The 57,671-nt window shown below is 40.1% G+C and carries 51 protein-coding genes (2 of these 51 only partly in view); 33 read left to right on the top strand and 18 right to left on the bottom strand.

What is annotated here, in order from left to right; genetic code table 11:
- Positions 1 to 526, top strand: the 3' portion of a protein-coding gene (locus tag LEP1GSC195_RS10855; RefSeq protein ID WP_015681727.1) for a family 2A encapsulin nanocompartment shell protein. Its footprint begins 410 nt before the window's first position; only the last 526 of its 936 coding nucleotides appear in the window; its start codon lies off the left edge, out of view; its stop codon occupies positions 524 to 526.
- A complete protein-coding gene (locus tag LEP1GSC195_RS10860) occupies positions 513 to 2,021 on the top strand; it encodes a family 2A encapsulin nanocompartment cargo protein cysteine desulfurase (RefSeq protein WP_015682287.1) in 1,509 nt (502 codons plus the stop codon). The genes LEP1GSC195_RS10855 and LEP1GSC195_RS10860 overlap by 14 nt, the downstream gene beginning before the upstream one ends.
- A 1-nt stretch (position 2,022) precedes the next feature.
- On the opposite strand, the gene epsC is transcribed toward LEP1GSC195_RS10860, so the two are convergent.
- Entirely contained in the window at positions 2,023 to 2,889 is an 867-nt protein-coding gene (gene epsC / locus LEP1GSC195_RS10865; RefSeq protein ID WP_015680712.1) for a serine O-acetyltransferase EpsC, read from the bottom strand.
- A 143-nt stretch (positions 2,890 to 3,032) separates the two neighbouring features.
- On the opposite strand from epsC, the gene LEP1GSC195_RS10870 reads away from it, so the two are divergent.
- Together LEP1GSC195_RS10870 and LEP1GSC195_RS10875 are read left to right on the top strand one after the other, a co-directional pair.
- The gene (locus tag LEP1GSC195_RS10870; protein ID WP_232227763.1) at positions 3,033 to 4,856 is read left to right on the top strand and encodes an ABC-F family ATP-binding cassette domain-containing protein; all 1,824 of its coding nucleotides are present in this window, start codon (positions 3,033 to 3,035) and stop codon (positions 4,854 to 4,856) included.
- Complete coding sequence (locus LEP1GSC195_RS10875) at positions 4,745 to 6,409, top strand: PP2C family protein-serine/threonine phosphatase (RefSeq protein WP_408605940.1); 1,665 nt, start codon at positions 4,745 to 4,747, stop codon at positions 6,407 to 6,409. Before LEP1GSC195_RS10870 ends, LEP1GSC195_RS10875 begins: the two co-directional genes overlap by 112 nt.
- A 5-nt stretch (positions 6,410 to 6,414) precedes the next feature.
- Here the strand turns inward: LEP1GSC195_RS10875 and LEP1GSC195_RS10880 are convergent, their stop codons facing one another.
- From LEP1GSC195_RS10880 to LEP1GSC195_RS10890, 3 genes are read right to left on the bottom strand one after another with little or no spacing between them, the layout of a single operon-like run.
- A complete protein-coding gene (locus LEP1GSC195_RS10880) occupies positions 6,415 to 7,077 on the bottom strand; it encodes a hypothetical protein (RefSeq protein ID WP_015680537.1) in 663 nt (220 codons plus the stop codon).
- Between the two features lie 7 nt (positions 7,078 to 7,084).
- Positions 7,085 to 7,627 carry a hypothetical protein gene (locus LEP1GSC195_RS10885; RefSeq protein WP_015682480.1) on the bottom strand — a complete coding sequence of 181 codons (543 nt, stop codon included), beginning with the start codon at positions 7,625 to 7,627 and terminating at the stop codon, positions 7,085 to 7,087.
- Positions 7,628 to 7,630: 3 nt separating this feature from the next.
- Positions 7,631 to 8,041 (bottom strand): hypothetical protein, encoded by a 411-nt coding sequence (locus LEP1GSC195_RS10890; protein ID WP_015680676.1) that lies wholly within the window; start codon positions 8,039 to 8,041, stop codon positions 7,631 to 7,633.
- Between the two features lie 241 nt (positions 8,042 to 8,282).
- On the opposite strand from LEP1GSC195_RS10890, the gene ilvC reads away from it, so the two are divergent.
- The 4 genes from ilvC to LEP1GSC195_RS10915 all read left to right on the top strand — a co-directional run bounded on the left by ilvC (position 8,283) and on the right by LEP1GSC195_RS10915 (position 11,897).
- A complete protein-coding gene (gene ilvC, locus LEP1GSC195_RS10895) occupies positions 8,283 to 9,284 on the top strand; it encodes a ketol-acid reductoisomerase (RefSeq protein ID WP_015682044.1) in 1,002 nt (333 codons plus the stop codon).
- Between the two features lie 50 nt (positions 9,285 to 9,334).
- Positions 9,335 to 10,654: a thiolase family protein gene (locus tag LEP1GSC195_RS10900; RefSeq protein ID WP_015682537.1), complete on the top strand. Its 1,320-nt coding sequence runs from the start codon at positions 9,335 to 9,337 to the stop codon at positions 10,652 to 10,654.
- 347 nt (positions 10,655 to 11,001) lie between these two features.
- Entirely contained in the window at positions 11,002 to 11,196 is a 195-nt protein-coding gene (locus tag LEP1GSC195_RS10910; RefSeq protein ID WP_015681514.1) for a DUF2283 domain-containing protein, read from the top strand.
- Between the two features lie 44 nt (positions 11,197 to 11,240).
- Positions 11,241 to 11,897 carry an HD domain-containing protein gene (locus tag LEP1GSC195_RS10915; protein WP_015682273.1) on the top strand — a complete coding sequence of 219 codons (657 nt, stop codon included), beginning with the start codon at positions 11,241 to 11,243 and terminating at the stop codon, positions 11,895 to 11,897.
- 123 nt (positions 11,898 to 12,020) lie between these two features.
- Here the strand turns inward: LEP1GSC195_RS10915 and LEP1GSC195_RS10920 are convergent, their stop codons facing one another.
- The gene (locus tag LEP1GSC195_RS10920; protein ID WP_015682167.1) at positions 12,021 to 12,887 is read right to left on the bottom strand and encodes a hypothetical protein; all 867 of its coding nucleotides are present in this window, start codon (positions 12,885 to 12,887) and stop codon (positions 12,021 to 12,023) included.
- Between the two features lie 119 nt (positions 12,888 to 13,006).
- Here LEP1GSC195_RS10920 and LEP1GSC195_RS10925 point away from each other — a divergent pair, with 119 nt between their 5' ends.
- Both LEP1GSC195_RS10925 and LEP1GSC195_RS10930 read left to right on the top strand, forming a co-directional pair.
- On the top strand, positions 13,007 to 13,849 hold the full coding sequence (locus LEP1GSC195_RS10925) for an SH3 domain-containing protein (RefSeq protein ID WP_040507093.1): 843 nt from the start codon (positions 13,007 to 13,009) through the stop codon (positions 13,847 to 13,849).
- 5 nt (positions 13,850 to 13,854) lie between these two features.
- Complete coding sequence (locus LEP1GSC195_RS10930; protein ID WP_015681360.1) at positions 13,855 to 15,108, top strand: phospholipase C/P1 nuclease family protein; 1,254 nt, start codon at positions 13,855 to 13,857, stop codon at positions 15,106 to 15,108.
- On the opposite strand, the gene LEP1GSC195_RS10935 is transcribed toward LEP1GSC195_RS10930, so the two are convergent.
- The 3 genes from LEP1GSC195_RS10935 to LEP1GSC195_RS10945 form a co-directional block, all read right to left on the bottom strand.
- Positions 15,105 to 15,485, bottom strand: a complete 381-nt coding sequence (locus tag LEP1GSC195_RS10935) for a DUF2237 family protein (protein ID WP_002971716.1) — start codon at positions 15,483 to 15,485, stop codon at positions 15,105 to 15,107. The two genes, LEP1GSC195_RS10930 and LEP1GSC195_RS10935, sit on opposite strands and share 4 nt — an antisense overlap.
- Before the next feature lie 154 nt (positions 15,486 to 15,639).
- Positions 15,640 to 16,839 carry a M23 family metallopeptidase gene (locus tag LEP1GSC195_RS10940; protein WP_015682174.1) on the bottom strand — a complete coding sequence of 400 codons (1,200 nt, stop codon included), beginning with the start codon at positions 16,837 to 16,839 and terminating at the stop codon, positions 15,640 to 15,642.
- A complete protein-coding gene (locus LEP1GSC195_RS10945; RefSeq protein WP_015682708.1) occupies positions 16,836 to 18,041 on the bottom strand; it encodes a M23 family metallopeptidase in 1,206 nt (401 codons plus the stop codon). Before LEP1GSC195_RS10945 ends, LEP1GSC195_RS10940 begins: the two co-directional genes overlap by 4 nt.
- Before the next feature lie 103 nt (positions 18,042 to 18,144).
- Between LEP1GSC195_RS10945 and LEP1GSC195_RS10950 the strand changes: the two genes are divergently transcribed.
- Positions 18,145 to 18,882 carry a glutathione S-transferase N-terminal domain-containing protein gene (locus LEP1GSC195_RS10950; protein ID WP_015682404.1) on the top strand — a complete coding sequence of 246 codons (738 nt, stop codon included), beginning with the start codon at positions 18,145 to 18,147 and terminating at the stop codon, positions 18,880 to 18,882.
- Here the strand turns inward: LEP1GSC195_RS10950 and cutA are convergent.
- Complete coding sequence (gene cutA, locus LEP1GSC195_RS10955; protein ID WP_015681698.1) at positions 18,852 to 19,175, bottom strand: divalent-cation tolerance protein CutA; 324 nt, start codon at positions 19,173 to 19,175, stop codon at positions 18,852 to 18,854. The two genes, LEP1GSC195_RS10950 and cutA, sit on opposite strands and share 31 nt — an antisense overlap.
- A 50-nt stretch (positions 19,176 to 19,225) precedes the next feature.
- Between cutA and LEP1GSC195_RS10960 the strand changes: the two genes are divergently transcribed.
- Entirely contained in the window at positions 19,226 to 20,014 is a 789-nt protein-coding gene (locus tag LEP1GSC195_RS10960) for an NADase-type glycan-binding domain-containing protein (RefSeq protein WP_015680871.1), read from the top strand.
- A gap of 22 nt (positions 20,015 to 20,036) precedes the next feature.
- Here LEP1GSC195_RS10960 and LEP1GSC195_RS10965 read toward each other — a convergent pair whose 3' ends face one another.
- Both LEP1GSC195_RS10965 and LEP1GSC195_RS10970 read right to left on the bottom strand, forming a co-directional pair.
- Positions 20,037 to 21,080, bottom strand: coding sequence for a hypothetical protein (locus LEP1GSC195_RS10965; RefSeq protein ID WP_015681397.1), 1,044 nt, complete (start codon positions 21,078 to 21,080; stop codon positions 20,037 to 20,039).
- A 108-nt stretch (positions 21,081 to 21,188) separates the two neighbouring features.
- A complete protein-coding gene (locus tag LEP1GSC195_RS10970; RefSeq protein ID WP_015682448.1) occupies positions 21,189 to 22,283 on the bottom strand; it encodes a DegT/DnrJ/EryC1/StrS family aminotransferase in 1,095 nt (364 codons plus the stop codon).
- A 133-nt stretch (positions 22,284 to 22,416) separates the two neighbouring features.
- Here LEP1GSC195_RS10970 and LEP1GSC195_RS10975 point away from each other — a divergent pair, with 133 nt between their 5' ends.
- The 3 genes from LEP1GSC195_RS10975 to LEP1GSC195_RS10985 are packed head-to-tail and all read left to right on the top strand — an operon-like array spanning position 22,417 to position 28,323.
- Positions 22,417 to 23,691 carry a valine--pyruvate transaminase gene (locus LEP1GSC195_RS10975; RefSeq protein WP_015681312.1) on the top strand — a complete coding sequence of 425 codons (1,275 nt, stop codon included), beginning with the start codon at positions 22,417 to 22,419 and terminating at the stop codon, positions 23,689 to 23,691.
- Positions 23,688 to 26,009 (top strand): hypothetical protein, encoded by a 2,322-nt coding sequence (locus LEP1GSC195_RS10980; RefSeq protein ID WP_015680662.1) that lies wholly within the window; start codon positions 23,688 to 23,690, stop codon positions 26,007 to 26,009. The genes LEP1GSC195_RS10975 and LEP1GSC195_RS10980 overlap by 4 nt, the downstream gene beginning before the upstream one ends.
- Positions 26,010 to 26,058: 49 nt before the next feature.
- Positions 26,059 to 28,323 carry an arginine/lysine/ornithine decarboxylase gene (locus LEP1GSC195_RS10985; RefSeq protein WP_015682671.1) on the top strand — a complete coding sequence of 755 codons (2,265 nt, stop codon included), beginning with the start codon at positions 26,059 to 26,061 and terminating at the stop codon, positions 28,321 to 28,323.
- 137 nt (positions 28,324 to 28,460) lie between these two features.
- On the opposite strand, the gene LEP1GSC195_RS10990 is transcribed toward LEP1GSC195_RS10985, so the two are convergent.
- On the bottom strand, positions 28,461 to 29,102 hold the full coding sequence (locus tag LEP1GSC195_RS10990; protein WP_015681976.1) for a hypothetical protein: 642 nt from the start codon (positions 29,100 to 29,102) through the stop codon (positions 28,461 to 28,463).
- Here LEP1GSC195_RS10990 and LEP1GSC195_RS10995 point away from each other — a divergent pair.
- On the top strand, positions 29,101 to 30,135 hold the full coding sequence (locus LEP1GSC195_RS10995; protein WP_015680975.1) for a calcium/sodium antiporter: 1,035 nt from the start codon (positions 29,101 to 29,103) through the stop codon (positions 30,133 to 30,135). The two genes, LEP1GSC195_RS10990 and LEP1GSC195_RS10995, sit on opposite strands and share 2 nt — an antisense overlap.
- Here the strand turns inward: LEP1GSC195_RS10995 and LEP1GSC195_RS11000 are convergent.
- Together LEP1GSC195_RS11000 and LEP1GSC195_RS11005 are read right to left on the bottom strand one after the other, a co-directional pair.
- A complete protein-coding gene (locus tag LEP1GSC195_RS11000) occupies positions 30,125 to 31,045 on the bottom strand; it encodes a DNA-processing protein DprA (protein ID WP_015681625.1) in 921 nt (306 codons plus the stop codon). The two genes, LEP1GSC195_RS10995 and LEP1GSC195_RS11000, sit on opposite strands and share 11 nt — an antisense overlap.
- Positions 31,046 to 31,056: 11 nt before the next feature.
- Entirely contained in the window at positions 31,057 to 31,974 is a 918-nt protein-coding gene (locus tag LEP1GSC195_RS11005; RefSeq protein ID WP_040506656.1) for a tetratricopeptide repeat protein, read from the bottom strand.
- 50 nt (positions 31,975 to 32,024) lie between these two features.
- Between LEP1GSC195_RS11005 and LEP1GSC195_RS11010 the strand changes: the two genes are divergently transcribed.
- Genes LEP1GSC195_RS11010 through LEP1GSC195_RS11020 form a run of 3 tightly spaced genes read left to right on the top strand, consistent with a single transcriptional unit; the run spans position 32,025 to position 34,570 of the window.
- The gene (locus LEP1GSC195_RS11010) at positions 32,025 to 32,453 is read left to right on the top strand and encodes a GNAT family N-acetyltransferase (protein ID WP_015681172.1); all 429 of its coding nucleotides are present in this window, start codon (positions 32,025 to 32,027) and stop codon (positions 32,451 to 32,453) included.
- A complete protein-coding gene (locus tag LEP1GSC195_RS11015) occupies positions 32,450 to 33,223 on the top strand; it encodes an SDR family NAD(P)-dependent oxidoreductase (protein WP_015680767.1) in 774 nt (257 codons plus the stop codon). The genes LEP1GSC195_RS11010 and LEP1GSC195_RS11015 overlap by 4 nt, the downstream gene beginning before the upstream one ends.
- Positions 33,224 to 33,229: 6 nt before the next feature.
- A complete protein-coding gene (locus LEP1GSC195_RS11020) occupies positions 33,230 to 34,570 on the top strand; it encodes a DUF445 family protein (protein ID WP_015680785.1) in 1,341 nt (446 codons plus the stop codon).
- Positions 34,571 to 34,599: 29 nt separating this feature from the next.
- Here the strand turns inward: LEP1GSC195_RS11020 and LEP1GSC195_RS11025 are convergent, their stop codons facing one another.
- Positions 34,600 to 36,633: an Lnb N-terminal periplasmic domain-containing protein gene (locus tag LEP1GSC195_RS11025; protein ID WP_015682526.1), complete on the bottom strand. Its 2,034-nt coding sequence runs from the start codon at positions 36,631 to 36,633 to the stop codon at positions 34,600 to 34,602.
- Positions 36,634 to 36,818: 185 nt separating this feature from the next.
- On the opposite strand from LEP1GSC195_RS11025, the gene LEP1GSC195_RS11030 reads away from it, so the two are divergent.
- The 3 genes from LEP1GSC195_RS11030 to LEP1GSC195_RS11040 are packed head-to-tail and all read left to right on the top strand — an operon-like array spanning position 36,819 to position 38,441.
- Positions 36,819 to 37,496 (top strand): hypothetical protein, encoded by a 678-nt coding sequence (locus LEP1GSC195_RS11030; protein ID WP_232227766.1) that lies wholly within the window; start codon positions 36,819 to 36,821, stop codon positions 37,494 to 37,496.
- Between the two features lie 60 nt (positions 37,497 to 37,556).
- Complete coding sequence (locus LEP1GSC195_RS11035) at positions 37,557 to 37,952, top strand: hypothetical protein (protein ID WP_015680626.1); 396 nt, start codon at positions 37,557 to 37,559, stop codon at positions 37,950 to 37,952.
- Between the two features lie 12 nt (positions 37,953 to 37,964).
- Entirely contained in the window at positions 37,965 to 38,441 is a 477-nt protein-coding gene (locus tag LEP1GSC195_RS11040; protein WP_015682300.1) for an LEPBI_I0682 family protein, read from the top strand.
- A gap of 101 nt (positions 38,442 to 38,542) precedes the next feature.
- On the opposite strand, the gene LEP1GSC195_RS11045 is transcribed toward LEP1GSC195_RS11040, so the two are convergent.
- The 3 genes from LEP1GSC195_RS11045 to LEP1GSC195_RS11055 all read right to left on the bottom strand — a co-directional run bounded on the left by LEP1GSC195_RS11045 (position 38,543) and on the right by LEP1GSC195_RS11055 (position 44,082).
- The gene (locus LEP1GSC195_RS11045) at positions 38,543 to 40,432 is read right to left on the bottom strand and encodes a serine hydrolase domain-containing protein (protein ID WP_040507095.1); all 1,890 of its coding nucleotides are present in this window, start codon (positions 40,430 to 40,432) and stop codon (positions 38,543 to 38,545) included.
- Between the two features lie 147 nt (positions 40,433 to 40,579).
- Positions 40,580 to 42,706, bottom strand: coding sequence for a toprim domain-containing protein (locus LEP1GSC195_RS11050; RefSeq protein WP_015682734.1), 2,127 nt, complete (start codon positions 42,704 to 42,706; stop codon positions 40,580 to 40,582).
- Between the two features lie 5 nt (positions 42,707 to 42,711).
- Positions 42,712 to 44,082, bottom strand: coding sequence for a DNA gyrase subunit A (locus tag LEP1GSC195_RS11055; protein ID WP_040506657.1), 1,371 nt, complete (start codon positions 44,080 to 44,082; stop codon positions 42,712 to 42,714).
- 239 nt (positions 44,083 to 44,321) lie between these two features.
- On the opposite strand from LEP1GSC195_RS11055, the gene LEP1GSC195_RS11060 reads away from it, so the two are divergent.
- The 11 genes from LEP1GSC195_RS11060 to LEP1GSC195_RS11110 all read left to right on the top strand — a co-directional run.
- Positions 44,322 to 45,035, top strand: coding sequence for a hypothetical protein (locus LEP1GSC195_RS11060; RefSeq protein ID WP_015681688.1), 714 nt, complete (start codon positions 44,322 to 44,324; stop codon positions 45,033 to 45,035).
- On the top strand, positions 45,032 to 46,582 hold the full coding sequence (gltX, locus tag LEP1GSC195_RS11065; protein ID WP_015680661.1) for a glutamate--tRNA ligase: 1,551 nt from the start codon (positions 45,032 to 45,034) through the stop codon (positions 46,580 to 46,582). The genes LEP1GSC195_RS11060 and gltX overlap by 4 nt, the downstream gene beginning before the upstream one ends.
- A gap of 159 nt (positions 46,583 to 46,741) precedes the next feature.
- Complete coding sequence (locus LEP1GSC195_RS11070; protein ID WP_015680909.1) at positions 46,742 to 47,284, top strand: ATP-binding protein; 543 nt, start codon at positions 46,742 to 46,744, stop codon at positions 47,282 to 47,284.
- A 1-nt stretch (position 47,285) separates the two neighbouring features.
- Entirely contained in the window at positions 47,286 to 48,392 is a 1,107-nt protein-coding gene (locus tag LEP1GSC195_RS11075; protein ID WP_015681307.1) for a glycosyltransferase, read from the top strand.
- Positions 48,389 to 51,208 carry a DNA polymerase I gene (gene polA / locus LEP1GSC195_RS11080; RefSeq protein WP_015682584.1) on the top strand — a complete coding sequence of 940 codons (2,820 nt, stop codon included), beginning with the start codon at positions 48,389 to 48,391 and terminating at the stop codon, positions 51,206 to 51,208. The genes LEP1GSC195_RS11075 and polA overlap by 4 nt, the downstream gene beginning before the upstream one ends.
- Positions 51,195 to 52,901: a membrane protein gene (locus LEP1GSC195_RS11085; RefSeq protein ID WP_015680904.1), complete on the top strand. Its 1,707-nt coding sequence runs from the start codon at positions 51,195 to 51,197 to the stop codon at positions 52,899 to 52,901. Before polA ends, LEP1GSC195_RS11085 begins: the two co-directional genes overlap by 14 nt.
- Positions 52,902 to 53,065: 164 nt before the next feature.
- Positions 53,066 to 53,689, top strand: a complete 624-nt coding sequence (locus LEP1GSC195_RS11090) for an SOS response-associated peptidase family protein (RefSeq protein WP_232227768.1) — start codon at positions 53,066 to 53,068, stop codon at positions 53,687 to 53,689.
- A gap of 159 nt (positions 53,690 to 53,848) precedes the next feature.
- Complete coding sequence (locus LEP1GSC195_RS11095) at positions 53,849 to 54,625, top strand: GNAT family N-acetyltransferase (protein WP_015682414.1); 777 nt, start codon at positions 53,849 to 53,851, stop codon at positions 54,623 to 54,625.
- Positions 54,622 to 55,752 (top strand): hypothetical protein, encoded by a 1,131-nt coding sequence (locus LEP1GSC195_RS11100; protein WP_015682538.1) that lies wholly within the window; start codon positions 54,622 to 54,624, stop codon positions 55,750 to 55,752. The genes LEP1GSC195_RS11095 and LEP1GSC195_RS11100 overlap by 4 nt, the downstream gene beginning before the upstream one ends.
- An 80-nt stretch (positions 55,753 to 55,832) precedes the next feature.
- Entirely contained in the window at positions 55,833 to 56,513 is a 681-nt protein-coding gene (locus tag LEP1GSC195_RS11105) for a biliverdin-producing heme oxygenase (RefSeq protein WP_015682077.1), read from the top strand.
- 3 nt (positions 56,514 to 56,516) lie between these two features.
- Positions 56,517 to 57,671, top strand: partial view of an MFS transporter gene (locus LEP1GSC195_RS11110; RefSeq protein ID WP_015680908.1) — the 5' portion only. Its footprint extends 99 nt past the window's final position; only the first 1,155 of its 1,254 coding nucleotides appear in the window; the start codon lies at positions 56,517 to 56,519; its stop codon lies off the right edge, out of view.

Consider the following 57,671-nt stretch of genomic DNA (forward strand, 5'->3'; position numbering starts at 1 on the left):
CGGACTTCTTAAAAATGTTCCGGCTCACCAAAGAATTAGTACAAGAAAAGGTCCTCCTACTCCGGATGATTTAGATGATCTCATCACTAAAGTTTGGAAAGAACCATCTTTCTTTTTGGCTCACCCTTTAGCCATTGCAGCTTTTGGTCGTGAATGTACACGAAGAGGAGTTCCACCGGCCACCGTTACTATGTTTGGTGCTCAATTCTTAACTTGGCGAGGACTTCCACTCATTCCTACCGACAAACTTCTTGTCAACGGAGAAACAAATCCAAAATCAGCATCAGGAACTTCTAACATCTTACTTCTGAGAGTCGGTGAGAAAAAACAAGGGGTAGTCGGTTTATTCCAATCCAATTTACCAGGGGAACAAACTCCAGGACTATCCGTTCGATTTATGGGAATCAACAGATCGGCGATTGGTTCGTATTTAATTTCTCTTTACTGCTCAGCAGCCATACTTACGGACGATGCCATTGCGGCACTAGACAACGTAGATGTGGGAAATTATTATGAATACAAATGATCCGAGTTTTCTAAAACTAAACCCGGATTCGTTTGCGAATGTTACTCCTTCCGGTTTCCCTGATGAGAAAACACTCGAGAAATTGGCAAAGGAAATGTTTGGGGTTTTACAATCCTATGGTGGAAGTAACCTTCCCACCAATGGTTTGCCATCACCAAATATCTCTCAGGAGACACTTCCCTACCTAGAAGATTTGAAATTAACGGATACCGGTTTTTCTTATTCCGATTTTCAGTCTTTCCCAATCACCAACATACCACAGTCAGGTGGAGGGAATCTAGCATCCGCAAGGAGAGATTTTCCTATCTTAACGGAAACAGTGAATGGGAAACCGTTGGTCTGGCTCGACAATGCAGCAACCACCCAAAAACCAATCTCTGTGATAGAAAGGTTATCTCATTTTTACTTACATGAGAATTCCAATATCCATCGTGCCGCCCATACACTTGCCGCTAGATCCACTGATGCTTATGAAAAAGCAAGGTCTCTTGTCCAAGGGTTTATTGGTGCTGGAAGCGTAGAGGAAATTGTTTTTGTCAGAGGAACTACGGAAGGAATCAATCTCCTTTCCAATATTATCTCCGACAAACACATCCAAGCCGGTGATGAAATTCTAATCACTCATCTGGAACACCACGCAAACATTGTTCCTTGGCAGATGATTTGCGCGAAAAAAGGGGCTAAGTTAAAAGTGGCTCCTGTGGATGATTCTGGACAAATCATTCTTAGTGAATACGAACGCCTGTTAAACTCGAAAACAAAAATTGTTTCGATCACACAAGTTTCGAATGCACTGGGAACTGTGGTTCCGGTTGAAGAGATGACAAGGTCTGCTCATAAAGTAGGAGCCCTTGTGATTGTGGATGGAGCTCAGTCTGTATCCCATATGCCAGTGAATGTACAAGAGATCGATTGCGACTTCTTTGTGTTTAGCGGTCATAAACTCTTTGCACCAACTGGGATCGGTGTGGTTTACGGAAAAAAAGCCATCTTAGATAGTCTACCTCCCTGGCAAGGTGGTGGGAACATGATCAAAGATGTCCATTTTGATCACACAACCTTCCAAGAAGCACCATTTCGGTTTGAAGCAGGAACGGGTAACATCGCCGATGCAGTGGGCCTGGGAGCTGCAATCGAATATCTGAACAGATTCGGAATGAAACAAATTTCAGCTTTTGAACATGACCTATTGGAATATGGAACCAAAGAACTGTTAAAGGTTCCAGGCCTTCGGTTGATTGGAACGGCTAAAGACAAAGCGGGAGTCTTATCCTTTGTAGTCGATGGATTCAAAACAGAAGAGATTGGAAAACGATTGGCGGAAGAAGGAATTGCTGTACGCGCCGGCCACCACTGTGCCCAACCAATCTTACGTAGATTTGGATTGGAATCAACAGTAAGACCATCACTCGCGTTTTACAATTCTTGTGAAGACATTGATGCACTCATCCGAGTGTTGTACGGGTTAGGGAGTCGGAATCGACTCGGAATTTAGTTCAAATGGTGAAATCCAAACCTTGGACTTCATTAGAACTTCTGACTCGTACTTCTGACTTCTGATACACAACAGAATACGGAGGGATGCTTTGGGTAATCCAGGCATTTCCTCCGATGATCGACTGTTTGCCTATGACAGTTTCCCCACCGAGAATCGTTGCTCCCGCATAAATCACAACTCCCTCTTCGATCGTAGGGTGACGTTTTTGTTTCGCCAAAGACTTGTTTACCGACAAAGCGCCTAAGGTAACACCTTGGTAGATCTTCACGTTGTCCGCAATCTGAGTGGTTTCTCCAATCACAATCCCTGTTCCATGATCCATAAAAAAAGCTCTTCCGATCTCTGCCCCTGGATGGATGTCAATTCCCGTAGCTTCATGGGCCACACCCGATAAAAGTTTTGGGAAAATGGGTAACGAAGATTTGAAAAAATAATTAGCTACTCTGTGGACTGCACCAGCGTAAAACCCGGAATAGGCGAGGATCACTTCGTGGATACTTTCTGCGGCGGGATCTCCTAAAAAAGCTGCCTCTGCATCTTCCCACATCCATTGATACAAACCAGGAAGTTTGGCAACAAAGTTATGCAAAATATCATCCAAGGCTACAACACGTCCAAATTCTCTGTCCGCATAAGAAGCATAAGGTTCTAATAAATTTTTCCAACGGATTCGAAAGAGTTCCAACTGATCCATAATTTGGTCTTTGGAAGTAAAGTTACGTTCAGAATGGTATCCCGAAAATAGAATGGAAAACAATTCATCTAAAAAGCGACTGGCGACTTGTTTGCCACCCACCACGGATTCTGGGATGGATTGCCTGCTTAGAATGGAAGTATATAATTCGTCTTGTCCGTTCGATAACATATCACTCTACTAAGAGGTTTTGCCGAAATGAGAGAATTCTAAAAAAGGGAGGATACCAAAAACCAAATGAAAGTCGATAAATCAGATGTACATTCATGCCAAAATATTGAATGAGATTGTCCATTTGACCCTATTTCCATCTCATGGACATTGTGCTAGTCTCTGTTTCCAAACTTTCCAAAACCATCGGCGAAAAAAAACTCTTTCAAAACCTTGATTTCTCTATCAGTGAAGGAGAAAAACTCGCCATTGTTGGTATCAATGGATCGGGCAAATCCACCCTATTGCGAGCCATCCTCGGCAAAGAAGAAACGGACTCTGGCCAAATCATTAAAAACAATAATCTTAAAATCTCCATCCTTGACCAAAATCCTGTTTTTGATCAGAACGAAACCATCCTCGATCATATCTACAAAGGTGATAACAAACTCGTAAAAACCATTCGCCGTTATGAAGACATTTGTGAACGAATGAGTGAAGGTGCCGAGGGGTTAGATGATGAGTTTACAGAAATTTCTCAAGAAATGGATAGACTGTCCGCTTGGGATTACGAACAACAAGTTAAATCCATATTAAAAGAGTTAGGTGTTGAGAAATTAGAAAGAAAGATGTCTGAATTGTCAGGGGGGATGCTTAAAAAAGTAGAACTGGCAAAGTCCCTCATCGATGAAAGTAACTTACTGATTTTGGATGAACCCACAAACCATTTGGATGTAAAATCCATTTTATGGTTAGAAGACTATTTGGCAGGTCTTGACAAAGCCATCATTCTCATCACCCATGATCGTTATTTTTTAGATCGGATTGTGAATAAAATTTTGGAACTCGATCGAGGGAGTCATTTCCTATACGAAGGGAACTATTCTATTTATTTGGAACGCAAAGTAGAAAGAGAAGAAACCCTTCAAAAACAAGAAGATAAAATCAAACAATTTCTCAAACAAGAAGTGAAGTGGTTGAAACGCCAACCGAAAGCCCGGTCCACAAAACAAAAGGCAAGGATTGAACGAGCCAGCGAACTCCAAAATAGAGAAAAACGCGAAGAACAAAAAGATTTAGAACTGAGTGTCGCGGCCAAACGCCAAGGGAAAACCATTTTAGAAATTCATAATCTGAAAAAAGGGATCGCGGACAAACTACTCATCAATGACTTTACTTATACTTTTAAAGCCAAAGAAAGACTCGGTGTGATTGGACCCAATGGAATTGGAAAATCCACACTCCTCAATTTAATGGCAGGCCGTATTACACCTGATAGTGGATACATCAAACCAGGGATGAATACGAAGGTGGGTTACTTTGACCAAACCAGTTCCGAACTTCCCCTGGATCGGAATGTTCTCGATTATATCAAAGATGTTGCGGGTGAGATGATCGAAACTGAATCAGGAGAAAAAATCTCTGCGGCCAAGATGTTGGAAAGGTTTCTCTTTGATGGGAAATTACAATACACACCCATCGCCAAACTCTCGGGAGGCGAAAGGCGCAGACTTTTTCTTGTGCAGATCTTAATGACAGGTCCCAACTTTCTGATCTTAGATGAACCAACCAATGATTTGGACATTCAAACACTGTCTGTTTTGGAATCCTTCCTCGATGAATTTCCAGGAACCGTTGTGATCGTATCCCACGATCGTTATTTTTTAGACCGAACCGCAGAAAGCCTACTGATCTTCCGAAAAGAGGGAAAACTAGACCATTACATTGGAACCTTCTCTTCCTTTTTAGAAACCGATACTTTGGAATTAGAAAGTGAACCAAGTTCCCCAAAACAGGTTGTAGTTCCAGAAGTGACAGTCGGAGCGGGGAAACCACAGAAATCCAAACAAGACCAAAAGAAACTCTCCAAATTAGAATCAGAGATAGCCAAGTTTCTCCCGTTTGGCCCCCAGAAGGTGTGGGTCTTGCTTCTCTTTTACTTCTCGGTCCGGTTGCTTTACCTGGAATTTATTTGGGAGCAACCTTAGCTAATTTTTTTAATAATCCACATTTACCGACAGCATTCATCATAGGAATTGGAAATACACTCAGTAGTTATATCAACTATCGAATCATCCAAAGAGTGTCTGAAAAAACAGATCCCATTTACTCTACTAAAAACTTAATTTATTTCTTAAGTATTGGAACCATTCCTGGATCGTTTATTAGCACAGTAATGGGTGTCACCAGTTTATGGTATTGGGATTTTTTATCCACAGAACTTTATTTTAATGTGTTCTTTACTTGGTTCTCGGGAGAGATGTTGGGATTTCTCATTGTTGCCCCCCTACTCTATGTTTGGTTCCATCCAAAAGCCAAACTAAAGTTGGAACTTCGTAAACAAATCGAACTACTCCTTTGGATCATTTTGGTGTATATATCGGGAACCATTGCTTTTAGCGATGAGTGGCCTCTCCTCTTTTTACCCATTCCTTTTGTGATTGTTACAAGCATTCGTTTTCGCCAGTTTGGTGCCACACTCGCAACCGTTGTGTTAGCATTCACAGCCGTATCCTTAACCATCGAAGGAAAAGGGGTTTTTGCGAGAAGAGATGAAACAGGACTTTCGATCAACGACTCCCTAATCTTTTTGGATGCCTTTTTGTTTTGTATCAGTGGGATTGCTTACTTTTTGGTGACAGCCACCAGAGAAAGAGAAAGAGCACAACTCGCTTCTTTAAAATCCTTACAAGTTCTGAATGAACTCAAAGAAAAAGCCAACGAGGAACTAGAAAAAAAAGTTTTAGAAAGAACTGCCGTCATTGAAGAACAAAGAACAGAAATCGAAAAACAATTGGATATGGCCAAACGGATCCAAGAATCTCTTTTCCCTCAAAAGGAAGTTTTTCCCGAAGGTGTGGAAATTCTTTTTAAAAATATTCCTATGATGAAAGTGGGGGGAGATTTGTATGATATTGTTTGGAGACCCGAAAAACTAGAGTTAGGTGTTTTTATTTGTGATGTTTCTGGTCACGGAATTCCTGCGGCCCTACTCAGTGCTCTTGTCAAAACCTCCCTGGATAAATGGAAGGAAGACCCTTCCGACCTAAAAGAAAATTTAGAATCGATTCGAAACCAAATCATTCCCAATCTTCGGGAACATTTTGTAACAGCCAGTTTACTCCATCTCCATACCGATTCTGGGGCACTGACATTTGCCAGGGCCGGCCACTTTCCTCTTTTTATCATCCGAAAGTCGGGAGCCCTTGTGAGTTTGAAACCGATGGGAAGGATCATCACTCCGATTTTTGCCATCCTTGCCGAAGAAGAGAAATTCCAATTGGAAACCGGGGATTTGATTGTGATGTTGACCGATGGCCTAACAGAAGCTAGGGCACCGGAGTCCTTTCAAATGTTTGGGGAAGAAAGACTCCTGCATTTGATTCGAGAGATGCGAAGCCTTCCCTTAATTGAAATTCGAGACCAAGTTTTCCAATCTGTCATCCAACTCTCCGGAGGGATCACTGCCATCCAAGATGATTTGACCTTTGGCCTCATTCGTTATACGGGAAGTGTAGATCAAAAAGTCGAGGCCCTCTAGTTACTTCATTCTTTAGGTAAATCCAAATAGATCTGGTCGATTGCTTCTTGGAAACCGTTCAAATACAAGGTAGAGAAAATACTCGGTTCGTGGGATAAATTTCCATAGTCTCTCATTTCGAATAGAAACGGAACAGGTAAATACCAAGGGCTAAAATAACGGGTTCCGGAATGGGTGCTTACTTTTTCAGAGACCAGACTATTTTTATGATATAACTTTACCGTAACATCCAAAGCGACTTTTTGTTTGCAAGGGACAATACAGAAAGTAAGCATTTGTAATAATTGCATAAGACTACCTTCCTCCCAATTGCTTCGAGGTCGAGCTGCCGTAACAAAGAATACATAGTCTGTTTTTACATTTGTCAGTTGGAAATCTTTATCATCGATATTGTGAATGTAAATTTCTTTCCACTGATACCTAGACTTACCGACCTCTATTTGTTTATTTGCAAAATATTGAGTCACTGATTCTCCAAATAGCGGACCAACCTCTACCGAACCTGAATATTCTTTACGAAAGTACATTCTGTTTTGATTTAGAATCGTAACAGTATCGCTGATTTTCCCTTTTGTGGAATCTTTTGGGATATTTCTTAAACCACGATCTAAATTAGCAAAGGAACAATGGAAACATAAACTGAATAAACTAAAATAAAAAAACTTCACGTATGCTTCATTCCTTTGTTTGGGGAGATTCTAAAAATTCTTCGATACAAGGAAGTAGAATCTCTGTTCTTTCCTTTTCACTCATGGGACCCAAGTCTCCACCTTTTGATCTCCTGTTTATTGTATAGTCACCGTGGTTGATCATCGAAACGAGATTATAGAATTCAACTTGCTTGGGATTTATACTCCGAACCAATCCAGTGCATGCTCGAAAAGAACCGAGGGCTGTGAATTCTTTACGGAAGTAAGTGAATTTATATTCATCGTTAGCAATTTGACTGGCTCCCAATCTGTTGGGAAACTGTTTCTCTTTTGCATCCATCCACTGGTGGATGTCCATTCCTTCCGGAAGAGTGACAGGATTCTTAGGATATATCCTCCTTTCTGGTGGAAGGAGGCTTGCACATCCGATCAAAAGAAAAGTGGAGAGAAGAAGAAAATAACGAAATGAAGTCACCAAACGATGGCGAGATTTCGTTCTCTTCGGACAGATTGTACGGTATAACACAAGTAAGTCCGAAGAGAGTTTACAAATTTTCAAAGGATCCAAGGTCTATAACCTCCATTTCCCGGGATTGCCCATATTGTGGTATCTACCCGCAGGAACATGAAGGGGATTGTGGCCACCGCCTCCGTGGGTTCTGGGGACTTGGAACTGGTTCCCTCCGCCATGATAGGGATACGGAACCCCATAACTTCCTCTAGATCCTTGGTAGGGATAGGGGTAATCGCGGTAGTTGTGGCCATTCTGACTCGGATGCCTTGCATAATAGGAGTCGTGGACGAGATCAGGACTGACACAACCTCCTCCGACGAGGGCCAAACCACTCACAAAAAATAAGGAACAAAAAAACCTAACGAGCCTTTGACGGTTCAGTTTTTCCACGGATTCAAAATTGATTCTGTTCATCATGAATCCAGTATAGGGGTTCGGATCCGATTCTCCAATGGAGGGTTTCCGCATTTGCGGTTAACACCTATGCGCATGGTTTGTGTTGGATCAAAATAGTTGAAGGGAAGTAGAAAAATATTATGTCTCTTACGCGCCCTTGATGTGGAGGAGGCGTCAGCCGTCCGAAGGACCGAAGCGAACGCGGAGTCCGGAACCAGCAAGGAAAGGCGCCCTAATTCGTTCTTGTTTCCCTCGTTATAGTTAAAAATGATGGAAAAATAAGTTAAATTTTCCGCAGGAAGTGTGCCCATCCATGGCAAATATCTATTACGACGACAGTTGCGATCTAAATCTCCTTAAAGGTAAAACCATTGCAGTGATTGGCTACGGAAGCCAAGGTCACGCCCAAGCTCAAAACATGAAAGATTCTGGTTTGAAAGTCATCATCGGACTTCGCGACGGATCCAAATCAGTAAAAGAAGCGAAAGAAGCTGGTTTTGAAGTTTTCAGTGTTGCGGAAGCTGCAAAAAAAGCAGACATCATTCAGATCCTCGCTCCAGACACCATCCAAGCTGACATGTATAAGGCGGATATTGAACCGAACCTTACTGAAGGAAAGGCTCTTGTATTCTCTCATGGATTTAACATCCATTACGATCTTATCACTCCTCCAAAAAACGTAGACGTGTATATGGTAGCGCCAAAAGGTCCAGGACATTTGGTTCGCCGTGTTTACACAGAAGGTGGTGGAGTTCCTTGCTTAATTGCGATCTACCAAGATGCAACGGGCCAAGCAAAAGCTCGCGCTCTCGCACACGCTAGTGGCGTAGGTGGAGGAAGAGCAGGAATTTTAGAAACATCTTTCCGTGAAGAAACAGAAACTGACCTCTTCGGAGAACAAGTAGTTCTTTGTGGTGGTGTTGCAAACCTCATCATGAGTGGATTTGAAACTTTGACGGAAGCGGGATACGATCCAGAGATCGCTTACTTCGAATGTTTACATGAAGTCAAACTCATCACTGATTTGATTTATGAAGGTGGACTGGCACGTATGCGTTATTCCATTTCTGATACTGCAGAGTATGGAGATTATATCAGCGGACCACGCATCATTGATGCAGGAGTCAAAGCTCGTATGAAGGATGTTCTCACTGATATCCAAAAAGATAAAGGTGCAGCGTTCGCTAAACGTTGGATGGCCGATACAAAAGCTGGATACCCTGAATACAAAAAACTCAAAGAAAAAAATGCTGCTCACCCGATCGAAGCCGTAGGAACAAAACTACGTTCTATGATGAAGTGGCTTGCGAAGTAATTTTAAAGGTAACTAAAGTTTTAGTCTAAAGAAAGGAAGAAGGAATTTTTATGAAAGTAACACAAAAGATAGTACTCGCAGCACCAGCACGAACTCCTTTTGCTCAAATTGGCAAGGCGCTCTCACAGTACTCAGGACACCACCTCGGAAAAATCGTAGGTGAAGAAGTTATGAAACGCAGTGGTTTGAAACCTACTGATATCGACGGTGTGATCGTTGGTGAAGGTTTTTCTAACGCACCAAACTCGGCACGTGTGATTGCAAACTTACTTGGACTTCCTATGGAAATTCCTTGCCTTACTGTTGCAAACAACTGTGTCTCCGGTTTGGAAGCAGTAGCAGAAGCAACTCGACGTATTTCACTTGGTGAAGGAAAAGTATTTCTCGTGATTGGTGAAGAATCGCAAACTTCTATGCCATTCGTTGTGAAAAACGCTCGCCTTAACAAAAAAACAAACAGTTTGGATGCTCTTACAAAACTTCTTCCGAATGACCTTCCTGAAGGTGTAGAACTTCGTGATACATTGGAAGATGGACTTGGTGATGGCGAAACTTCTTTTGGTATGCAAGTAACGGCAGAAATCCTCGCTCAAAACTATGCCCTTCCACGCGAAACACAAGACAAAGTAGCTTACGAATCTTTCAAACGTGCCTTTGATGCGACTCAAGAAGGTCGTTACAAACCATACATTATGGAAGTGAAAGACGATGAAGGAAATATGTTACAAGCTGACGAAGCAGTTCTTCTTCGTGAAGGTCTTGTAAAAAACCCAACTCGTATGGGTCGTGCGATGTTACTCTTTGACAACCCTCAAATGAAATTTGACCAGTTCAAAGAAAAATACAGCAAATACTTAAAGAAATCACATGGACCTACTCTTTCAATCTTCAATGCAAGCCCACGTTCTGATGGAGCGGCTGGTATCATTGTAGCTTCTGAAGATGCAGCTAAAAAATTAGGTCTGACTCCAAAAGCTTATATCAACGGTTTTAACATGCGCGGTGTGGATCCAAACCTAATGGGTCTTGGCCAAGCAGAAGCAACCATAGCTCTTCTTGCAGAAACAGGTGATAAAATCGAAAACATCGACATCATCGAAATCCACGAAGCGTTTGCTGCGACTGCAGTTGCGGCTCTTGAAGAAATCAAAACTAGAACTGGTCTTGACTGGGAAAAGAAATTTGATGAGAAAAAAATCAACCCGAACGGTGGATCTATCTCCATTGGACACCCGTTTGGTGCTACTGGTGTGAGACTCCTTCACAACGCCATCATGGACTTTGAAGAAAACAAAGACGTGAAAAAGGTGCTTGTGACTGCATGTGCACACGGTGGGATCGCAGGATCTATGATCGTAGAAAGAGCGTAATCGAATTTAAGATTCGATACGTTTCGATCAAATGATCGAAGTAAAAAGCCAAGGGAAACCTTGGCTTTTTTTATGGGGAAAGGGGAACCGTAGGATATAGTCAACTACCCTAGTATGTGAGTGAAATTTACTCCGTACTTTCAAAATGAAGTCCTAAAAAAACGCCCTGAAATCCAATTAGAATGGATATTACAAACCTATCACTTTCCGGATTATAAGGAAATACAGGAAGACGGAAGGATACGTCTTTGGAAATGGATTGACCCTTCGAGAAAATACCTTAGAGTCATACTGTTGGAAGATGAGATGACAATTCACAATGCATTCTTTGACAGAGGTTTCAAACCATGAAGATTACATATTATCCAGAAACAGATTCTCTCTACATTGATTTATCAAAAAAGGTAGCTTTTGAAACGAAAGAAATTTCCCAAGATATTAATGTCGATTTAGATGAGACTGGTTATCCCGTCGGTATCGATATACACGGAAATGCCTCTCAATTCATTGATCTATCCACATTCGAATTGGAGAAACGATAACTACGGAATCTAAATTGTATCACTCTTTGACAGAAGGTATTCCCATGAAGATCGAAGAGAAATGTAAATCAAGATTCCAAGCCCTGCTCCAAGATAACAAAGACATCTCTGTATCTCAGAAAGATTCCCTCTGGGAAGAAATTAGATCCCACTACTCGGAACCCCACCGCACCTACCACAGCCTAAATCATCTCTACCAAATGTTAGGGGAATTTGATTCGGTATCTAAGGAATTACAAGATCCAGAGATCGCACTCTTTGCCTTATTCTATCATGATTTGATTTATGATGTCACTTCCAAAACCAATGAGGAAGAAAGTGCAAAGATCGCCAAAGATAGATTATCCGAATTAGGAATTTCACAGGAACGGATTGAAATTTGCATAGAACATATTCTGGCAACCAAATCACATCGATTAGGTGACAAATGCCATCCAGATACATCTTTCTTTTTAGATATTGATATTTCCATTTTGGGAAGCGAAGAATCCAAATACTACAAATATGCAAAAAACATTCGCAAAGAGTATTCGATATTTTCTAGCGAAGACTACCAAAAGGGAAGAATCCAAGTATTGAATCATTTTATCGAAAACATTCGGCTCTTCCATACAGATTTCTTCTTTGATGAGTATGAAATGCGAAGCCGTCACAATGTAAAATTAGAGATCCATAGTTTACAAAAAGGTGAACTTATTTAAAAAGAAATTTTGAATTTGGGAAATAAATTTGTAAGGAAAAAGGGGATGTGGTAATAGGTGTGCATTGGGAGGCGGGTCTAGTTCCCCACCCAAATCAGGGCGGGGATATAAAGATTCACACCCCTACCCCTCAAACCGTCCAAGCATCGGAACAAGCCCTTCTTTCGTTTGCCCAGCCGTATCATATCCAGGAAAGATCTTAAACAACTTCAGATAAAAATGTTTTTCAATTCGTTTGTTTCCGTTTTTCGTTTTTTCAAACACATCTTTGGCAAACAAATGAAACTCAAAATATCCCGTTTTAAACCTTCCATTTACATTGAGTCGACTTCCGATTCGGAATCGTAAAGGCTGATTGTTATCCAGAGATTCAAAGCAAGGTTCTTCTTCAAAAGATAAAGACTTAGAAATATGAATCCTTTGTTTCACACCCATTTCGTGGAAGTCCTTGGCTCCGGGAAGTTGTAACAAAACTTTTCCTTCTCTTCTGAATTCCAAACTGTAAGATAGAATTTCAAAGTTAGATATATCTACTGCTTTTATATCAATCGTTAGGTGGTGATCTAAGACTTCAGTGGACCTGGTAACAACGTTCCCTTCTCTTTGGCCAATTGTAATGACCTTACCTTCCGATATTGGAATTACATATTTAAAAACCAAACCAGGATCAGGTAAATCCTTACCTTGGATGATCATTGCAGAATGGATTGGTGTCTGTGTAATGGTATGGATATCCGCAATAGGAACTTCGGCCAAACTCGATGGATTCTGATTCATTGCAGAACTTACACCTTTTGAAATCGATTTTGATTTGAATGCTTCTAATGATCTTAATTTAGCAATCGTCAGCCTTTGCATGACAGTAATTAGGATAAGTACGGCAACGAGCAAGATAAGCACAAACACCCAAGTTTCATAGGCATTCATTCTCTCTTCCAAGATTCGGATTTGGTCCATTGAATACGATTTCATTACCTGTGCGAGTATCATTCAATTCCTTTCCGATGACAAAGCCTACAAAACTATTATCGACCTATCGTTTCGAGAAAAATACCATTCCTTTGGAAAAGAGATCGACTATTGGTAGTCTGTTCCCTATTTTTTGCACTATGTCAGGTTACAAAACTTTTCGATACCTTCTACTAGTTATATTTGTTTTTCCCCTCTTTCCACAAAGTCATTGGGATGACTACATCCATGAAAAAACCATTGGCTCCACCTATCGCATATTTGGTGACAATGTCAATTTAAGAGAATCCGATAACCTGAAATCAAAAGTCAAAAAGAAACTTTCGATGGGAGCTGTAGTCACCATTCTCGCAAAAACGAACCAAATCATGGAACAAGATTCAGTAAAAGAGTATTGGTACAAAGTGAAATCTGAGAAGGACACTGGTTTTATCTGGGGTGGACTGATTGCCGACTACTCCTTCCCTTTGGAACAGAACACAATCTTATGCAGAAACTTAGGAGTCAAACGTCGCACACTTGAATTAAAACTAATCCAAGGTGATAAACTTCTATCTCAATCCAAATGGGAAGCTGGTGCCGTCAGTAACGAAAGCTGGAATCATAAAATCTACCCTGCTTCACAATTTTCACCGAGTCCTAAGTTTTTATTCGGATTATCATATTTTGTTTTTTCTGAAATCGAAAATGGATCTACTAGTGAACAATTGATCAGCATCACTTCCGATTCAAAATTAGTATCCCATTTTTCTTGGAACCACGGATCCTGCGATCCACCTTCCTGCGGCGAGTCATGGTTGGTATTTCCAGGGGAAACATTACCCGAAGATAAAAAAACAAAAAGAAAGGTTACCAAAGGAAAAACCAATACAATCCAAGAGTTAACACATATATTCGATATCGATAACTCCAAAACTCACGAATACTACAATTCAGAATATATATGGAATGGAACCAAATTCCAAAGAAAGGAAAACCCATAAACACTATGAAACAATTCTTCACAACTATTCTAATTTTGACTTTTACATTACCCCTATTTGCCTGGAACAACCATGCAGGAATTACCTATCTAATCTTAAAGGACCATTGGAAGGATAAAAACGCACCCAAAGTCAAAGTAGAATCTTTAAAAACTTTTTTATCAAAGGAAAAATCCTCGATTCAAGACAGTTTGTCTCTTTCAGAAGAATGGGCTCTGAAACAACTTCCACACCTAACACCCACAAACGAAAGTTTGAAATTTTCAAAAACAACAAAGGATGCCGACCTTGTAGTCAGTTTTTATAAAGCCCTTCGTGTCAATCCCAACCACAAAGCAGCCTTGTACATCCAATCAGTTCTCAAAAGAAATGGAACCAAACTTCCATTAAACCAACTCACAACACTAAATGACAAAGGGAAATTGGGAAACGAAACTTTTTTAGCCCTTCAAGAAGGGCAAACCATCGGTGCTGATGAAGTTTTGATTTCAGCCACGGATGAACCTGACTATGATTTAGATTTGTATTTATTTGAAGATAGCGCAAGTGAAGTGGGGAAAATTTATGGGTTTGGAAGCCAACCATTCGGAAATCCAGCCGTTGAGTTTTCCTCACAAGCTCCTTTCCACATGGGATTCTTTTATGAACCTGGAATCATCTTTGCCCTTGCCGGTTTTCTAAAACGAACCTATCCCGAATACCGTATCCACCAATTTACAGAGCTTTCCAATTTAGCATTCCGAACAGGCCATCCTTATTGGGGCTACCGTTTTGCTGGTTGGGCCTTGCATTATATCCAGGACCTCACACAACCTTACCACTCCTCCGTACTACCAAGAGTCAGTGCGGCAAAACAAATTGGCGTACAACTTGTATCTATTGTGGGATACCAATCCCCAAAAGATAATATGATCCGGTTTGTTTCAGGAAGACATACTTTAATCGAAGAATATCAATACTATTTGATTCGAAACTTAATCGAAACAAAAAACTGGAACCACTCTGTCGCAAGTTCCATCACGGGATTTTCAGAAAAGGACCAAATCGAATGGCAGGGAATGGATGCTTTACGGGGAAATGTTTGTAAAGAAGCTTATGATGCTGGCGAACCAATGGATGAGCAACTGGAACATTTAGAAATTCCTAAGTACGAAACCCTATATGAGCCAAACCATCCGATACATAATATTCTTGGATCCCTTTTACGTAATACATCCAAACACACAAGAGCCTATTTGGATGCTCTTAAAACAAACTAATCGAAATCGTCCGCCGCAAATCTTTCGAGTAACTCCAAAGGAATGATCTCTAACGCACGTTTGTGGGTGGACTCAAGAAAGACCTTTGGAGGAACTCCGTTGCGGTAAGCTTCTAACCACCTAGAGGCGCAAAGGCACCAACGTTCTCCGGGCTTTACTCCCGGGAAAGCGTATTGTGGCCAAGGAGTGATTAGGTCATTGCCACTTTGTTTTTGGGATTCTAAAAATTCTTCTGTTGCAAGAACACAAACCGTATGAGAACCAACGTCATCATCGGATGTATTACAACATCCATCCCTAAAAAAACCAGTCAGAGGATGAGTGGAACAAGGAGCCAGGGGTCCACCGAGTACATTCAAAGATTCATCCATTTCCATAGGAATCTCAAACTAGATAGGCAATCAAAAATGGGAAGATGTTTCTGCAATTAAGTGCGAAAAAAGATGGGGGTTTGCACCCCCAGTAGAACGACCAAAAGGTCTTGGAAAGCCCATAGCCAATCTACTATACATACATTTACTTGTCAAACGCTTATGCTTTTACATCAAAAAAAAGAATCTTTTTTTCCTCTCCGTTGACCCTCACTCGGACCTTCCAACGGCCAATAAACTTGGGATTGTTTGCAATCGACAGGTATCTACCTTCAAAGGCCAAATTCCTTTGAGCGACCCAGTCCAGTTTCATAGGCTCAAAACCCTTTCCATCAATAGATATATCTACCTCAATCCGTTGGTTTCCTGGCCTGACAAACTCCAAGGAGACCAAAAAGTTCTCACCCAACTGAAAAGAAGTTTCACCGCATTGTGTCTTTTCTCGTTTTGTTGTTAACTTACAAATTTGAATGTCTTCTTCTAGTATGTCGGTTTTGGTATTGATGCCTACACGCGGATGCCAATACATATAATATTCATTTAGAGTGTCCCTATCGGAATATTGTGTTTTAAACACAGTTGGGATTGTTGTTACTTCTAATTGACGATTTGGTTTATGTACTTCGAAATGTAGGTGAGGCCCTTGCGTATAACCAGTGTTACCCGAGTATCCAATCAATTGCCCGGCTTCTACCATATCTCCCAGTTTTACAACAACACCATTTTTCATTAGGTGGGCATAATTCCCCAAAGTTCCATCCTCATGTTGGATGATGATAAAATTAGCCTTTGATAATAAATCCCTTCGAAACCCACCTTCCGAATAACGTGCCTCAGTTGCCATTACGTAACCTTTTCTTGCCGCATGAACTGGAGTGCCTACAGGGATTCCAAAATCGATAGAATAGGCGAAGTTACCAAAATGAGTAACCGATCCATTGTATCCCTGTACTACCTTTGCACGAATTTCTGGACTAAAAGGCAATAGATAACTCACAGAATCATCATGAATGCTATCCCAATCACCTGGCCTTACACGAAAGGAAAAAGAATGGAAGGCATTTTTGGTTTTGTCTTCTAATAGAAATTTTGTTATATATACTGGAGCTGGTCCCTTAACTACAACAAAGTATGGGAAAACTAAATCTGTTTTAAAATTGATAAGGGTGGCATTGAGCAAAACGGAATTTGTAATTTTAGGATTAGGATTGTGGTTACGGATGGACAGCTCAATTCCATCTTCATCCTTTGTTTGAATAAGACAAATCCATTCTTGATTGCATTCTTCCGTAACATTGGTTTCCGCATACAATCCAAAGGAAAAACCCAAAAACAATAAAATAAATAAAAACCTGATCACTTTACACTCGTTACTTGAAATTCAATTTCTTTTTGGACAATGCCATCTATAGAGATAGTTGCAGTCCAATCCCCTTCCATAGATTCCGAAGGATCTTCCAATTGGACATCTAAATAGGTATCCCACCATTCAGGATTTGTCTCCCAATTATACAATTTCAAAATAGAGGTTCCATTTTTACGAACGGAAATTTGTATCTTGTAACGAGATGGTTTCAAAAGAGGAATATAAAAGTAGAGAGGAGAACCTTTCGCAAAAGATGTACCATTACAGCCTAAACGTTCCAAATTTTGAATCGATTCACAGATTTGGATTTCCTCTATATCAGAAACAATCTTAACCATAGGTGCATTTGGATCTCTTCGCCAATGGAGTTGTCCCTCCGAGACAAGTTCCCCCTCGGAGGACTCTGTTCGAAACAATGTCGGAATTGTTTTTTTGCGTAAGTTGGGAGTTGGCTTGTACACTTCAAAATGTAAATGAGGACCGTCACTAAATCCAGTACTACCAGCATATCCAATAGGAGTTCCAGCAGCAACTCGTTGTCCACGTTTGACAAGAACACCCATATAACGGAGGTGAGCGTATTGACCAATCGTTCCATCCTCATGGAGAATCTTTATATAATTTGCTGAGTGGATATATTTCATTTCAAATCCACCCTCGTTATTTTTTTGTTCCGTATCGATCACAATGCCATCTCTCGCGGCTGTAATCAAATCACCTTCTTTCAATCCAAAATCAATCGAATAACGATTGTCACCTTGATGGCTTTTGATTCCCTTATAACCCTGATAGATACGAACTTTCATTCCCTTCTCAAAGGGTAGGTCGTAAACAGTTTTTGGATCATGAGAAACGGAATAATTACCAAGAATCCATTTATATTTGATTTGATAGACCCAGCGTTTGTTAGGTTTATTTACTTTCAGACGGAAGAGTTTTTTACGTTTGGGACCTTTTAATACCGTAACCAAAGGGAGTTTTAGAGAACTTTTCATATTCGTGGAAGTTGCATTGACAGAAATAGTTGTATAGGTTTCATCGATAGCTATTTTGTTTTGGAAGTAGATGTCGACTCCCGTTTTGTCCTGAACATAAATAACACAAAGTCTTTCCATGGAGCAGAATTCTGAATGTTCTTTGGCAATTAAAAATCCAATAGGACAAACCAAAAATAGGATGAAAAAACTAAATCTCATAAAACAGGAATCATATTAAAGATAGGAACACTTAGAAGACAATCCATTTTCCATGACAAAAAACTTGATTGCCGAATGATTTCTTATCTGCAAACTTCGACACATGAGTTCAACCTTATATACTTTTCCCATCTCTCATTTTTCTGAAAAAGCAAGGTGGGCATTGGATCTTGCAAATTATCCCTACCAACTAAATCCACTGGTTCCCGGACAACACATCCAAACGTTAAAACCTCTTGTGAATGATCTTTATGTGCCAGTTTTAGAGACGGAGACAGGTATCATTCAAGGTTCAGGGAACATTTTAGATTTAGTGGAAGAAAAAGCTTTTGGTCACAAAGCATCAGCAGAAGAAAAACTGATGGAAGAGAAAATAGACACACAAATCGGAAAAAGTTTACAAACACTTTTATATCACTTTATCCTAGATTATCCAGATATTGTAGGGAAATTGTTTTTATTAAAACCTGTTTCACTTAGTGAAACGGTAGGACCTCCAGAGCATTTTGATTTGATTGCCTTATCTCTCAAAAGAAGATACAAAATCACTCCAAAAAATTTGGAAGTCGTAAAACAATCTTTAGATGAAGGTTCCAAAGAACTACTAGAAATATACAAGAGCAGAAAATTCTTCAATGGAGATTCTTTCGGACGAGTCGATTTAACGGTAGCAAGTCTTATGGGTATGCTTGCAGAACCAAAAGAATCCCCCGCCTATCCTTGGTTTGCATCGGTTCAAATGCCCGATTCTTTTCTTACGTGGCGTAAAGAATTAGGACTGGAATTGTTATTCGATAGAATTAAAGAGTTCTATAAAGAGTTTCGAACCCAATCCAAATAATCGGGATTTCCTGAAACAATAGGCCACAAAACAATGCAGGGAGTTTCATAAGAATGTAATTCTTTGATTCTCTGCATTAAAAGCTCCGACTTCTCCTTTGTTGTTTTATATAAACAAACAACTTCTGTTGACTCTTCCAAAACATCTTTCCAAACGTAAATGGAATCCATTCCCTTGAAGATGTTGGCACAAGCAGCCAACCGTTCAGTAACAACAATTTTGGCGATTTTTTTTGCCTCCTCTTCAGAGGAAAAAGTAACATAGACTGTGTAGTAATCCCAAGGTTCATTCATTTAATTTATTTCCTACTTGCTCAAAATTTTAGATACATATCATTTTGTGTATGCAGTTTTCTTTTTCAAAAACTTCCCTACTCATCGGCGCTATCTGCTTGCCGATCTTTGCCGGACCACTCAATCCTCCGAGTATTACTTCCACGAGTCAATTGTTACCAAAGTCAAAAAAATACACACCCATCTTTGCTATGGATGGAAAACTCAAAACCAGTTGGGTCGAAGGTGCGGATGGCGAAGGAATTGGCGAATCCTTACAAATCAAATACAAGTCACCTATCAACTTTCGTTCTTTATCCATCTACAATGGATTTGGTGATCCAAAACTTTGGGCGACAAACAATCGAATCAAAAAACTAAAAATTTCCACAGAAGAGGGAAATGAAGAAATTATCACTCTGAAAGATAGTTTGTCTCTCCAAAGGATAGAATTCAAATCCGAACTTCGGGCTAGAGAAATCTCTCTCACTATCCAAGAAGTATATAAAGGAACTAACCCCGAAAATACAGCCATCGCAGAAGTGGTATTCAATTCAGAACAAGCGGGATCAGCCCTCATTCCTCCTAAAAATACATGGGCCATTGGTAAGTGGAAAACAAAATCAAATATAGCAAGGATCCAACTTCATAACGATGGAACTTGTGAGATGGGGTACGAAACAGCTAAGATGTTATGTACTTGGACGGAAAAAGGAGACAAAGTCATCGTAAGTTTAGAGGCAACTCTTCCTCTTACCAATACTGATATTTTAGAAATCAAACGTCGCGGAAATCCATCGGATCCTACGTTAGAAATTAATGGAAAACATGAATTTATCTCGAACAGAGACGGAGTTTAAGACGACGATTTGACTCTTTCCATTAATCCATCCAAGACAACCAAATGGATTCCACCACGGAAGGTTCCTTTTCTTCCGTGGTTTCAAAATACAATACAGTATTTTGGTAAGGTTTGCCCGATAAATCTCTAACGGGAGTTAGCAGAATCATCATTATATCTAACTCTTTTTCAAGCCGTTTGAGGGTAGTCCACTCATCGAGCGAACCTTGTTTGGGATAAGGCAAAATCAAAATTCCACTTACCACTTCCTGTTTAACATTTCTTTTTTTACGAACTTCAAAGAGAATGCGACCTATCGAATAACGAAAGTTAAACTCGGAAACTGGTTGGATTTTTACAGTTCCTTCTTCCCTATACAAAAATCCATCAATGGCACAAGGACCAGAATATTCTTTGGGGATAAGGCCTTTGACATCGCGAACCAAATCCATCACTGGTGGCAAAAAGGAGGCGGAGTAAGGAAACTCAGAACCTCCAATCCGAATCCCCCGAAACACCCCTTCCTTATCAATGAGCATGGCCGTAGCAGTGAGATAAAAGAATTCCCCATCCCGAACATCCCAAAGAGTGGAAAAATCAAAAAACCTTTCCTCCCCTACCCAAAACTCAGCGATGATAGGAAAACCAAATAGCTTTTTGTTTACTTGTGACATCTTCCAGGAATCAGAAGCCGATTTAAAAATGATATGATTTCTGCCAGCAAGACCAAATTCACTTTTGAGAACGATGGGAAGTTTTGATTCTTCTAGTTCAGCAAACAGATGTTCTTCGGAAGAAATTACCTTTGCCGGTAGAGGAGAGTGGTGTTTTCGAAAATCCAGTTGTGTGATTTTGGAATTGAGATACCGCGAAGTTTCAATGCGAATGGGATCTTCGAGAAGCCTACCTTCATACCATTCATTCCGACATCCCCATTCCACTAAGGTCACTTCTCCCAGAAGAGCACCGTCTTGGATGGGGGTCCCTGGTGTGAGGCCAGATTCCTTCCAATGAGAAAAGAGTTCCTCGCTCGGTAATTCTTCTACAAGGATAAAATCTTCTTCCCTTGAGATCGGAAAGAACATCTTCTCTAAACAACGATTCCTCCGTTTGAGGGAGGAATCTAAATTTAAGGGATTAAGGGGTAATCTATACTCAAAAAGTGAGTCTAGATAATAGAGAACCTGTGCCAATCAATAGATGCGTCGGATGGCTGTTGCGATCCGTTGTACGTTATCTTTTGTTAGGTTAGGATAAATCGGTATACAATGCCCTCGTTGGTAAAGACGTTCTGCATTAGGAAATTCCAAAGGGTTCACTTCCAATACACGGTGAAGTGGTTCATCCACAGTTCTTTGAGTTCCGATATGGATGGATTTAAAATATCTTTGGATCTCTTCGTAGTTTTGTCCCGAGACAACTATAGGAAATCTTTGGAAGGTATCTTCTGTTGGATTTTGGAAGTAGGTTTCTAGCCGAGAATTTTGAACCGCTTGTAAATAAGCAGAGGCGATTTTTTTCTTACGTTCCAAGATCACACCCAGTTTGGAAAGTTGTTCAATTCCAAGAGCTGCTTGGTAATCTACCAAATTGTAATCATACTTTGGTTCACCAAAGTTACGTTTTGCGGAAGGACCCGATTTGTATGACTTTACTGCATTGGAAAGAGAAACTTCTGAAGTAATGATCATCGCACCGTTTCCAGTGGTAATGATGTTTTCTGCACTGAGTCCACATATCGCAAGTCTGGATTGTTTTCCTACACTTATGGTTTCGGAAGTTGCCCCAATGGCCTCAGTAAAGTCTTCTAAAACTTCCAAACCTTCGATGGAATAATCACTCAAACGAATGAGAGATCCAAAACTATGATCAAAAAGAGCGAAACGAGCACCCGATTCATTTTTTTTGCGAAGGAATTCTTCAGGACATGGATGGAAGGAATTTCGTTTCAAATCCACAAGCACTGGTTTTGCTTGCAAAAGGAAAATGGCATCCAAAGCAGAGATCGGAGCATAACTAGAAAGGAGAACCGAGTCTCCTGCTTTTACACCTAACGCAAGTAATGCTAAATGGTATGCCGAGGTAAGGGAATTAGAAGAGATAGCATGTTTGATTTTAAAAGTGTGACAGAACGTTTTTTCAAATCTTTCCACAATTTCACCCGTAGAAAGATGTTCGTCTACGAGACATTCCAAAACACCTTTCAGGTCTTCCCGAGAAAGGGTAGGTTTAAAAAATTCGATATCTTTTTCTTTTCGAATGGGTCTTTGTATTGTTTCGGTGCTCATCCAACAGCACTCCTCTATATTATGTCACTTAAATACCCTGTTTCCGAATTATGTCACTTCATTTTTCGAAATGCGAACATAATTTTAGAATTCCCTTAGAAAAAGGGTTCTGGATGCGGAAAGTCTGGTGAATATGACCCCCATGACGGATTCTTTTTCTTCTCTTTGGGCCACTCGCCTCCGCCAAAACCAGGGAATCCGATCCCTGATGGAAGATCTGGGCCAAGTCACAGGCCATCCAGACGAAATCCTACTCGGCGGCGGAAATCCGGCGCATATTGCAGAAGCAGAAGAAATTTTTGCCGATTGTTTTCTCTCCCTGGCTAAAGACCCTTCGCTTACGGCACTTCTCGGCGACTACCAAGCTCCCATTGGGAATGAACGTTTTCGCACCCTCGCTGCAGAATACTTATCTTCGCATTTGGAGGCAAGGCTCACTAAAGACAACATAGCTTTTTTGAATGGAAGCCAAAATGCCTATGCGTATTTACTCAACATCCATTCCGGCAAAATGACAGATGGGAGTTTCAAAAAAATCCTTCTTCCCATTGTGCCAGAATACATTGGTTATGCGGACCAATCCATCGAAGCCGATGCCTTTGTGGCAACCAAACCCGAAGTGATTCCGACAGGGAACCACAGGTTTCGTTATGGATTAAACAAAACTGATTTTGATTTGTCGAGTGTAGGTTGTGTTGCTCTTTCTCGCCCTACCAATCCTACAGGAAATATTCTGTCTCTAAAAGACATTCATTGGATGGAAGAAAGAACCCAAAAGGAATCGATTCCCCTCCTCATTGACTTAGCTTATGGAAACCCATTTCCCAACTTAATTGGAGAGGAAGAACCTGTCACTTATCGGGATGGGAGAACTCTCTCACTCAGTTTTTCCAAAATTGGGCTGCCGGGAGTTCGTTTAGGGATCATCATTTCGAATCCAGAGACAATTGAAACTCTTTCTTCGTATGCCGCGGTAGGCAATTTAGCAGTGGGAAATCTCGGTGTGTATATGATGGACATCCTATTTCGGAAGAACATTCTTCCACGCCTTGCAAAAAACGTCTTACGTCCGTTTTATGACAAAAAAAGAGAACTTGCAGTTTCTATCTTTGAATCGGAATTCCAAAAACAAGGTGTTGAGTACGAAATCCATGACCCTATGGGTGGTTTTTTTCTTTGGATTCGTTTTCCAAATCTATCTGTATCCAATCACAAACTTTACCACCTTTGTAAAGATAAACGGCTCTTTATTGTTTCAGGACATTATTTCTTTCCGGGATTAAACTCAGATTTTTCGCACACTCAAGATTGCATACGTTTGACATATTGCCGTAAGGAAGAAGAATTAGCCAGGGGAGCCCATATCCTAGCGGAAATTGTGGCCTCTCACCAGGCAAAATCCAAATGAGCGAAGACAGCATTGATCTATCAGACACAGTCGTAGAGAACTCCTCATCCAAAGAGGAAAGTTCTGCCGATAGACCATCCGCACAGTCCTACATCTTTTTGTCTGATTCAGTGGGAAGTCTTACACCCACAGCACGTTGTATCTTAGATGAACTCAAAGACTGGCACAAACGTTTAGAAAAACACGGCAGCAAAGAAAAACATGCATCGTATCTAATGACCGTGGATAAACTTCCCGAAGCTTTGGGGAAGTACACAAACCTAGGAACACAAGGCCGGACTGAAAGTTCCATCCACCATGCCCTCCGTCAAATTTTAGACATAGACCATCGAGGTCAAAATCGTGCCGCTTACGCCTATCCTTACCTCATTCGTACTGGCAGCAAAATCTCTTCTAAAATAGCACTTGTGGCACCGCAGAACGAAAACAAAACGGACACACAACCCTATAGACAGGCTTGTTTTCGATTTTCACAAGACCTCATCAAAGTCCTTTTAGAAAACCGTGCCAAAAAAGGAAGGAACTGGGATGAAGACAATCCTGGATCTTTACTCTTACAAAAAAACAAAGAGGGAAACACTTGGTTGTATCCCAAACTCGGTTCTTTGGAAGCAGAAATCTCCTCACTGGTGAGAAAGGGATTTGGAAATTTGCCTTATATTCCCATGCCAGACTTTCTCCAAGACTTCACTGACTTTGCACGGGAACAAAACTTGGCACTTTCTGTTCTCACTGATTATCACATTGTCATTGATGAACTAAATATTTTGCCCGATGGAAGTTTCAAACGTTTACCAGAAGTTGTAAACCAAATCCTGGCTCATATGAATGGATTGGAACATTTTACAAAAGAACAACTCACAAAACTAGCCAAAGATGCAAAGTATGAATCCTTCTTAGCTTCCTTTAGTGATTATATATCTAAGCCAAAATTTACTTCCTTAGATTCTAAAATGAATCCTGAAGAAGAAGTAAAAAAGTTTTTATCCGTTATCGAAAACTTTCCTTATCCGGTAGAAAAAGGAAACAGAGCTCTATCCATCAAAGAAACGATTGAACTCAGTGTAAAAATCCTAAAAAGACTATCGGAAGAAAAAGGATCCGTTCTGACTCGTAAGGATGATAGCATTTACGGAACTGTAAAAAATGCAGTAATCAGCAAAATTCCAGAACACACTAAAAATCATAACACACTCCTTCGAATCGACTTCGAAGAAGAAGTCGCGAAGGCAGGAATCACCTCAGAAGAAAAAGCAGACGAATACATCAAACGTTTGAAAGACGATGTGTTCTCAGACCATTCTTATTATGAAGAAAAACTTCCTGATGGCAGATCTGTTTATTATGTAGTAGATCATGGTTATATGGCAGCAGTCATCCACAAACTAGCGTTTGAGGGCAGAACCAATCCAGAATACAAAAAACAATTGGGTTATGCTAAAATTATCAACCATAAACTTTCCAATCCCAAACATCCAGAACTCAATAACAAACTCAAACCCGAGTTGATTGCAAAACTGAATGCCGATGTCAAAAATATGGAAGTGGAAGAATTGGAAAAAGAACGTTCCAATGAAATCCGTTCCCGCTTCAATGCCGTTCCAGGTATATTGACATTTGTGGTAAGCACCCTGATCTTTATCACAGGAGCATATTACCTCCGTTCGGCGATGCCAATTTTTTTCGGTGTGCCCTTCTCTGTGGTACTTGGGTTTATGGCGGCCATCTACTTCCGCGAAAAATCCACCGAGGAAATCCGAGAAGACATCAAAAATTCTGGGAAGTTTTCGGGGGTTGGGGATTGGGGCAAACCAAATTACAATACAAGCTCCTCTTCTTCAAACTACGAAGACGAAGGGGAAACCAGCAAAAAAGACGAGAAACTATCCAATATCTACAAAGCCGCAGATAATTTCGTATTTCCCAAACGATTCAATAAAATCACAGATAAAGTTTTGGATCCCAAGTCCTTACGTTCGCGAATCTACGAAAACTTGGACAATATCAAACGAAACAACATGACTCTAGCCAAAGAGAAAGATGACGATAAAGTAGCTTCTACTGTCGAATATGCCGTTTTACAATCCGTTTCCACCATTATCATTCCAGAAGATGTTGCCATTCGGGATCTTCCGAACACCATTCTCATCAACCGCACTGATATGAAATCCGCACTGTTCCGTGGCCAACTCGCTGACCACTACAGAGAGGAAATGAACAAAAAGAAGTTCGATAAAAAATTGGTTAAGTACTACACCTACCTCATCAACACGGTAGAGATGGAGTATTATAAATACCTTCCGAAAAAACGAGTTTAAATACTAAAATTATTTGATTCTAAAGGGGTCGCTCTTCCTATGGAGTGTGATGTATCAAAACGGTATTGTACAATTTCCTATCATCATCATCGATGAAGATTTTCGTTCCGAAAATGCCAGTGGTCTTGGCATTCGAGCAATTGCAAAGGCCCTAGAAGGCGAAGGAATCGAAGTACTGGGAGTCACCAGTTACGGAGATTTAACGAGTTTTGTGCAACAACAAAGTCGGGCTTGTGGATTCATCCTTTCCATTGACGATGAAGAGTTCACACCGGAAACAGAAGGTGAAGTTCCAGATGCTCTCCGCCAACTCAAAGACTTTGTAACGCAAGTTAGACATAGAAACGCCGACATACCTCTGTTTCTTTATGGTGAGACTAGAACCAGTCGCCACATTCCCAACAGCATATTAAAAGAACTTCACGGCTTCATTCATATGTTTGAAGACACCCCTGAGTTTATGGCACGTGCCATTCACAGAGAAGTAAAATCTTATTTAGATAGTCTGCCTCCACCATTTTTTCGTGCCTTAACACAATATGCACATGACGGAAGTTATAGTTGGCACTGCCCTGGTCACTCGGGTGGAGTTGCCTTTTTAAAAAGCCCAGTTGGCCAAATGTTCCACCAATTTTTTGGAGAGAACATGCTTCGTGCTGACGTTTGTAATGCGGTGGATGAACTAGGCCAATTACTCGACCATACGGGTCCTATTTCTGCCAGCGAAAGAAACGCAGCGCGGATATTTCAATGTGATAGTTTGTATTTTGTTACTAATGGTACTTCTACTTCCAACAAAATTGTTTGGCATAGTACGGTAGCACCGGGTGACGTCGTGATTGTAGATCGAAATTGCCACAAAAGTATTTTACATGCTATCACTATGACTGGAGCCATTCCCGTATTTCTTATGCCAACAAGAAACCACTTCGGAATCATTGGACCCATTCCGAAGGCGGAATTCAAATGGGAAAACATCCAGAAAAAAATCGCAGAACATCCGTTTGCAAAAGAAGTAAAAGGAAATCCTCGAATTCTCACCATCACCCAAAGTACTTATGATGGAATTCTTTACAATGTAGAGGACATCAAATCAGAGTTAGATGGTAAAATTTCGACTCTCCATTTCGATGAAGCTTGGCTTCCGCACGCTTCCTTTCACAGATTCTACACCGGAATGCACGCCATTGGTTCTGACAGACCTCGCCCCAAAGAAAGTATGATCTTTGCCACTCAGTCCACACACAAACTTCTTGCCGGTCTTTCACAAGCAAGCCAGATTCTTGTCCAAAACAGTGAAAAAGAAACCCTAGATAGAAACCTTTTTAATGAAGCATTTTTGATGCACACAAGCACAAGTCCACAGTATGCCATCATTGCTTCTTGTGATGTAGCAGCAGCCATGATGGAATCTCCCGGTGGGAATGCCCTTGTGGAAGAGTCCATTGAGGAAGCCCTAGATTTCCGACGTGCTATGCGCAAAGTAGGTTTGGAACTGGAAGAGGATTGGTGGTTTAGTGTTTGGGGACCAGAAGCTCTTGCCGATGAAGGGGCAGGAGAACGAGATGAATGGATTCTGAAAACCAATGACCGTTGGCATGGGTTTGGTGACATTGCTGAAGGATTCAATATGTTGGATCCCATCAAAGCAACTGTCATCACTCCTGGTATGAGTGTGGAAGGAGAATTTGCTGACTGGGGAATCCCTGCACTCATTCTCACCAAATACTTAGCAGAACACGGAATCATTGTAGAAAAAACAGGACTCTATAGTTTCTTTATCATGTTTACCATCGGAATTACCAAAGGCCGATGGAACACAATGGTAACCGAATTACAACAGTTCAAAGATGATTATGATTCTAACCAACCACTCTGGCGTGTGATGCCCAAATTCACCACCACACACCCAAAATACGATCGTATTGGACTCCGAGATCTATGCCAGTCTATGCATGAAGTTTATAGAGCCAACAATATCTCTCACCTAACAACGGAAATGTATTTAAGCCCGATGATTCCTGCAATGAAACCATCGGAAGCATTTTCCAAAATGGCGCACCGAGATATTGAACGAGTTCCGATTGATGAGTTGGAAGGTAGGATTACTTCTGTGTTGTTAACACCTTACCCTCCGGGAATTCCACTTCTCATTCCTGGAGAAATATTCAACATGACGATCATTCGTTATTTACAGTTTGCTCGTGAGTTTAACTCAAAGTTTCCTGGATTTGAAACTGACATCCACGGCCTTGTGGAAGAAAAATCAGAATCTGGACACATGACTTACTACGTAGACTGTGTATCTGAATAAAAACGAGAACTCACAATAACAAACTCCAGGTTGTCTTTCTGACTGGAGTTTGTTTGGGCTATGATCAATCATTTTACCAATTTTTAATCTTAGTTGTTTCTACCAGGTGATAAGAATAATTCACAGAAATTTTTTACCTACTCCCATTCAATCATTTTGACTACATCTTTCAAACAATCTTCTCTAGTTCCTTGGTCTTGTTTGATCACGGGAAGCCCGGAATACCATTTTCCATCAGGATACTTTAGATCTACCCAATAGGAAAACAGGGTGGTTTCTCCGTTGTTGTTTTTGATCTCAATGTTGAGTAGTTTTAAATCGGAAACACCTGTCTCTTTATAAAACACTTCTCCATTGCGAGTCCGAATCCGAATTTTTTTGGGAACAACTTCGTAAGTGATTCCTTTTTTTTCTTCGCGTTTTTGTTTGAGTTCCCAAGAGTCTATCCGCACAGAATCAAGTTCGCTTACGTTTAACTTTTTTTTGTAAAGGATTCCCTCTTTGGAATGTTCAAAAGACATCGACTGACTACCGCTAGATGATTCGCCACGGACGGTCCTTCCATCGCAGAGAGTTAAATTGATGACCCTAGGTTCAGTAGAATCTTTGTCCCCACGAGCATTTCTTGGTTCCTTGGATTCTTCCATGGGGACATTGGGAAGGTTTGGTTCTTTTGGCAATCGTGGTTCTCCGAGTACCGGAGAAAAAAATCCGAGGGTCCCTACCCAAAGAAAGAGTCGCAGTCGGATGAAGTTTTCCATATTCTGACCTTTATCCATGGATGCATTTCTTACTGCAACTTTTCAAACCCTCCCCTTGCCAGTTCTTTTACTCGTGATCATAGGCTCCATCCTCGTTTTGGGCAAAGCCGCTGACATACTAGTCGACGAGGCAGTCTCACTTTCCACTCGTTGGGGAGTTCCCAAAATGATCATTGGCGCCACCATCGTGAGTTTAGGTACAACCCTTCCCGAAGTTTCCGTATCGGTGCTTTCTGCACTAGAAGGAAATCCAGGAATTGCTCTTGGAAATGCGGTTGGTTCCATCATCTGCGATACAGGCCTTATTTTGGGAATCGCTATCTTAATTTCACCACCTGACATTGACAAACGACTTGTAAATCGCCAAGGTTGGATCCAAGTCCTTTCTGGATTTTTACTGGTTTTTGCGGCCCTTCCTTGGGCCAACCTAACTTCCGTTTTCTCTACAGGAGGACGTATTGACCAAGGAACTGGATTTGTATTTTTACTACTGCTTGCCGTTTACATTTATTTGAGTATCCGTTGGTCCAGATCCAAACCAGGGGAATTGGAAGCAGGGATTGATGACACAACCGAATATGATTCCGCACCCTTTTGGATTGTATTATTAAAATTAGTGGGAGCCATCACATTTGTGATCCTTTCCTCAAAAGTGTTGATTCCTTCCGTCCAAGAAACGGCCGTTAGACTCTCGATTCCAGACTCCATCATTGGAGCCACACTTGTTGCCTTTGGAACTTCGCTTCCAGAGCTTGTCACTGCCATCCAAGCTTCCAGGCGAGGTCATTCGGAGCTTGCAGTGGGGAACATCATCGGGGCCGATATTTTGAATGTTCTTTTTGTATCAGGTGCTGCAGCTGCCGTTACAAAAAATGGACTCGAAGCCCCTGTTAGTTTTTTTACATTCTACTTCCCTTCAATGTTAATCGTCTTAATTCTTTTCCGCTTGGGAATTGTTTTCTCTAAAGATAAAATCAAACGGCCATTTGGTGTGTTTTTACTATTTATCTATATCCTTGCCACTGCCGCAGGATTTGTTTTTAAAGGGTAAAATTCAAATCCCATCCACCATCTCTTCTCAATGCAGAAGGGATGGTTCTTTTTTTTCTCCATTCTTCGTAGTCTATCTCCAAAACATTCTCTTCTTCTTTTTCAATTTCTGTTTCATAAAACAATCTTTGCGCACCCTGTCGTATCAATAACCTACCTCCCTCGTTATCAAACTGTTTGGGATGATCAAATACATAAATCTCTCGGTTCTGCTCCATGGCACTATAGGCCGTAGAAATCGTGCCGGACTTACGCCCCGACTCCATAATGTACACTTTGTTCGAAAGGCCAGAAATCACACGATTTCGTTTGGGAAAGGTCCATTTCGCAGGTTCTGTTTTTAGTAAAAATTCCGTGAGAATGAGTTGGTTTGGATCTTCTTTGATCCGTTTATAAAGATCTCGGTTCCCTGGAGGGTATTCCATTCCCAAGGTGGTTCCAAGTACTCCGACAACAGGAAGTCCGCACTCCAAAGCAGAAAGGAAGGCTTGTCGATCAATTCCCAGAGCCATACCAGAAACAACCGCCAAATCTTTATTAGTTGATAAAAATCGAACGAGCTCTTTTGTAGCAGAAAGAGAAACAGGGGAAGACTTTCTCGTTCCTACAATGGCAACCAAAGGGGCTTGTAACAAGCCAATATTTCCTATACAGGCAAATACCAAAGGTGGGTCATAAATTTCTTTTAGATTTTTGGGATACTCTGGATCATAAAAACTCACAAGTTTCCAGAGTGGATTCTTCCCTTTTTCCCATTCGATACACTCTTTCAGACATTGGTTCCAAAAATCCTCCTCAAAATAAGTAGGTAGGACTTGATATAGGTCTACAAAGTTAGAAAAGTTACACCAAAGCCTTGTTTTGCGAAGTAGAGAGGAGACGCGAGGATGCCCCAGAATTGAAACGACCACAACTTAAGAGGTCAATTCGATTTGTTTTGGGCCCCTAATTGGTTTAAGTTTTTAATCACATTGCGATAAGAGGAATTTTCTTCCAAAGATTCTCGAATGGTTCCTTTTTCTTTCATCTCTTCCAAAATGGATTTGATACGAGTGTATTCATCATAAGCTAAGTTAGATTTTCCAACTTGGTATAAAAAATTGGCTTTGGCAAACCTAGTTGGGACATTGTAAGGTTCTTTTCGTAAAATTTGATCCAGAAGGGAGAATGCCGTTTCCACTTCATCATACCCACTGGTTAGTTTTCCGTTCCAAACCTCATCCTTCAAAGAAGAATCAAAATACACAAGTGCCAACTGAAAAGGAAACCGAGAATCCTCTTTGTCTAGTTTGGATAACTGTTTGAATAAATTGATGGCCCGACTACGCCGAGTAGGTTCCCAACCCATATCTTTGGAGGCATTGGCATAGGCTACCGCGGTCTCATATAACAACTGTTTATCTAACTTTCCCGATTGGATGGCTTTATCAAAAAATGGTAATGCGGATTCATAAGAATGGATTTCAAACCCACCCTGTTTTGCATTGGGCAAAGATTCCCCAATGGCTTCTTCATAATAACGAGCTCCCAAATCAGCAGAACCAGCACGCATATAGGCCCTTGCAATCTTCCAAGAAAGGGCGGCCGATTGGTTAGATTTTTGAACCATTTTTCGGATGCGTTTATCCATCTCTTCAATTTCCGCCTCTTCCAAGGCCAACTTTTCTTTCCAATTGACAATATCTTTTTCGGAAGCGGGTTCACCACCAATTCGCTTGCGGTATCTGGATTCGGTAAGTGACTTTAGATAGTCACAACCAGTAAAACTAAAGCCAAAGAGGACAAGTAGGATGCCCATTGGCAAGGATACCAAAGAAAACCTGCTGTTTTTTGTGCCCATCAGTTCGATTTTAGTTTCTTTCTTTTGGATGAAAAGAAAAAAATGTGATTATGTCTCATAGTTTTCGCAGGTTGGGGGAAGCCGACCTTTCCCTCCTCCTCCAATGGGAATCTCTCTGTTTCCCCGGAGAGGAATGGACGGAAAAAATGATCCAAACCCATCTGGAATTCCATCTGGCTTTTGGTTGGGGAGATCCGGATACTCGGTGTTATGCTCTCGTCTGCGAGACTCCATGGGAAATTGAAATCTTTCGGATCGCAACACTTCCCAACTATCGAAAGTTAGGTTTGGCAAAAGAACTTCTTTTGGCGCTCTTCCAAGAATTTCCCAAAAAAGAATTTTTTTTGGAAGTTAAGGAATCAAATGAAGCCGCCATTCACCTTTACCAGTCCGTTGGTTTTATAGAATTAGAGAGACGTAAAAAATACTATCCGGACGGATCCACAGCCGTTCTGATGAAAAGGAATCCATCTGAATGAAAAATGCATATATCACTGGCGCATCCCAAGGAATTGGAAAAGAATTTGTTCGAGCACTTGCTAAAGACTACAATGTCTTTTTGATATCACGCACGGAATCCGATTTAAAAAAAGTTATTTTAGAATTAGAACCTAAATCTCGCGGTATATTAAAGTACTTTGCCCTGGATCTTACCAAAAAGAAAGATGTGGAAGAACTAGCCGAGATTATCGCAAAAGATAAAGATGCGGAACTTGTTGTGAACAATGCTGGATTTGGAACTGTAGGTGAGTTCGCCGCCTTGCCTCTCGATAAAGAACTAGATGAAGTAAACCTAAACGTAAAAACTCTTGTCCATTTAAGTCATGTAGCGCTAAATAGATTCAAAAAAAATAAAAAAGGTTTTTTAATAAATGTGGCGTCTATCGCTGGTTATCTGCCGGCACCGGGCAGTGCAATTTATGCGGCAACCAAAGCTTTTGTAAAATCCTTTACAGAATCCATCCATGAAGAAGCCAAACTCCATGGCATTTATGTACAAGCACTTTGTCCAGGACTGACCCATTCTGACTTCCACCAAAGAGCAGGAATTAGTAAATCCAAGTATCCATCATTTATGTGGCAGGATGCGGATGTAGTGGTAGAAGAATCTTTAAGTGCCCTTCGTTATAACCAAGCCGTCTGTATCACAGGTTCCTTCAACCAAGGTGCGATTACTATTTCCGAACTGATTCCACGAGGTTTTTTACGAAGGTTAAGTGGAAAATACTTAAAACTAGAAGAGGAATAGAATCGAATGGATGTTGCAAAATTAGATGCCTGGTATCGTAGATTACTCGTAATCTTTTCCATTATCGCCGGGGGATTTCAAGTATACTATGAAGGCAATGTTTGGATTAACGCCGTCTTTGTGGTTTTAATGGCAGGGGTTGTGGGTTACTTCACCAATTTTTTAGCCATTAAAATGTTATTTCAACCTAAACATGGTAAGGTGCTTGGTTGGTCAGGCCTTGTCCCCAAAAACAAATCAAAAATTGCAAAGTCACTCGGAGAAAGTATTCAAAGTAACTTACTCCATCCAGATATCATTCTATCTTATATCTATGAACGTAATTTGGTAGAAACCGGAATCCAAAAAATTGTCAAAGAAATTGATGAAGCCATCCACAATGTAGAAATTCGAACCATGCTTGTGACTAAAATCATTTCTATGCTCAAAGCGAGAGGGCCTGAGATTTTAGAAGTTATCTTTGATTTTTCCGAAGAAACTATGAAAAAAATGGCCGAACGTCCAGAAGAAATTCAAAAACTTTGGGACTATGCAAAAAATCGCCTAACATACTATCTAACAGAAGAAACCAATCGTGAAGACTTAGGAAAACAACTTCGAGTTGTCCTTTTGGAAGAGATGCCAAAACTTGCAAACCTACTCAATGAAGGTTTGGAAGAGTATCTAAAAACAAGAAGTACACTTGGAAAAATTGGAATTGGAGTAAAAAAGATTTTTTCCTTTAACGAAGAAGCCATCCGCGAACTATTGGAACGTTTTGTAAAAGATCCAGAAACGTCCGACCAGTTTATGAAGATGATGGATGAAATGATGGCTGGCCTCCAAGAACGATTGAACTCCAAAGAAACACAAGAATTCATTACAGGAAAAATTTCTAACTGGTTGGAAGCCAGTGGTGACTATGCAAGACAAAACCTACTGCCGTCTGGAATTGAACGTCTGCAAGCTTATTTAGATGATCCAAACAACTGGGAAGAGATTGAAAAGAACTTCTTTCGTGCAGTAGATTGGGTCAAAAAACGCCTTTTGGAATTTATGAATAGCGAAGAAGGAAAGGTTTATCTCAAAACCAATATTGAAAAATTTGTTCATAACATCAATGTGACCGCACTTGTAGAAGAACGTGTGATGGCCCTTGACACTGACGATTTAGAAAAAATGATTTTGGATAATACCGGTGGAAACCTTGTCGTCATACAATTCTTAGGTGGGATTTTAGGAATGATTGCAGGGCTTATCCAAGTTCACATCTATTTTGCTGTTCCAGTGGGTGCCCTTGTTCTCATTACCTACATCGCACACTATAGAAATCAAAAACGTTTTCCAAACCTAGAAGTGGAAAATTAAATTACATAGTATCCGACACAAATTTATCACTAAAACAAATATTGAAACGATAGATTTACTTCCTGATACAATCTTTCCGATAGTAACTCTAGCCTAAGTTCAGCGGTATTTGACAATAAATACCGCAACTTTATACTGCCGGAAGTTGTATTGGGATTACGACTCGAGGTATAGTGTTGGGAAACTATTCCACCAAGTATTTTCCAATTACCAAATTCCTTTTGATACAATCCTTGGATATTGGGTCCAAACCGAGAACCAGTTTCAAACCATGGGTGTGATTGCAATTTAATACCAGCTAACAACGAAAATACTCCAAATCGTTCCGACGATTTGGAAAATTCATCGGCAAAGGAATAACCAACCGCCATGTCAACATTGGAAACTTGTTTCCGAAAGTAAGAATTCGAATCCTCAAACGTTCTAATTGGGCCAGACACATCCTTTTCTTTTGAAAATACAACAGTTTGCCAACCTAGATCGAGTAAATAAGACAACTGTTTGGAAATAGAATTGTATGGCTGTAAGGACAAAATTCGTATTGCAGAAAGAGATGTAAATTCAGGCCGTTTCCCTTCATAATTACGAACCGTTCCGTCAAAAAAAACCAATTCGCCGTTAGGTGGTGTTCCCTTAGAGGAATTTAACAGATCATGATATGCCACTCGGTATTTCCACTCGACAAAACTTCCTAAATTCGAATGTCCCCCTCCAAGAGAAACTCGCGCCATAGGATGGGAGGTTTCCGGAGGATGAACGGCTTCAAATCTTGGTTTGTAACTGAGAATCTCCCCCGGTATCTGACTACGCATACTTAATAAATGTTGGTATTTAAGTTTTGCTGATTCAGAAAAATCAATACCTCGATTCTTCTGGTATCGATAGGTTTCCAATGTGGCATCTAACACTAAATCATTACGAATTTTATCCGCCCGAAATCCTTTTAAAATATCGGGATACGAAGTTACATTATAAAAATCTGCCAATAGCCAAAACATTTCTTTTTCTTCTGGATTCATCTCCAAAAGTTTTGATTTAATTTCTGAATACAGAGATGGACGATATTTTTTACCCAGAACCAAACCAGTCTCGCCTAAATAGAGTTTAATGGTATCCACGGGAGAGACAATGATGCCAAGTTTTGATTTTAAAGCCAAATCTGGTTTCGCCACTTCCAACCATTCCAAAAGTAGATAAGAACAATTTTTACTTAAAAAATAGTAGTCAAACTCAGCTCTTGACAACTCCCAGAGATGAGATACTAAAATCTCTCTCTCAAATTCATTTAGGTGAATTTCATATTCCCAAAGGTCTCGATTTTCTAAATCATTGTATTCATTTACTTTTAAAAAATAAGGAAAAAGATAAAACTTACCTTGATAACCACCAGTTAACCCTAAGTAGGCGTAACTAACAAAGTTGTAACCTTTAGCATCTGCCGCATAATTTACTCCGTAATCTAATAACTCAGTTTGAGAGGAAACATTTGTATCTTGATTGAGTTTTAACAATGTATGACCAAAAAAGGATGCAGGTGATTGTAAATAATGAGAAGCAAAAACAACAGAGACAGAATCTGTATTTAACGATGTTTTCCAATTTCTATATCTATCACAACTAACATTCGATATACTATAAAATTCAAAATGGAGATGTTTTTTAAAAAAAAGATACCGAGCAGGATAGGAACAGAGTGGATGGAGAAGGCCTTCTGGAACCTCTTCTGTCACGAAAAAACTCCGAATGGTTGCATGTAGTTCTGCCTGTGGATCGACGTTTCCACTAGGAGAAAAAAAGAACCGATCGGAAGTGATCTTACTTTTGTATTTCCCTTCCCAATTTCTTTCATAATGCAGCAAACGAATCCACTCGGGATGTTTATATAACTGCATTTCATCAGATTGTAATAAAAGTTCCGTTAACCGATTGGAGTTTGCAGGTGAATCCGGCTGGAACCTTCCCCATTCTTTTGTTTTCTGCGAGTCAAGGAAAACGAAGGCGGCCGGATCTGCGAGAAGTTCGTTTGTTTTTGTGGCTCCCAGGAGTCCAAAAACAGCCACCATCCAGAAAATTAACTTCGCTCCGTACACAAGGACGAGAATACTAATATCACCGGATGAAAAAATGCTTTTTTCTTAGGTCTCTTTAGCTTTCACTAGGTGAAATGCAGACTTTATTACTTCCGCTTTTCTTCCTATTTTTTTCCTTATTTGTATCTTGCTCCTCAAGCAGTTCCGCTCTATCCCGTTTGCCGGCAACAGGAAATGCTGAACTTTTTATTTCAGAAGAAGTAATCTTCGCAAAAGACATTCTTGGTTCGACAAACAAAAAAGAAATCTACACCAAAAACTTGTTTGTCGGAGATCTTAATTTTTCCGGCGGGATTTCTAGAGAGAAAACACCCTGGGGGGAACAAGTGGTCACCAAACAAATTGACTTCCTTAATGAAACAGGAGTCCAGGAAGAAACCCTAAACTATGTGCGATCCATCACTACAAAAAAGTTTAAAACTTACAAACCCACAAAGATCTCCCAGCTAACAAAATTGTTTCAAATCGGATTTCAAAAAGATTTCACCAAAGTGGCCGATGAGGGAGTCGACAATATCAACATTCCGAACGAAATACCAGAATTTAAGATCCTGCCTAGTTATGATTTTAAAGGGAAACATGGTGTTTTATTGATTCCTATTGTACAATATTCGTATTCGCATAATGCAGGTTGGTTTAATGGCCAAGACTGGGGTTGTATGGCAGGAGTTCGTGCGAAATTAATTCTCGTTTGGGTTCAAATGGAAACAAAGGCCATCTTACATGTGGAAGGGTTAGAATCCAAACAAAAAGAACTGCAGAACACCCGTTACAACTATCTGGACCGATCGAGAAACTTTCAAAAAATTTGGAAAGAAATTGAATCACAGATTTAATAATTTAGTTTGACTGAATTTGAATTGCATGTCGAATTTAGTCTCTCGGAGGAACTCAACTTGAAAAAAAGTCTACTTTTTTTAATCGTTGCAGTAGCATTTGTTGCGAACTGCTCATCAACTACAAAAACTATTCCTGGTCTTTACACGGAAAATGTAACTCTTGCTCCAGCAGATTACACAATCAGTGGAGACACTACTGGTAAGTCTTGTGGTGGAAGAATCTTAATTTTCCCTACAGGTGTAACTAACAAAAACGGATTTGTAACTTCTGTATTTACAGCAGATTACATTGAAGCACAAGCCATCTTTGATGCGATTTCTAAAGTGGAAGGTGCAAACTATCTAGTAAACCCAAGATTCGAATTCGAAACTACAAATTACTTGTTTGCATCTAGCACTTGTGTAACAGTAAAGGCAAAAGCAGTCACTTTAAAAACTGGCCCTGTGAAATAAGGGAGAACGAACATGAAAAGTATCATTGTTTTGTTACTCACAGTCGCAATATTTATTGTCAACTGTAAAGTAAGTTCCACACATACTCAAGCTTCCAGAACTGTTACATTGCCTCTCGCAGAAGCAGCGTATGAGATTGGGCCTGAGACATCCGCAAAAGCATGTAATTATGAACTCGGATGGTTCACTAGAGAAGGAAGTAAACAAAAGGGTGAAATCATTCAAATGAGTGGTTTAGATTGGGCTTTATCAATTGTTACCTATAGTCTCTACTATTGGATAGCAATCAAAGAACAACCTACAAGCTATACTTTGGAAGGTGCAGCGATCCACCGGGCCCTAAAGAAAACTGACGGAGATATCTTACTCGATACAAAATCTACCGTGCAAAGTGATGGATTTTTCTTTCCAGACGTTTGTGTGACAGTTTCTGGTAAAGCAGCAACTCTTACTGGTCCTTCTGGACATACAGGAAGACTTAAAAAATAACTAAACCCTAGGGTTTGTTATGACCACCTAACCAAGAATCAAACCTTGGTTGGTGGCAGAAAAAAGCGGAGAAGATTCTCCGCTTTTTTTTTACTTACCTACTAATCTCCCAAAAACTCAATCCCCGAATAAACTAACCTCGGTTTCCCATCCACTGTTTTTAGTTCGATTTTCTCTCCTAAATTCCGACCATAGCCTAAAATACGTAAGGTCGTTGAGGATTCCATTGTACATGGTAAGGTGACGGTATTTTCCATACCACCTAGCGAGTAAGTGACGATAGTGACAGGAAAACCACGTTTGTCTTTTATTAATTCCACACGGGGGATAAGAGAGTATGGATCCTTGGTATGGTAGGTGGTGAAGTAGGATAGGTCCGGTAACTTATGGTCCGGTTGGAAAAACAAACCAAATCCCCAACTTCCCTTGGGAGCCTCAGTCGAATATAAAGTAAAAATCCTTTCTCCCTCCCATGTCTCAAATTCTACACGTAGAGAATCTAATGTTTTATCTTTTATGGGAAGTAGACCAAAAAACAAACGTAAGTTGGTTCCAAATCGGTTATCTCTTTCAACTAAATCAAAATCAAAACCCATCATTTCTATTTTTGGTGGATTGCCTGGTTTTACCTCGTGAATCCCAAAAGGAGAAACGTAAAGTCCCTCAAAACCATCTAACCCGTTTTGTTTTTTTCGTTCTGAAAGAGGAGGGAATTCCATTGCAGATCCCGTTTTGTATTCATAAATGATATCCAATATTTCTTTGTTAGTTGGCTTAATGGCCGCCGTTGCCAAACCCAAAGTATTGCCTGCAAGAAAACTAGCTGTTTCCGTTTCTGGATCATATACTAAATCGGCAAAGTAAGGTGGTAAGGAACCCGAATGCCCAGAGAGCCAAACCGTTTTTCCATCACCCACCATTTCTTGAAGTAAAACAGGAAGACCTAGTTTCATTTGGAAATTAGAAGTCGGACCTTTTTGGGTGCGGTGGAATTCTGCAAAACTTTCTCTTGATAGTAACCCTTCGCCTTTTTTACTTAAGAAAAAAGATTTCATAAAGAGTCCCATATCTTCGCCTGTAGTGGAAAGAGATCCTGCCGTTAGATCCCGAATGAGTGGACGGCTGGTTTTCGTTTTCCAAAAAATTCCCTGGTATCCCTGAACCAGTTCTGATCCTTCATGAAACTCGAGTAAGGTGGAATGTTTCATTCCTGCTCTCGCAAAAATTTCTTTTTGGAAATAGGTTTCGATTCTCATACCTGACGTACGTTCGATAACTGTTCCCAAAAGACCAAAACCAAAATTAGAATAAGAATGGGTTTTGTTCGGTTCCTTTCTTTCCATCCCACCCAATTTTTTGGGAAGGGAGCGAAAGGATTCTAGAATATCCGCATCACTTGTCTCGGGAGAAAGAAAAAAACCAGAAGCTAAGTCGGAGGGAAGTCCCGATTGGTGAGTAAGGATGTCTCTGATCGTGATTTCTCTAAGGTCTGGCTTTGTTTTTTGCATCTCTTTGATTTCTGGTAGGAACTTCGAAACGGGATCATCTAACTTCAGTTTGCCTTTTTCTTGTAACTGCAATAGAGCAATCCCAGTAAATAGTTTTGTGATACTCCCAATTTTAAACCTTTGGATAGAGTCCCTCCTCTTCCCACCAAGTATACCTGACTGGACCTTGCCATCACCTAACAAATACATATACGACAAAGATTCGATTCCAGAGTTTTGTAATTCCTCTATTTTGGTTTGAACCACGGCCTCAGTGGTGACAGAATTGTTGTAATAAACCTCTTTCGGTTTTTCTTGTAGGGAAGAACATTGAAGTAAAATAAGAATGTTTAAAAAAAGGAAAAAGGATTTTGATTTGCGATTCAAGAAACGAGGGTGGGGGAAAAATAAAGGCAATGGTTGGAAGGGAAGAAGGGAATCTTCCTTTTCCTTAGTTTTGGACTTAATTGAAGACTTAGTTTTTTTGGGAGATCTAGGTTTCATTCCCCTTAAAAAATAGAATCCCAAATCTACCGCAAGCCCATAAAACAAAGAACTCCTCAAACCTATGGAATGAGGAGTGATCGCTACAAAAAAAAGAGTCAATGGCTTTCGGCATCTAACACCGAAGCCGACCAACTTACAAAGAATTTAGTCTTGGATGACACTCATTGAGTATTCAGAAATTGCTTCGCGGCGTTTTTCTGCATAGTCTTTGTGGAACCAAAGGTCTTGGGTGTTTTTGGCAGTCTTTTTGTTTCCCACTGTAATGGTCGTCATACAATGATCCACCGCATACTTCATGGCTTCCTTACCAGTTTCTCCAAGTCCCTTATTTCGTTTTTTACGAGTGATCTCTGCTCCTTGTTTGTTGACCCGAACCACTAACTTATCGTAGTCGGAGTCATCGATACAAAACACAGTTTCTTTTTTGGCATCCTTCCACTTCACATCCACTTCGTAAAGTGGTGCGGCAGAGATATTGATAAAACCTAGATCAAAAAGTTCTGGCCAATACTCATAGAAAAAAGACAACATAAGAGAACGGATCGCATAACCATCAAAATCCGCATCGGTGATGATGCTGATACGATCGTAATGCAATTCATCAATGGACTTCACTTTTTGGTCGAGAGGAAGGCCAACGATAGCAACGATGTTTTTCATCTCTTCGTTTTGGAGAGCCTTTGCAAGTGACATTCCCTTACAGTTGAGTGGTTTTCCACGTAAAGGGAAAAGGCCATGTAATTTTGGGTTTCTCGCTGGACGTAAACCCGCAATCGCTGAGTCCCCTTCCGCCACAAATAGAATTCGGCCTGGATCGTTTGGTTTGCCCGTCGGAGGCATTAGCTTAGGGATATTGTTCCTGGAAGCTTTGCGGAGGCCTTTCTGCGCGTCCTCGAGCTGTTTTAGCTGGGTTCTGCGCTCCATCACCATCTTAATTTCTTCGATAAGGCCAGTTTTCTTTAAAAGTTTGTCCAAATGTTTGTCGACCGACTTTCGGATATCATCGTTCAAATCATTGATGAGATAGGACTTATCTTGGGATTTAAAACGGGGATTGAGGATACGAAGGTTTACATACATGTGGAAACAACTTCTTACATCGTTTCGTGTACATTGTGTATTGAGTTTCTTTTCCAAACTGACAATTTGAGATTTTTTACGAATCTCATCACAAAGTCTATTTTCCAAATACTCAATCGCCGATCCACCTTGTGGACAAAAAATCGAGTTTACCCAAGTGAGGGTTTTGTTTTGGCCCACAACTACATAAGTGTCCATGTGGATTTGGGAAGCGGAAGTTTTATCCGCATAATCCAATTTATAGTAAACCATTTCTGAGTTACTAAAAATCTCATCAAAACCCTTTTTGAATTTATACTTTTCTTTACCAGTTTTGTGGATGAATACTACTTCCAAACCTGGGTTGGACATCGCAATGTCTTGCAAGTATTGTTTCACCAAATTGATGTTAAAAGAAGTGTCTAGGTTGTTAAAATAAGCAGGATTTAATTCAAACTCAACTGTGGTTCCGTGGTCTTCTTTTTTAGCAGTTTCTACAACGGCAGTCATACCTGTTTTGTCACAGGGAGCTTTTAGTTGTTTGATCTGGTCTGCTGATAAAAGTGGACAATCTGCAAAAGTTCCATGTTCATCATAATACAAATGAACACGTTCTGTATCTTCCTTCGAAAGTTTCAAACCACGAATGGTTTTTTTTACATCATCGTGGATGCTAAACATTTTTTTGTAAGCTTTGCCACCATTGATGGTTTTTACACGAAAGAAAGAAGACACCATACGCACAAGAGAGATCCCCACACCATTTTGTCCCGCAACATGGTCTTCTTTGACTTTATCATCAAAGTTTTCTCCATACATCAAATGAAGATACACACCTTCTGCATTGTCTGCGGGAATCCCGCGGCCGTTGTCTTGGATAGTGACTCGTTTGCGATCTGTAGACAACTGAATGATGAGTTTATTCATTTTGTCTTTTTCAGGAATGGCTTTATCGTTTAAGTTCTTTCTGTATTCATCCACACAGTTCATACAAGCCTCGTCCAAACATTTGAGTTTGGCAGGGATGTCTGAAAGTTCTTCATGGACAATATCGTATGTACCGGCACTATCTTTGGTAAAAAAATGTTGTTCAAATGTGGACAAAGAGTTTTGTCCAAGCCACATTCCCGTACGCATCCGAACGTGTTCTACATTCGATAATTTCTTAAAATTTCGCGAATTTCCTGCGGTTTTTTCAGTTTTTTGAGCCATAATACTTATTTCGGATCCCATTTCTTCTTCAGTTCATCAAGTTCATCAGTCATAAAACCGGTGAGTTTTTTATCGTCTTTTTGCAGAGTTGTATATTCGGTGTATTTTGTTTTTGCTTCTACAATGGCATCTTCACATTTACGTACTTCTTCCAAAGTCATTCGATACACGGGGATAGAAGACAACCATTCGAAGTATACGAACTTGGCTGCTTTCAATTTATCTTCAAATTCTTTCTTGGATTTAATCCCTGTTACTTTTTCGTTCCATCTTTCTTTAATGAATCGAATGAGTTCTGAGTTACGATCGATCTTTTCTTTTTCTAGTCCCGCCAATCTTTTGAAACGGCGAATGAGATGAGTTTTTCTAAAATCACAAAACCTTTTGATGATTTCTTCGGGAACAAAGTTACGAAGTTTTCCTTCGTGAGTGATTACGTTGATAGTAAGCACTTCATTATTTTCTTTAGTAAAAAGTTCTTTGATTTCTTTTTCGGAAGGTTCTTCACCTTTTTTGGCAATGAGTTCTATTTTGAAGGTTTGGCTAGAGTGATCCACATAGTCTTTTAGCCAGTTGTCTTTTCTTTCAATCAGATCATCCAGGTAGTTAACAACTTTTTCGCGGTTCCAGTTCATAGGTGAGTCGACAAGAAACAACTTACCATCATCTTTTTTAAACCCAAAGGTAGTTGACATTACAGTGTTTCCGTTGTCGTTTTTGGACAACTTCACTTCCCCACCGTACCCTTTGTACCATGGAGTGACTTTTTTTGGTTTTCCTGTTTTTAAATAGGTTACTTGGGAATCAATTACATCACTCAGTTTGTGAGCTGGAATGAAACAACGGAACCCCGTTGCAATCCCTTGGATATTATTTAAGAGAACTACTGGAACTTTTCCCACAAAATGAATGGGTTCGTCTTCTGTTTCATCGTAGTTTTTTACATAATCAATGTCTGGTAGGCTTTCGAAAAATCCTAAATCCTTTGCAAAGTCAGAAAGTTTTACTTCTGTATACCGAGGAGAAGCGATCGCATTCGGATCTAAAACGTCACCGAAGGTTCCTTCTCCATGTACTAAAGGATAGTTATTCGCAAAAGCAAAGTCTTGTGCCATTTGAGAAAGAGCATCTTGGATGGAACGATCTCCATGCGGATGGTATCCCATGGCAAGGCCGGCAACTTTTACAGTTTTGGTGTGACGGTTTCTGGCATCCGAGTTCCACATCGCCCAAAGAATCCTTCGTTGAACAGGTTTTAGACCATCAATTTCTTGCGGAATGGCTCTCGAATCGCATACATAGCGAGAGTATTTCCTTTGGTCATCATTCACTTGGTCTTCAAAGGGGCGTTTAGGATACTGTTCTTCGTTCTTCATGGTTCCAAATGACACAGGGATGGGGTGAATTGACTTGTCAAGCGGTTTTCCCTTTTTAGACTGGCGATACACACTGATCTATGTCCCCAGAAACTCAAGAATACTCCCGATTCTATTGGCTTTTTTGTATCTTGATTTTTTTTTCTGGATCCAACTGCCAGAACCTGAAATCACTCATCATACGAGATCCAATTTCAGAAATTCCCGCATCTGTTTTATATATTAAATCTCCTCGGAAAATGAACTCATCCTTTTTCAAAGAAGGGTCTTCTCACTTCCGATTCATCGAATGGGAACCTGGTAAATCCACGGGATATGCAGAGAAAATTGAGCTCAGTTTCCTTGCTTACGACAGTAATTTTTTATCAAAAGTAAAACAAGAATTTGGTAACGAACCTTTTGAATCTTATAAGATCATTTGGAATAAAAAGGTTGGAAAATTCAAAAAGGAAGAATCCGAAAAACGAATTCTCTTTGTTTATACCGAATCTTATTCTTCCGAAACAAAGGGAAATACTCTCAGTCCACTATTGGAAAACAAAACCATTACAATAGAAAACAAAACTCAAATTGAAGAGTTCGACATCTTTGAATTAGGTGGTGACACGGGACAACTCATCGAAGAAGGAATCCGTTCCGAACTTGGTGGTGATAACCGTTGGTCCCATAGTTTGGGAAGTATGGAATTTTTTTCCTCTTCTACTGTTTTTACTAAACAAGAAAACAGCACAATCAAATCGGAACATGTTTCGAGTCATTACGACTATTTACAACTTCGTTATGAATGGAACGAAACAGAATCCGATAAACTATTTTTTAAACTCGTCTATAAAGATAATAATACACAGTTATTCTTTGTTCCGCCTTATACCAATGGACTCACTTCCAAAACAAAAGAACCTTTTGGTTACAAACGGATCGGAGATTTTTTACTCAAAGAGGAAATGAAATGACAGAAGTTCGTACTCGTTTTGCACCATCCCCATCAGGATTTCTCCATGTAGGAGGAGCAAGAACCGCCCTATTTAATTATTTATATGCAAAAGCCAAAAAAGGAAAGTTTTTACTTCGTATCGAAGATACAGACCAAGACCGGTCCACCGAGGCCTCTTTCAAAATCATTTTAGAATCTTTGAAGTGGCTCGGAATGGAATGGGATGAAGGTCCTGGAGTGGGTGGCCCGAACGGCCCATACACTCAATCAGAAAGAATTCATATCTATAAAGAATACACAGACAAACTCATTTCAGAAAAGAAGGCCTATCGTTGTTTTTGTTCCGCAGAGGAACTAGACGGCAAAAAAAAACAAGCCGATGCGATGGGAATACCCTATATCTATGATGGGAAATGTTCTGATCTAACAGAAACAGAAATCCAATCCCAAATCGATAACAAAATCCCTTTCACGGTAAGGTTCAAAACTCCTCATAAAATTGTGATCGTAGATGATATGATCCAAGGAAAGGTAAAGTTTGAATCCAAACTCATTGGCGACTTTATCATTGTGAAGTCTGATGGATTTCCTTCATATAACTATGCTGTGGTGATCGATGATGCACTCATGAAAATCACTCATGTGATTCGGGGAGTAGGACATCTTTCTAACACACCGCGCCAAATTTTAATCTTTGAAGCTTTTGGATTCCCACTCCCACGTTTTGCTCATGCCAGTGAAATTGTAGGAACCGATGGAAAAAAACTTTCCAAACGTGCGGGAGCTACATCGGTTCTTGCATTCCGTGATCTCGGTTATTCAAGTGATACCATGCGTAATTATATGGCATTACTTGGATGGACTTCTCCCGATGGGAAAGAATACATGAGTGACGAAGAACTTTGTTCCGTCTTTGATGTGGAACGTTGCTCCAAATCTCCTGCTACTTTTGATGTATTTAAAAAACTGAAAGAAGAAGAAAAGGAAACCGTTGATTTCAACAAGTTATCTCTTCTTGGACTTGCGGAGTATTTAAATCCTAAATCAAAACTCAATTGGATGTCGAATAAATACATTCGCGATGTAAACATTGAAACTTTAGGAAAAGAACTCGAACCATTTCTCAAAGATTGCCAAATCCCAGAAACCTACAAATCAGGAACCAATCCACAACTCCTTTCGATCTTAGATTCTGTTCGTGTGTATTTGGATCGCCTCATCCAAGCCCCACCCTACATTGAAGAATTCTTCTTAGAAAATCTCCAATTTGAAAACGAAGAAGCCAAACAATTGGTTTTAGAAGGAAATGGAAAGGCAGTTGTCTCCGCTTTTTACCAATATGTCAAAGCCCATGCTTTGGTGACTCCAGATGAATACAAAGAAGCGATGGCAAAAGCGGGAGAGGCCACTGGCGAAAAAGGAAGGACCCTCTTTATGCCAATCCGAGCCATAACTACGGGGAAATCCCATGGGTTAGAACTTCCGATTCTTTTTAGTCTTCTCGGGCAAGAGAAGCTTGTCAAACGGATGGAACAGCTCGCTTTGGCCTTGGGAATCACAGTTTAGGAAATTTTTTCCCCTACTGTTCCGATTTAAAGGATTTTTGACTTTTTTTCTCCCTCTCTTTCGTGTAATATAAACAGAAGCGGGGGGAAAAGGCGGCCATTGACAGCACCATCTGAAGTTTTACCTTATTTGTTATGCCCCTCCGTAGGATCGTATGCGATGTTCCTACCTCCCGATATGTCCTCTGTCAGACATTTCCGAACCGAACTCAAACGCACTCTGGAAGACAATGGGTTTAGCGCCGACAATATCATGCACATTGAACTCGCTGCTGACGAAGCTCTCACCAACGCAGTGAGTGCCAACGTTTCCTGTCACTGTGACGAAACCATCATCTGTCGTTGGCGGATCGATTCCTCAAAATTCACTCTTTATATTTTAGATTATGGGTCAGGACTTTCAGAAGAAGGTTCCCTTCCCGACACAGATAAAGAACTGCTTAGATCAAACCAATCACAATGTTTTAGTACCTTCCTCGACCACATCAAAAACCACCAAAGTAAAAAACCGGATACCCTTCCTTATAATGGTTCAGGCCAAAAACATAAGAACATGGGAAAAGGATTGAAAATTATCAATGCCATGATGGACTCCGTTAAAGTAATGTTTCACGGAGAAGGAATGGTAGACGAAGCTCCGGCGGGGTTCAAAGTTATGGGCTCCATCATCGCTCTCGAATACGACCGTTCCAAACACTTATAATTTGATCCTTCATATCAATACTTCCCGCGAATGGCGCGGTGGAGAACAACAGCTTTATTATTTAGTCCAAGGGCTGAGCACTTTCAAAATCCCGCAAATCGTTGTAGGCCAACCAGGTTCTCCTTTAGAAAGCAAATGCAAAGAAAATGGATATGAATTTGTCCCCATCGAAATGCGTGGAGAATGGGATAGAACGGCATATAAGAATATTCGATCTCTCTGTATTTCTAAAAATATAAAACTAATCCACACTCATACAGCCCATGCGCATACATTGGCTCTTCTTGCCAAAAGAAACCACTTAAACATTCCTCTGATCGTATCCCGAAGAGTGGACTTCAAACCAAAAACTAGTTTTTTCTCAAGATGGAAATACCAACATTCAGCTAACGATTATTATTTGCCCGTTTCACAGAAGATCAAAGAAGTGATGATGGAAAGTAAAATTGCTCCAGAAAGAATCATCACAGTGTATTCTGGAATAGATTTAAAAAGATTCTCAAAATCCGTCCCTCATGAATACTTAAGAGAAGAATTTCAAATCCCCAAAAAATGTATAGTGATTGGAAATGTGGCAGCTCTTGTGGATCACAAAGACCAAGAAACATTGCTTAATGCCATCGCAAAGATGAAAACTAGTGCTGACTTTCGCCTAATGATCGTAGGTGATGGAAAACTTGAAAACAAACTAAAAAACCAAGCCGAACAATTGGGTATCACCGATAAAGTGATTTTTACCGGATATCGCAAAGATATCCCTGCCCTACTTTCTTTATTTAATATATTCACGCTCACATCCAAAGAAGAAGGACTTGGCACATCTGTTTTAGATGCTATGGCATCTGGACTTCCTATTGTTGCCACAAATGGTGGCGGGATTGGAGAAATGTTAGACCACAACGAAGGAGCTTACGTTTGTTCGGTGGGAGATGCTGAGAACATTGCATTCGGATTAGATAAACTTGTGGGTTCCGAAGAATTAAGAACCAAGTTTGGAACATTTAATAAAACTTCCGTAAAACGATTTTCTGTCACCAAAACAGTTGAAAAAACAAAACTAATTTATTATTCCTTTTTAGGAGATACTTTGTACGGAGAAGGAACATGAGTGGAAGACTACTGATCATTGATGGCCATGCCTTGGCTTTCCGAGCTTATTTTGCTTTTGCCGCTTCCAACCTAACCAACTCCAAAACCGGGCTTCCCAGTGGCGCCATCTTTGGATTTTGGAGGATGTTATTCAAACTCCTGCAAGATGAAAAAGTCTCTCATATCGCATTCACATTCGATCCTGGTACAAGACTCGAAAGAAATGATCTATACGAGGATTACAAAGCCCATAGAAAACCAATGCCCGAGGATCTAAAACCCCAGATCCACAAAATCTACGAAATGTTAAAGGCTTTAGAATTCCCTATGTACAAATTGGATGGAATTGAAGCCGATGATATCATTGGATCCTTATGTAAAAAATTTGCAAAAGATTTTGAAGAGATCGTCATCCTTTCCAGTGATAAAGACTTATACCAAGTTCTCGACAAAAACATACACATGTTACGTGGGAAACGTGGTGTATCCGAATTTGAAAAAATTGACCCAGAGTGGGTAGAAAAAAATATTGGAATCACCAAAGAACAAGTCACTGATTATATGGCGCTTCTCGGTGATGCTTCCGACAACATTCCCGGTGTCAAAGGTGTGGGAGAAAAAGGTGCGGCCAAACTCATCCAAGAATTTGGAAACCTAGAAACCATTTATAAAAAACTAGACCAAGTCAAAAACAAATCCCTAATCGATAAGTTAGCTGCAGACAAAGAAAATGCGTTTTTATCTAGAAAACTCGCCACCATTGTCACAAACCTCAAACTAGATATTAAAAAATCTGATTTAAAAGTACCCAACTATCATGAACCGGCAAAGGTGCAATACTTCAAAGACGAAGGATACAATGTCCTCCACCGCGACCTTGCCAAACAAGCAGGAATCCCTATCACAAGCGATGGGGATAGTAAAGAAGTAACCTCCGAACCAACATCAGGTAAAAAGGGAAAAAAATCTACAGAAGATACAACGGCTTCGGAAACCGAAGCCAAACCAAACAAAGGCTCTGCGGTAGCTAAAAAAAGTTACAAACGGATCCAAACTTTAGAGGATCTTAAAAAAATAGTCACAAAACTAGATCCTAAAAAACCCATCTCTGTGGATTCAGAAACTACGTCCGCAGACCCAATGTTAGCTGAGTTGTTAGGAGTTTCCTTTTCTCAGGAACCTGGTATTGGTTATTATATTGCCTTCTCACACCCTGAGTCCATCTACAGCCACCTTCTTCCTTCCCCAGAAGAGGGACTTGCCGTTCTAAAACCGATGTTAACCGATCCTATGTGGAAAAAAATTGGACAGAACATTAAATATGATTTGTTAGTATTTCGCAATTATGGCGTAGAACTTGCCGGCATTTATTTTGATACCATGCTCGCCTCTTATCTTTTGAATCCAGGAGAACGCCGCCATAATATGGACGATATGGCCGTCGATTATTTGGATTACAAAACTATCACTTACGAAGAGTTAGTTGGTACAGGAAAGAAAAAACAAAACTTATACGACATTGATCCCGAAAAAGTTTCAGAATATGCCTGCGAAGATGCAGACATTACCTTACAACTTCATAATGTCCTTTCTCCCAAAATGGAGGAAGGAATTCATAAAAAACTTTTTTTTGAGATTGAAATGCCAGTGTTACTCACACTCGCAGATATGGAATTTGAGGGAATCGCTGTCGAACCTGGGTATTTCGAATCGCTTTCCAAAATCTTTGAGGCAAAAATCAAAGAACAGGAAAAAAATATTCATTTTTTTGCGGGAAGACCATTTAACATCAACTCAACGAAAGAACTACAAACTGTTTTATTCGAAGACTTGAGACTCCCCTCTGACAAAAAAACAAAAACGGGATACTCCACAGACCATTCTGTTTTGGAATCTCTCCAAGGTACACACCCCATCATTGATCATTTGTTAGAGATCAGAAAGTTTTCCAAACTCAAATCCACTTATACGGACACTTTACCTACACTCATCAATCCGAAAACGGGTCGTATCCATACAAGTTACAACCAAACCATTGCAGCTACAGGACGACTCTCTTCCACGAACCCCAACTTACAAAACATCCCCATCAAAGATGAAGAAGGAAGGTTACTTAGAAAAGGATTCATTGCCAAAAAAGGATTTGAGATCCTTTCTTTGGACTATAGCCAAATTGAACTCCGAATTATGGCCCACTTTGCCAATGACTCGCAGATGATGGACGCTTACAAATCGGGCGCTGATATCCACAAACGAACAGCAGCCGGCCTTTTTGGAATCCCTGAAGACCAGGTAACACCTGATATGCGAAATAAAGCCAAGGTGGTTAACTTTTCCGTGATTTATGGGGTCACTTCCTTTGGACTTTCCAATAACCTAAGGATTAGTCGTAAAGAAGCAAAAGAATTCATCGAAAAGTATTTTGCTACTTACACAGGTGTGGGAACCTACATGGAAGAAATCGTTGAGTTCTGCAAAGAACACGGGTATGTAGAAACGTTACTCGGTCGTAGGCGGTACCTTCCCGATATCCATTCCAAACATAAAATGGCCAGTGAAGCCGCAAAACGTGTGGCAATCAACTCTCCCATCCAAGGAACTTCTGCGGATATGATCAAACTTGCAATGATTCAAATCCAAAAAAAAATCAAAAAAGAATCATTCCGTTCGAAACTCATCCTTCAAGTCCATGATGAACTTGTTTTTGAAGTAGATCCTAAAGAAAAAAAAGAATTCTACCAAATGGCCAAAGAAGAAATGGAATCTGCAATGAAATTAAAAGTTCCCATTGTCGCCCAAGGGAAGTTTGGCGGTAACTGGGATGAAGCGCATTAGGCCTTTTGCCTTACTTCTATTTTTTTTCACATTCTATCTTTGGAATACAAAAGTCCTATTCGAATCGGACAACCTCTATGGCCGTTTCGATTGGGATATGTATAGTTTTCATGTTGAATTTTTAAGAAAGTCTTTCTTGGAATTTGGAACTATCTTCCCATTATGGAATCCCTATTATGGAGCCGGATTTCCTGTTTGGGAAAACCCAACTAGTAAAGTTGGAAGTTTCACCCACTTACTTGTTCTTTTTTTTCCTACACTCACCGCACTCAAAATTAGTTTTCTATTTTACTTTATCTTTTCAGGATTTCTCAATTTCCATTCCTTTCGTCTTTATACAAAATCAAATGTTTTGGTTTCGTTCCTATTTGTTTTGGTATTTCAATTTTCGGGATTTGTATTTCAAAAATTCTATGCCGGTCACCTAAACCAAATCCCAGGTCTTTTTTTGCCCGCACTTGTATTTTACATTCTTAGTTTTACAAAAAAACAGAATTGGGTGGTTGCGATTTCAATTGTTGCCATCACCTATATTTTGTTATCTGAAGGAAGTATTTACCCTCTTTCGCAAACAACATTCCTTATTTTCTTTTTAGTGATCCGCGAATTCTATCTTTCTGATAAACCCAGAGAGGTTACCTACCGATTGGCAAAACTCTCAATCCTTGTATTAGGCATTCTGGCCCTCAAATGGATTCCTACTTTTTTATTTGTTCATTCGGTAGGTAGGTATTTTGCTCCGGACAATTACACTTTGGATTGGAAAGACTACTATCCTATTTTTTTTGGCTCTTCCCAACATCCATTCCTTGCCCAATCTCTTTCCCAAATGCAATACCGGCATTGGGAGTACGGAAACTACCTAGGCCAGTTACCATTATTTCTTTCACCCTTGGTATTCTTTACAAAAAGAAAAATGGTTTCCGTTTTATTCCTTCTAACACTCGTTTTATGGCTTATGGCAGGAAATACTTCCCCCTATTCACCCGCTACCATCCTAGAACACTTACCCATCTATTCCTGGGAGCGTGTGTATCCCAGATGGAGTCTTAGTGTTGTATTTTTATATGCTTGGTGTTTGGCCGTAGGGTTTCAAAATCTTTGGAACTTGGTTCCGAAAAAATTCCATATAGGACTCGGTCTTCTGACTATACTATGTTTACTGCTTCATACGCAAGACACAAGAAAAATGAACACCAAGTTTCTTTCGGAAATTTTTGTTCTTCCTTTGCCCGAGGTTTCCATACAAAATCAGAATCATTATCCAATCACCGTTCCGTCCGTTCCCAATTATGGTTCTGATTCCCAAATGTTGCCTGCCCTTCTTTCCAATCTAGCAACCAACGATATTTATGAAAATATAACCTTCTATTTCACAAACCAAACGATAAAGGACAAAGATTACAAAGGTGAATTCTATCTCTTACCCACCAAACAAAAGTTTGATCCAAAAACTTGGAAACCAGACTACTATGAATTTGATTTTTTAAAAAAAGGAGAGACTTTGGTTTTTAACCAAAAGTTTCACCAAGCCTTTACAACTTCCGTTCCAGACTTGGAGCCGTGTTCGTTTAATGGATATTTGGCAGTATCTGCCAACAAAGAGATAAGATATCTTAAAATAAAATATTCACTTTTAAAAACTCTAACTCCCATTTCAAAATTTCAAAATTCCTGCAAAGAAAGCGGATAAACCAAACTCAAATAGCAGAACCAGAAAACCATAGTAGAATTCCCAATTACTAACAAACCGAAAAAGAATTTTTATTTCAGTCAATGATTGGAAATAAATTGCATTTGACTTGATTAAAAAAAGTTAAACACTTTTACGCCATGTGTAACTTACTTTCCTGGAGATTGATATTAGAAGAGGAAAAAAAAGCAGATTGGTTTCATCGGTTACCTAAAGAAGCTATTAATCATTTTCTAGAATCTACTTCCCCGCTTTATGAAATCAAACATCCCAAAAGCCAGATCCAATCATTTCAATTATCAGGTGAATCAATTATTAGTACCAGTAGCGTATGGGGTATAAAACCATCGTGGTGTCCCGATTATTTAACAAACACAAAATCTGAAAAATTAGTCTCCTCGCCTTTCTGGAATCAATTTATAAACAATCGAATCCTTATCCCCGTTCATTCATTTTTTGAATGGCAAACACAAAATACAGGTAAAAAACATAAATTCGAAATTACATTCAAATCTCCATATACTTACTTCGCTGGGTTATGGGGAGAAGAAAGGGGAATGCGTTGGATCACAATTCTCACTGGTGAAGCAAATGATAAAATGAAGACCATCCATAATAGTGGTGAGAACAAACATCGTCAGCCAATTACCATGCCTATACAAAATCAAAACCATTGGATGGACCCAACCGTAAAAAACCCTAAAGATGTTACAGACCTTTTATACCATTTCACAAATGACGAAACGACAGAATTTGACCTAAATAAAGAGACTACTTTGTTTGACTAAATACTAGTTACTATGATAATTCAGTACATCATAATCCTTGTCACGGATTTGTAATGTGACACCAATAGACAAAGCAAACTGATTTTCACCTTATTGTCACATTGTCGTAACCGACACAATTTACCTTCTTTGTATAGATAAACAAGAGGATAGAATCCAATGAAACCAAATACAATGAACAAAACAGAACGAATCTTAGAAGTTCGTTTAGCTGAAAACCAATTGGAAATTGAAAGAGCACTGGCACTACGTTATGAAGTGTTTAACTTAGAAATGGGAGAAGGTCTGCCACAATCTTCTGCTACTCGTAAAGACCGTGATGAGTACGATTTGTACTGCCACCACTTAATTGTTATCGATAAATCTACAGATGACAAAAAAATTGTAGGAACCTACCGCATCTTAACTCGCCAAAATGCTAAAAACGGAATAGGTTTCTACAGTGAAAATGAATTTGATATCACTTCTATTTATAACCTACCGGATGAAATTGCAGAAGTAGGACGCTCTTGTGTCCACCCTGACTACCGTGACGGATCGGTCATATCACTCCTTTGGCAAGGTCTTGCTGAATTTATGAACAAACATAATGTTCGTTATTTGATGGGTTGCGGATCCATTCACTCAACTGATGCAGGAGTTGCTTCTCAATCGTATGGATTTTTGAAAGCGAAAGATGCGATTGCCCCAGAGGAATTTCGTGTATATCCAAACCCTGACTATGTCCTCCCTGGTTTTGATGCTAATTTCCATGTAGAAGATCCCAAAACAATCTCCAAAAATATCCCTCCACTTTTGAAAGGATACCTCCGAGTGGGTGCTAAAATCTGTGGAATTCCTGCACTGGATTCTGTTTTTGGTACTACAGATGTGTTTATTCTTTTCGACCGCAAGGAAATCACCGAGAGATATGCGAAACACTATATGAATGCATGAGCCCTAACCAGGAAATAGATTACCAGCACCCAACAAAAAAAGACCAAGTTCGATTCTTTGTTTTTACCCTTTTTTTGGTTCTTACGATCTGTGCCGGTTATTTCCTGGGGTTTCCTCGGTATTATCTAGGATGGTTTTCCTTTGCGATTGCATCGTTCTCTGTGGCCGGAAACGATGCAGTCCAAACCATCGGAACCTTTATCGAGAGTAAAAAATCGGTTCATTGGCTCCAAAAGATTCTCGTTTTCGGTGGCCTTTTATTTTTAGTCCATTTATTTGCTTGGTTTTTGCATGGCGGTGAAATCCACTTCCATAGACTAGATTCCATTCCCGAAACTAAAGACTTCAACCTACTCCAACTACTTGCTCCCGTATTACTTGTAGTCATTACAAGACTAAGAGCTCCTGTTTCTACGACCTTTCTCGTCTTAGGATTGTTTGGTGGCAAAAGCATCGACCAAATGTTAACCAAATCCTTCTTTGGGTATGGCCTAGCGTTTCTTGTGGCCATTGTGGTTTGGGCGATACTTGTGAAAGTGGACCCACACGAATACCATGAAGTCCACACTCCAGACCCAGTAACGGAGAGACGTTGGTCTCAGTTGCAATGGCTTTCCACTATGTATTTATGGGTGGCTTGGTTACTCCAAGACACAGCCAATATCGCAGTCTTTTTACCCCGTCAATTGGGACTGATTGAATTTTTGACTGCTGTATTCATTCTCATCGTAGCCCTTCTTATCATCATCCGCACAAATGGGGGCACCATCCAAAGAGTGGTCTCTGAGAAGTCGGACATCCAATGGGCCAAAGCTGCGACCATTGTAGATTTGGTGTATGGAAGTTTATTATTTTTTTTCCAGTACATAAGCAATGTCCCCATGTCCACCACCTGGGCCTTCCTCGGCCTTCTTGCCGGTAGGGAGATCATTTTGAACGTCATTACCTACAAGGACCTCCCTTACCTCGATACCTTCCGAAAAGTAGGAAAGGACGTGGTTCTGGCCACCATTGGAATTCTGGTTTCGATTCTTGTTTTTTTTCTCTCCTACTTTCTCTATCCAGAACAAAGGGCAAACACCCCACTCGAATTTTGGAATTCTCCCACCCAGGAAGATTCCCTATAATTTTCTTTGACAGGTCTGGCAATTGTCAGGGTAGTGTCATATATGAGATTGATTCTCATATAAAGAAACGAGGAGCCATTATGTCCATAGCAATGATGTTACGAGAAGGAACTGCTGAAAAACACCAGGAAACCGAAAAGGTCCCTTATCTTCGGGCGATTTTCAGAGGGGGCCTCGATGCCCAAACCTATACTTACCAATTAGAAAGCCTACTTGCAGTTTACACTGTAATGGAAGAACTTTACCGCCAAAACAAAGACAACCCGATCCTTTCCAAACTTTATTTTCCGACTTTGTTTCGTGAGGAAGCTCTGAAAGAAGATATCACTAGTTTTCAAAAGAAATTTAATACAAAACTCCGTGGTGTCATATCTAAAGCTACACAGTCGTATATTGACCATATCAAAAAAATCGCAGAAACCAAACCGGAACTTCTAGTAGCACAGGCTTACGTCCGTTACTTGGGAGATCTTTCCGGTGGACAATCCATCAAAAAAGTAGTAGCAAAAACTTTCCAATTGGAAGGAAATGAAGGAACTGCATTTTATGAATTTCCTGAAATCGAAGATCTTATGGCATTCAAAGGAATCTATCGCCAAAACTTGGATACCCTTCCTTTGAACGATTCACAAAAAGCAGAACTATTGGAAGAGGCAAAAGCCACTTTTGATTTGAACAAGTTTTTGTTCATTGAACTCGATTCCGATTTAAAAGAAAACATTGGAATGGACCGTTACCAGACTCTATTGCCAGCAGGTTAATTTTTGGGATTCCCGTATACTTTAGTAACTTTAGTTTTTTTATCCATGTTGCCGGTGACGATGATTGTGCCGGTAGTAAAGGATGTAGTCAAGGATCGTTTACTTGGATCCAACTGGGATGTGGCTTATTTCACGAGTATTCCCATGTTAGGTTCCTTTCTCTTCGCTCCGATTGCGGGAATCATTTCCGATCGTTTTAAAAACAGAAAGTATTTCATTAGTTTTTTCTGTTTTTTGGACGCAGGACTTTTTTATTTACTCACCATTGTCACCGATATGGGTTTCTTTCTTTTTTTAAGATTCCTTGAGGGAGCAGCCCATATCTTTATCATTGGACTCCTGCTCAGTTCTGCTGCCGATCGCGAAAACGATCCAGAGAACAAACGTTACTATGGCAAAGGAATTCTTATGGGAATCACGGGGATGTTTTTATCCCTGGGTGGCGCCTTCGGAATGCCACTGGGAATTCTCGGAAGAAAAAATCCACTCCTACCATTTTACGTCGGTTCAGGAATTCTTATCTTTGTTGGCTTAATGAGTTTACTTATGTTAAAGGACAAAGGAATTCATAGAGTAAAAGACTTTAAGTTAAGTGACCTAAAAGTTGCGATCTTCGAAAATCCATTTTTGTTTGTTCCGTTTTTATTCAACTTCATCGATCGTTTCACCGTTGGGTTTATTATTTCTTCTTTCAATATCCACTTACGCGAGACACTAGCTTTCCATCCAGGGATGCTTGGAGTGTTTTTAGGACTCGTTCTCTTTCCTATGAGTTTACTTTCCTACCCATCAGCACTTCTTTCTCGCAAAACAGGCGTTTTGCCACTTGTTCTTGTTGGATCTACTATTTATGGAATTTTCCTTGGGCTTTCAGGGACGACCAATGAGTTTTGGTATCTATTTACTTTTTTACTCATCTGTGGGGTTGGGGCCGGAGTAATGTTTGTTCCTTCCATGATGCTTGCCAGTAAAATGTCGAAACCAGGCCTTACGGCAACGACCATGTCAGCCTTTACTGGTGTGGGTTCACTTGGATTTATGTTAGGACCTGTTGTCTCTGTGCAGATGCAAATGGTCTTTGAATCAATTTTGCCACCGGCTTATAGTTTCTCTGCCCTTTCTTTCTTTTTTGGATTTTTGGAGATTGGTCTTGTGTTT

Origin of the sequence: Leptospira wolbachii serovar Codice str. CDC (assembly GCF_000332515.2) — a bacterium.
In the GTDB taxonomy this organism is placed as follows: domain Bacteria; phylum Spirochaetota; class Leptospiria; order Leptospirales; family Leptospiraceae; genus Leptospira_A; species Leptospira_A wolbachii.

Excerpts from the sequence above, each read along its gene's own strand:
- LEP1GSC195_RS10860 (WP_015682287.1), top strand. The coding sequence starts at position 513 with ATGAATACAAATGATCCGAGTTTTCTAAAACTAAACCCGGATTCGTTT.
- epsC (WP_015680712.1), bottom strand. The coding sequence starts at position 2,889 with ATGTTATCGAACGGACAAGACGAATTATATACTTCCATTCTAAGCAGG.
- LEP1GSC195_RS10870 (WP_232227763.1), top strand. The coding sequence starts at position 3,033 with ATGGACATTGTGCTAGTCTCTGTTTCCAAACTTTCCAAAACCATCGGC.
- LEP1GSC195_RS10890 (WP_015680676.1), bottom strand. The coding sequence starts at position 8,041 with ATGCGGAAACCCTCCATTGGAGAATCGGATCCGAACCCCTATACTGGA.
- ilvC (WP_015682044.1), top strand. The coding sequence starts at position 8,283 with ATGGCAAATATCTATTACGACGACAGTTGCGATCTAAATCTCCTTAAA.
- LEP1GSC195_RS10900 (WP_015682537.1), top strand. The coding sequence starts at position 9,335 with ATGAAAGTAACACAAAAGATAGTACTCGCAGCACCAGCACGAACTCCT.
- LEP1GSC195_RS10910 (WP_015681514.1), top strand. The coding sequence starts at position 11,002 with ATGAAGATTACATATTATCCAGAAACAGATTCTCTCTACATTGATTTA.
- LEP1GSC195_RS10915 (WP_015682273.1), top strand. The coding sequence starts at position 11,241 with ATGAAGATCGAAGAGAAATGTAAATCAAGATTCCAAGCCCTGCTCCAA.
- LEP1GSC195_RS10920 (WP_015682167.1), bottom strand. The coding sequence starts at position 12,887 with ATGATACTCGCACAGGTAATGAAATCGTATTCAATGGACCAAATCCGA.
- LEP1GSC195_RS10925 (WP_040507093.1), top strand. The coding sequence starts at position 13,007 with ATGTCAGGTTACAAAACTTTTCGATACCTTCTACTAGTTATATTTGTT.
- LEP1GSC195_RS10930 (WP_015681360.1), top strand. The coding sequence starts at position 13,855 with ATGAAACAATTCTTCACAACTATTCTAATTTTGACTTTTACATTACCC.
- LEP1GSC195_RS10935 (WP_002971716.1), bottom strand. The coding sequence starts at position 15,485 with ATGGAAATGGATGAATCTTTGAATGTACTCGGTGGACCCCTGGCTCCT.
- LEP1GSC195_RS10945 (WP_015682708.1), bottom strand. The coding sequence starts at position 18,041 with ATGAGATTTAGTTTTTTCATCCTATTTTTGGTTTGTCCTATTGGATTT.
- LEP1GSC195_RS10950 (WP_015682404.1), top strand. The coding sequence starts at position 18,145 with ATGAGTTCAACCTTATATACTTTTCCCATCTCTCATTTTTCTGAAAAA.
- cutA (WP_015681698.1), bottom strand. The coding sequence starts at position 19,175 with ATGAATGAACCTTGGGATTACTACACAGTCTATGTTACTTTTTCCTCT.
- LEP1GSC195_RS10960 (WP_015680871.1), top strand. The coding sequence starts at position 19,226 with ATGCAGTTTTCTTTTTCAAAAACTTCCCTACTCATCGGCGCTATCTGC.
- LEP1GSC195_RS10965 (WP_015681397.1), bottom strand. The coding sequence starts at position 21,080 with ATGTTCTTTCCGATCTCAAGGGAAGAAGATTTTATCCTTGTAGAAGAA.
- LEP1GSC195_RS10970 (WP_015682448.1), bottom strand. The coding sequence starts at position 22,283 with ATGAGCACCGAAACAATACAAAGACCCATTCGAAAAGAAAAAGATATC.
- LEP1GSC195_RS10975 (WP_015681312.1), top strand. The coding sequence starts at position 22,417 with ATGACCCCCATGACGGATTCTTTTTCTTCTCTTTGGGCCACTCGCCTC.
- LEP1GSC195_RS10980 (WP_015680662.1), top strand. The coding sequence starts at position 23,688 with ATGAGCGAAGACAGCATTGATCTATCAGACACAGTCGTAGAGAACTCC.
- LEP1GSC195_RS10985 (WP_015682671.1), top strand. The coding sequence starts at position 26,059 with ATGTATCAAAACGGTATTGTACAATTTCCTATCATCATCATCGATGAA.
- LEP1GSC195_RS10995 (WP_015680975.1), top strand. The coding sequence starts at position 29,101 with ATGGATGCATTTCTTACTGCAACTTTTCAAACCCTCCCCTTGCCAGTT.
- LEP1GSC195_RS10990 (WP_015681976.1), bottom strand. The coding sequence starts at position 29,102 with ATGGATAAAGGTCAGAATATGGAAAACTTCATCCGACTGCGACTCTTT.
- LEP1GSC195_RS11005 (WP_040506656.1), bottom strand. The coding sequence starts at position 31,974 with ATGGGCACAAAAAACAGCAGGTTTTCTTTGGTATCCTTGCCAATGGGC.
- LEP1GSC195_RS11010 (WP_015681172.1), top strand. The coding sequence starts at position 32,025 with ATGTCTCATAGTTTTCGCAGGTTGGGGGAAGCCGACCTTTCCCTCCTC.
- LEP1GSC195_RS11015 (WP_015680767.1), top strand. The coding sequence starts at position 32,450 with ATGAAAAATGCATATATCACTGGCGCATCCCAAGGAATTGGAAAAGAA.
- LEP1GSC195_RS11020 (WP_015680785.1), top strand. The coding sequence starts at position 33,230 with ATGGATGTTGCAAAATTAGATGCCTGGTATCGTAGATTACTCGTAATC.
- LEP1GSC195_RS11025 (WP_015682526.1), bottom strand. The coding sequence starts at position 36,633 with ATGGTGGCTGTTTTTGGACTCCTGGGAGCCACAAAAACAAACGAACTT.
- LEP1GSC195_RS11040 (WP_015682300.1), top strand. The coding sequence starts at position 37,965 with ATGAAAAGTATCATTGTTTTGTTACTCACAGTCGCAATATTTATTGTC.
- LEP1GSC195_RS11045 (WP_040507095.1), bottom strand. The coding sequence starts at position 40,432 with ATGAAACCTAGATCTCCCAAAAAAACTAAGTCTTCAATTAAGTCCAAA.
- LEP1GSC195_RS11050 (WP_015682734.1), bottom strand. The coding sequence starts at position 42,706 with ATGGCTCAAAAAACTGAAAAAACCGCAGGAAATTCGCGAAATTTTAAG.
- LEP1GSC195_RS11055 (WP_040506657.1), bottom strand. The coding sequence starts at position 44,082 with ATGAAGAACGAAGAACAGTATCCTAAACGCCCCTTTGAAGACCAAGTG.
- LEP1GSC195_RS11060 (WP_015681688.1), top strand. The coding sequence starts at position 44,322 with ATGAACTCATCCTTTTTCAAAGAAGGGTCTTCTCACTTCCGATTCATC.
- gltX (WP_015680661.1), top strand. The coding sequence starts at position 45,032 with ATGACAGAAGTTCGTACTCGTTTTGCACCATCCCCATCAGGATTTCTC.
- LEP1GSC195_RS11070 (WP_015680909.1), top strand. The coding sequence starts at position 46,742 with ATGTTCCTACCTCCCGATATGTCCTCTGTCAGACATTTCCGAACCGAA.
- polA (WP_015682584.1), top strand. The coding sequence starts at position 48,389 with ATGAGTGGAAGACTACTGATCATTGATGGCCATGCCTTGGCTTTCCGA.
- LEP1GSC195_RS11085 (WP_015680904.1), top strand. The coding sequence starts at position 51,195 with ATGAAGCGCATTAGGCCTTTTGCCTTACTTCTATTTTTTTTCACATTC.
- LEP1GSC195_RS11095 (WP_015682414.1), top strand. The coding sequence starts at position 53,849 with ATGAAACCAAATACAATGAACAAAACAGAACGAATCTTAGAAGTTCGT.
- LEP1GSC195_RS11100 (WP_015682538.1), top strand. The coding sequence starts at position 54,622 with ATGAGCCCTAACCAGGAAATAGATTACCAGCACCCAACAAAAAAAGAC.
- LEP1GSC195_RS11105 (WP_015682077.1), top strand. The coding sequence starts at position 55,833 with ATGTCCATAGCAATGATGTTACGAGAAGGAACTGCTGAAAAACACCAG.